Source organism: Bacillus sp. FSL L8-0099 (assembly GCF_038006385.1).
Taxonomy (GTDB): Bacteria; Bacillota; Bacilli; order Bacillales; family Bacillaceae_G; genus Bacillus_A; species Bacillus_A toyonensis.
Genome location: NZ_JBBOVC010000003.1, coordinates 57672 through 115342 on the forward strand (window position 1 = coordinate 57672; position 57671 = coordinate 115342).

At 34.6% G+C, this 57671-nt stretch carries 42 protein-coding genes and 3 pseudogenes (2 of these 45 cut by a window edge); 6 read left to right on the forward strand and 39 right to left on the reverse strand.

Translation table 11 applies throughout. From position 1 onward, the window contains the following. The 12 genes and pseudogenes from MHH42_RS29615 to MHH42_RS29670 all read right to left on the reverse strand — a co-directional run. Window positions 1-768: the 5' end (the start) of a glycosyl hydrolase family 95 catalytic domain-containing protein gene (locus tag MHH42_RS29615; RefSeq protein WP_340895157.1), read on the reverse strand. The gene continues 2703 nt to the left of window position 1, outside the view; only the first 768 of its 3471 coding nucleotides appear in the window; its start codon is at window positions 766-768; the stop codon falls past the left edge of the window. 163 nt (window positions 769-931) lie between these two features. Continuing rightward, entirely contained in the window at window positions 932-3001 is a 2070-nt protein-coding gene (locus MHH42_RS29620; RefSeq protein ID WP_340895159.1) for a bifunctional aldolase/short-chain dehydrogenase, read from the reverse strand. A 186-nt stretch (window positions 3002-3187) separates the two neighbouring features. Then, on the reverse strand, window positions 3188-4978 hold the full coding sequence (locus MHH42_RS29625; protein WP_098070939.1) for an L-fucose isomerase: 1791 nt from the start codon (window positions 4976-4978) through the stop codon (window positions 3188-3190). Between the two features lies 1 nt (window position 4979). Then, complete coding sequence (locus tag MHH42_RS29630; RefSeq protein ID WP_340895163.1) at window positions 4980-6473, reverse strand: rhamnulokinase; 1494 nt, start codon at window positions 6471-6473, stop codon at window positions 4980-4982. Window positions 6474-6500: 27 nt separating this feature from the next. Continuing rightward, window positions 6501-7151 carry a class II aldolase/adducin family protein gene (locus tag MHH42_RS29635; RefSeq protein ID WP_098157577.1) on the reverse strand — a complete coding sequence of 217 codons (651 nt, stop codon included), beginning with the start codon at window positions 7149-7151 and terminating at the stop codon, window positions 6501-6503. A 53-nt stretch (window positions 7152-7204) separates the two neighbouring features. Continuing rightward, window positions 7205-8200, reverse strand: a complete 996-nt coding sequence (locus MHH42_RS29640; protein ID WP_098070945.1) for an ABC transporter substrate-binding protein — start codon at window positions 8198-8200, stop codon at window positions 7205-7207. Between the two features lie 47 nt (window positions 8201-8247). Further along, window positions 8248-9252, reverse strand: a complete 1005-nt coding sequence (locus MHH42_RS29645; RefSeq protein ID WP_340895171.1) for an ABC transporter permease — start codon at window positions 9250-9252, stop codon at window positions 8248-8250. A gap of 34 nt (window positions 9253-9286) precedes the next feature. Further along, on the reverse strand, window positions 9287-10792 hold the full coding sequence (locus MHH42_RS29650; RefSeq protein WP_340895173.1) for a sugar ABC transporter ATP-binding protein: 1506 nt from the start codon (window positions 10790-10792) through the stop codon (window positions 9287-9289). 59 nt (window positions 10793-10851) lie between these two features. Next, window positions 10852-11283, reverse strand: a complete 432-nt coding sequence (fucU, locus tag MHH42_RS29655) for an L-fucose mutarotase (protein ID WP_098070950.1) — start codon at window positions 11281-11283, stop codon at window positions 10852-10854. Window positions 11284-11336: 53 nt separating this feature from the next. Continuing rightward, complete coding sequence (locus MHH42_RS29660; protein WP_098070952.1) at window positions 11337-12347, reverse strand: LacI family DNA-binding transcriptional regulator; 1011 nt, start codon at window positions 12345-12347, stop codon at window positions 11337-11339. 312 nt (window positions 12348-12659) lie between these two features. Continuing rightward, window positions 12660-13211: pseudogene (locus MHH42_RS29665) on the reverse strand (phosphotransferase); the annotation flags it as partial. Window positions 13212-13651: 440 nt separating this feature from the next. Next, window positions 13652-14842 (reverse strand): serine hydrolase domain-containing protein, encoded by a 1191-nt coding sequence (locus MHH42_RS29670; protein WP_340895177.1) that lies wholly within the window; start codon window positions 14840-14842, stop codon window positions 13652-13654. A 293-nt stretch (window positions 14843-15135) separates the two neighbouring features. Between MHH42_RS29670 and MHH42_RS29675 the strand changes: the two genes are divergently transcribed. Next, window positions 15136-16929, forward strand: a complete 1794-nt coding sequence (locus tag MHH42_RS29675; protein ID WP_340895179.1) for a hybrid sensor histidine kinase/response regulator transcription factor — start codon at window positions 15136-15138, stop codon at window positions 16927-16929. Window positions 16930-17397: 468 nt separating this feature from the next. Here MHH42_RS29675 and MHH42_RS29680 read toward each other — a convergent pair whose 3' ends face one another. Then, the gene (locus tag MHH42_RS29680) at window positions 17398-18297 is read right to left on the reverse strand and encodes an Rpn family recombination-promoting nuclease/putative transposase (RefSeq protein ID WP_141499387.1); all 900 of its coding nucleotides are present in this window, start codon (window positions 18295-18297) and stop codon (window positions 17398-17400) included. Window positions 18298-18777: 480 nt separating this feature from the next. Between MHH42_RS29680 and MHH42_RS29685 the strand changes: the two genes are divergently transcribed. Continuing rightward, window positions 18778-19728 carry a nucleoside hydrolase gene (locus MHH42_RS29685; RefSeq protein WP_001170302.1) on the forward strand — a complete coding sequence of 317 codons (951 nt, stop codon included), beginning with the start codon at window positions 18778-18780 and terminating at the stop codon, window positions 19726-19728. A 283-nt stretch (window positions 19729-20011) separates the two neighbouring features. On the opposite strand, the gene MHH42_RS29690 is transcribed toward MHH42_RS29685, so the two are convergent. The 9 genes from MHH42_RS29690 to MHH42_RS29730 all read right to left on the reverse strand — a co-directional run bounded on the left by MHH42_RS29690 (window position 20012) and on the right by MHH42_RS29730 (window position 32186). Then, complete coding sequence (locus tag MHH42_RS29690) at window positions 20012-21091, reverse strand: Ger(x)C family spore germination protein (protein ID WP_097926948.1); 1080 nt, start codon at window positions 21089-21091, stop codon at window positions 20012-20014. A 2-nt stretch (window positions 21092-21093) separates the two neighbouring features. Next, a complete protein-coding gene (locus MHH42_RS29695) occupies window positions 21094-22176 on the reverse strand; it encodes a GerAB/ArcD/ProY family transporter (RefSeq protein ID WP_000809696.1) in 1083 nt (360 codons plus the stop codon). 20 nt (window positions 22177-22196) lie between these two features. Beyond that, window positions 22197-23696, reverse strand: coding sequence for a spore germination protein (locus tag MHH42_RS29700; RefSeq protein WP_097926947.1), 1500 nt, complete (start codon window positions 23694-23696; stop codon window positions 22197-22199). 338 nt (window positions 23697-24034) lie between these two features. Then, a complete protein-coding gene (gene tnpB / locus MHH42_RS29705; protein ID WP_340895184.1) occupies window positions 24035-25156 on the reverse strand; it encodes an IS200/IS605 family element RNA-guided endonuclease TnpB in 1122 nt (373 codons plus the stop codon). Window positions 25157-25456: 300 nt separating this feature from the next. Beyond that, the gene (locus MHH42_RS29710) at window positions 25457-25651 is read right to left on the reverse strand and encodes a DUF2164 domain-containing protein (RefSeq protein WP_257129014.1); all 195 of its coding nucleotides are present in this window, start codon (window positions 25649-25651) and stop codon (window positions 25457-25459) included. 137 nt (window positions 25652-25788) lie between these two features. Continuing rightward, window positions 25789-28023, reverse strand: a complete 2235-nt coding sequence (locus MHH42_RS29715; RefSeq protein ID WP_340895188.1) for an N-acetylmuramoyl-L-alanine amidase family protein — start codon at window positions 28021-28023, stop codon at window positions 25789-25791. A gap of 846 nt (window positions 28024-28869) precedes the next feature. After that, the gene (locus MHH42_RS29720; RefSeq protein ID WP_053445876.1) at window positions 28870-29496 is read right to left on the reverse strand and encodes an ABC transporter ATP-binding protein; all 627 of its coding nucleotides are present in this window, start codon (window positions 29494-29496) and stop codon (window positions 28870-28872) included. Window positions 29497-29501: 5 nt separating this feature from the next. Then, the gene (locus MHH42_RS29725) at window positions 29502-31721 is read right to left on the reverse strand and encodes a DUF1430 domain-containing protein (RefSeq protein ID WP_340895190.1); all 2220 of its coding nucleotides are present in this window, start codon (window positions 31719-31721) and stop codon (window positions 29502-29504) included. A gap of 177 nt (window positions 31722-31898) precedes the next feature. Continuing rightward, the gene (locus tag MHH42_RS29730; protein ID WP_000768885.1) at window positions 31899-32186 is read right to left on the reverse strand and encodes a lactococcin 972 family bacteriocin; all 288 of its coding nucleotides are present in this window, start codon (window positions 32184-32186) and stop codon (window positions 31899-31901) included. A 1032-nt stretch (window positions 32187-33218) separates the two neighbouring features. On the opposite strand from MHH42_RS29730, the gene MHH42_RS29735 reads away from it, so the two are divergent. After that, a complete protein-coding gene (locus MHH42_RS29735) occupies window positions 33219-33353 on the forward strand; it encodes a hypothetical protein (protein ID WP_255253888.1) in 135 nt (44 codons plus the stop codon). A gap of 151 nt (window positions 33354-33504) precedes the next feature. Here the strand turns inward: MHH42_RS29735 and MHH42_RS32505 are convergent. From MHH42_RS32505 to MHH42_RS29770, 7 genes and pseudogenes are all read right to left on the reverse strand, one after another. Next, a pseudogene (locus MHH42_RS32505) lies at window positions 33505-33604 on the reverse strand (DDE-type integrase/transposase/recombinase); the annotation flags it as partial. 51 nt (window positions 33605-33655) lie between these two features. Then, the gene (locus MHH42_RS29745; protein ID WP_000935902.1) at window positions 33656-33943 is read right to left on the reverse strand and encodes an ArsR/SmtB family transcription factor; all 288 of its coding nucleotides are present in this window, start codon (window positions 33941-33943) and stop codon (window positions 33656-33658) included. 120 nt (window positions 33944-34063) lie between these two features. Beyond that, complete coding sequence (locus MHH42_RS29750; RefSeq protein ID WP_070189755.1) at window positions 34064-34354, reverse strand: hypothetical protein; 291 nt, start codon at window positions 34352-34354, stop codon at window positions 34064-34066. A 138-nt stretch (window positions 34355-34492) separates the two neighbouring features. Next, complete coding sequence (locus MHH42_RS29755; protein WP_000637486.1) at window positions 34493-34804, reverse strand: heavy metal-binding domain-containing protein; 312 nt, start codon at window positions 34802-34804, stop codon at window positions 34493-34495. Window positions 34805-35067: 263 nt separating this feature from the next. Next, window positions 35068-35763: a response regulator transcription factor gene (locus tag MHH42_RS29760; RefSeq protein ID WP_070189754.1), complete on the reverse strand. Its 696-nt coding sequence runs from the start codon at window positions 35761-35763 to the stop codon at window positions 35068-35070. Window positions 35764-36331: 568 nt separating this feature from the next. Continuing rightward, the gene (locus tag MHH42_RS29765; protein ID WP_053445880.1) at window positions 36332-36613 is read right to left on the reverse strand and encodes a hypothetical protein; all 282 of its coding nucleotides are present in this window, start codon (window positions 36611-36613) and stop codon (window positions 36332-36334) included. 635 nt (window positions 36614-37248) lie between these two features. After that, window positions 37249-37371, reverse strand: a complete 123-nt coding sequence (locus MHH42_RS29770; protein WP_255253887.1) for a hypothetical protein — start codon at window positions 37369-37371, stop codon at window positions 37249-37251. Window positions 37372-38627: 1256 nt separating this feature from the next. On the opposite strand from MHH42_RS29770, the gene MHH42_RS29775 reads away from it, so the two are divergent. Beyond that, a complete protein-coding gene (locus tag MHH42_RS29775) occupies window positions 38628-40094 on the forward strand; it encodes a catalase (RefSeq protein WP_070174182.1) in 1467 nt (488 codons plus the stop codon). 847 nt (window positions 40095-40941) lie between these two features. On the opposite strand, the gene MHH42_RS29780 is transcribed toward MHH42_RS29775, so the two are convergent. From MHH42_RS29780 to MHH42_RS29795, 4 genes are all read right to left on the reverse strand, one after another. Next, window positions 40942-43236 carry a M60 family metallopeptidase gene (locus MHH42_RS29780; protein ID WP_070189753.1) on the reverse strand — a complete coding sequence of 765 codons (2295 nt, stop codon included), beginning with the start codon at window positions 43234-43236 and terminating at the stop codon, window positions 40942-40944. A 391-nt stretch (window positions 43237-43627) separates the two neighbouring features. Further along, the gene (locus MHH42_RS29785) at window positions 43628-44335 is read right to left on the reverse strand and encodes a response regulator (protein WP_097926865.1); all 708 of its coding nucleotides are present in this window, start codon (window positions 44333-44335) and stop codon (window positions 43628-43630) included. Continuing rightward, on the reverse strand, window positions 44332-45936 hold the full coding sequence (locus MHH42_RS29790; RefSeq protein ID WP_340895196.1) for a sensor histidine kinase: 1605 nt from the start codon (window positions 45934-45936) through the stop codon (window positions 44332-44334). The genes MHH42_RS29785 and MHH42_RS29790 overlap by 4 nt, the downstream gene beginning before the upstream one ends. 1218 nt (window positions 45937-47154) lie before the next feature. Further along, window positions 47155-47361 (reverse strand): hypothetical protein, encoded by a 207-nt coding sequence (locus MHH42_RS29795; protein ID WP_070174178.1) that lies wholly within the window; start codon window positions 47359-47361, stop codon window positions 47155-47157. A gap of 1654 nt (window positions 47362-49015) precedes the next feature. Between MHH42_RS29795 and MHH42_RS29800 the strand changes: the two are divergent. Continuing rightward, a pseudogene (locus tag MHH42_RS29800) lies at window positions 49016-49714 on the forward strand (RNA-guided endonuclease InsQ/TnpB family protein); the annotation flags it as partial. An 891-nt stretch (window positions 49715-50605) separates the two neighbouring features. Next, a complete protein-coding gene (locus tag MHH42_RS29805) occupies window positions 50606-50935 on the forward strand; it encodes an Lrp/AsnC family transcriptional regulator (protein ID WP_098180411.1) in 330 nt (109 codons plus the stop codon). Between the two features lie 418 nt (window positions 50936-51353). Here the strand turns inward: MHH42_RS29805 and MHH42_RS29810 are convergent, their stop codons facing one another. The 6 genes from MHH42_RS29810 to MHH42_RS29835 form a co-directional block, all read right to left on the reverse strand. Next, on the reverse strand, window positions 51354-52571 hold the full coding sequence (locus tag MHH42_RS29810) for an MFS transporter (RefSeq protein ID WP_340895201.1): 1218 nt from the start codon (window positions 52569-52571) through the stop codon (window positions 51354-51356). Window positions 52572-52715: 144 nt separating this feature from the next. Next, complete coding sequence (locus tag MHH42_RS29815; protein WP_340895203.1) at window positions 52716-53171, reverse strand: GNAT family N-acetyltransferase; 456 nt, start codon at window positions 53169-53171, stop codon at window positions 52716-52718. A 14-nt stretch (window positions 53172-53185) separates the two neighbouring features. Then, window positions 53186-54247, reverse strand: a complete 1062-nt coding sequence (locus tag MHH42_RS29820) for an NAD(P)/FAD-dependent oxidoreductase (protein ID WP_340895411.1) — start codon at window positions 54245-54247, stop codon at window positions 53186-53188. After that, on the reverse strand, window positions 54225-55133 hold the full coding sequence (locus MHH42_RS29825; protein WP_097954545.1) for a branched-chain amino acid ABC transporter substrate-binding protein: 909 nt from the start codon (window positions 55131-55133) through the stop codon (window positions 54225-54227). The genes MHH42_RS29820 and MHH42_RS29825 overlap by 23 nt, the downstream gene beginning before the upstream one ends. 66 nt (window positions 55134-55199) lie before the next feature. Beyond that, window positions 55200-57215 (reverse strand): class I tRNA ligase family protein, encoded by a 2016-nt coding sequence (locus MHH42_RS29830; protein ID WP_070173481.1) that lies wholly within the window; start codon window positions 57213-57215, stop codon window positions 55200-55202. A 16-nt stretch (window positions 57216-57231) separates the two neighbouring features. Then, window positions 57232-57671, reverse strand: partial view of a lysine N(6)-hydroxylase/L-ornithine N(5)-oxygenase family protein gene (locus tag MHH42_RS29835; RefSeq protein ID WP_070173482.1) — the final stretch only. The gene runs 850 nt beyond the window's last position; only the last 440 of its 1290 coding nucleotides appear in the window; the start codon falls outside the window, past its right edge; its stop codon occupies window positions 57232-57234.

Sequence of the window (57671 nt, forward strand, 5' to 3'; positions counted from 1 at the left end):
ATTCAATACTTTGAATGCTGCTTCGTATTTCATTCCATTATTCGTTATTTGTCCTTTCATCGTAATTTTATTATCTATGGACGTTACTTGCCCTCCTTGTGTGCTTGTTGGTCTAACATCTAATGTAATCTTTTTCGCTTCACTAGCCGTTAAACGCATGACCATAACGCGATCAGGATAACTTGTGAAATATTCTCTATTGTATTGAACATCTTTATAATTATAGGAAACAGTAGCAATTCCCTCATTTATATTTAATTCCCTGCGATAATTGGAAAATGAAGACGCATCTGGCATATTAAAATCTAAGTATATGTCTCCAAAATTTTGATAGGAACCAAACCCTTTTTGAAGACCTGTAAGAAATTGTGAAGATTCCCTTTCTGCCCCTGATTTATCACCTTTTGATACCTTTTCTCTAATACTATCCAAGTGACTCGCTGCCCCATCACGATTCCCGAAAGTATACTCACTCGTACTGTTTGGTCCGCCAGTCCAAAGCGTTTTTTCATTAAACTGAATACGTTCTTGCTGGACTCCGCCAAAGACCATGCCGCCCATATAACCATTACCGATTGGCAATGCTTGTTTTTCCCAATCTTTTGCCGGCTGATTGTACCAAAGTGTTAATTTCTTTCCCTCTGGTTTTGGAGTTTCAATTGTAATAGGTGATGTTGCCTCTACCTTACTAAACTCTCCAGTACTTCCTAAAGAGAATAATAAAGTACCAAAAAGCAATCCCCCTGTTAATACGTTTTTAAATTTCAAATTTCCATCCCCTTTTGAAAAGCGAATGTAAAATGTCCCCTTCTACACATTGACTTATTCTATTCTCCCCATAAAATTCGCTATTCTTTTATATGGAAGTATAATAGGCAAAAATATTCGCCTATTACACCTCTTTTTATACACCTTTTCACAAGCAAAATAATTATCTAGTAAATGCCGCTGTTACACCACCATCAACTGTAATCATACATCCTGTTGTTTTATCTGCCTTTGAAGAGGCAAAGAATGCAATCGATTCAGCGATGTCTTTCGAATAAATATTGACCAATAATGTTGTGCGTTTACGATAATGCTCCTCTAATTGATCAGGCTCGATACCATATGCTGCGGCACGTTCTTCACGCCATTTTGAACCCCAAATAGCTGATCCTTGCAGAACCGCATCGGGAAGAACTGAATTTACACGAATACCATACTCACCGCCTTCAGCTGCAATACATCTCGCTAAATGCGTTTCAAGTGCTTTTACAGAACTATATGCCGAAGCGTTTTTCCCGGCATATACAGAGTTTTTTGAACCGACAAATACCATATTTCCGCCAATTCCTTGCTTTTTCATTTGCTTGAATGCTTCACGTGCCACTAAAAAGTATCCCGTTCCAAGCACGTTCATATTTAAATTCCATTCCTGAAGTGATGTTTCATCAAATGGACTAGATGTCGCAAGTCCTGCATTGTTTACGATACAATCAATGCCTCCGTAAGCAAGAGCTGCCTGCTCAAATGCCGCCTTCACTTCTTCTTCTTTTGTTACATCCATTTTTACCGCGAGCGCACGACCTTCGCCATACTTCTCGTTAATTTCAGCAGCAACTTTTTCTGCCCCTTCAAAGTTCAAATCAGCAAGCACTACATGCGCTCCTTCTGAAACGAGGCAGCGTCCTGTTTCACTTCCGATTCCGCCAGCACCACCTGTAATAAAAGCAACTTTGCGGGAAAATTCCGCTTCAGCTGGTGCTAACGATAATTTATATAGCTCTAATGGCCAGTACTCCACATTGTAAGATTCATTTTCATTTAGAGAAACGAAACGTCCAAGTGTTGTGGAGCCTTTCATTACCGAAATCGCCCTATGATACAGCGCACCACTTACTTTTGACATCGCCAAATTTTTACCGGTATTCACCATACCGATACCAGGAATTAAAATAACGCGAGGTGCAGATTCAAACATTTTGTCTCCTTCGTATTTGTTACGTTCAAAGTAAGCTTTATACTCTTCTTTAAAGCTTTCCACACCAGCTTTCATTTTCTCTATTAATTCGTCCGTGTCTTTCGTTTGCGGATCCCAATCAATGTACAGGGGACTGCGCTTTGTATGAACTAAATGATCAGGACAAGCCGCTCCAACTTGCGAAAGCTCTCGTGCGTTGTGGCTGTTTACAAATTGAAGTACTTCATCTGCGTCATCATAAGATAATAGCATTTTCTTTTCATCGCTAACTGCCCCGCGAATAATCGGCATTACTTTTGCAAGAATACTTCTACGCTCTTCTACTGAAAGTGCTTCGTATTTTTGACCCCCAAATACAGTACTTTCATTCACTCGCTCGTGAATATATTGTTCTGCCTCATTAATAACAGCAATCGTTTTTTCATAACTCTCCTTCGCCGTATCTCCCCAAACGACTAAGCCGTGTTTTTCCATTAACACTAGTTCAGCATTTGGATTATTTTTCACGCCTTCTGCAATCATTTTAGATAACGTAAATCCAGGACGCACATACGGAACCCAAACGAAACGATTACCGTAAATCTCCTCGGCAATTTGTCTTCCGTTATGTGCGCAGCAAAGACTAATAATGGCATCTGGATGTGTATGATCCACATGTTTAAAAGGTAAGAAAGCATGCAATAATGTTTCGATGGATGCACGCGGATGCTTGCTGTCAATCATACAATGAGCTAAGTACTCTACCATTTCTTCATCTGGCATTTCTTCGCGCTCCATTAATAAACGAATGTCTTCCATTCTTAAACCAGTAAAGTTTTGTGCTTTCATAGCCGCTAAATCGGATCCACTTCCTTTAACCCACATGACCTCTACATCATGACCACGAAAATCCCTTTCCACTGTCTTTATCGATGTGTTTCCGCCGCCCCAATTACATACTGCACGGTCTGTTCCAATTAAATTCGATCGATACACTAATTCGTTTACTCCTTGTGATAATTGCGATGCCTTCGTTTCGTTCCATAAGCTATTAACCATATTTTTACCCCCGTTGTTTTTTATTGTTCTATTATTTCGGATACAAAAATAGTGTGTATCCGTATGTTCAAGAGTTTCATATTATTTTGAATTCCTTTAAACACTACAATTGGTACACTTTCATTCCAATGCGAAAAAATATGCTCTATAGTACCCCCCCGACATATTATCAGGGGGATTTTTAACTTAATGGTATAATGGCCCAAAGTTTTGGCAGGCGCGATAATCTGCTGCTTCTGGATCTTTTGTTCCGAACATTCCCCATGCACTCGGTCTGAAGATATTCTCTTCTTTGACGTTATGCATATTTACAGGAATTCGGAGCATGGAAGCAAGAGTAATTAAATCATTGCCAATATGTCCGTAGCTTATTACACAGTGGTTGGCACCCCAATTATTCATCACGGTGTAAACATCTTTAAAGGCACCTTCCCCTGTTAAATTTGGTACAAACCAAGTTGTTGGCCAAGTTGGATCGGTTCTCTCATCCAATACGTCGTGAACCTCTTCTGGTATTTCAACCGTATAGCCTTCTGCAATTTGTAAAACAGGCCCTAATCCTTTAACAAGGTTAAGACGGGCTGCTGTTACAGGCATATTTCCCTTCGTTAAGAAATCACTCGAGAATCCACCTCCGCGGAAATATCCTGTTGAAGCTGGTCTCCAGGACGTAGCTGCTAGACAATTTTGAACTTCTTCCTCCGTAATTTCCCAAAACGGTTTTATAACAGGCTTTCCATCTTTCGTTTGTTGTCCTGTACCATCAAGCGCAGCGGAACCGGAGTTAATCATATGAATAAATCCATTTGCCGCCAATCCTTCCGGTTTATGCCCTGTCACACGTTCTACCGCCTCCGGGCTCCAATACGTTCTTACATCTGCAAAAACTTGAGCCGTATTTGTTAATAGATGGCCAAATAACATCGTAACCCCATTTAAACTATCATTTTCAGTAGCCATAATGTATGGAGGACGAATGCCGTTCCAATCAAAGGACGAATTTAAGATTGTTTCCATAAAATCACCATTCGCGAAATGGTCCGTCCATTGGCGTTGGCCTTGGAAACCTGCAGAAATGGCATTATGTCCTAGCGCTTCTTCACCATAGCCAAGTTCCTCTAGTTTCGGATTTCCAACCATGAGATCTCTCGCAATTAACGTCATTTTAACGCTAGTTTCCCAGTCTTTATTTTTTTGCTCCCTTGATCTTTGCGTCTCTTCCGCATTATTATCTGGGCCTTCTGGGCAATACTCCTTCACCCAGTTTAAGGCCATTTCATATTCTTCCTTATCATAAATCTCTTCATCTATCCTTCTTACAAATTCAGACATGTCGATGTATTCATTTCTCATTCCTAAATAATCTTGGAAAAATTCAGGTTGGACTGAACTACCGGCAATCCCCATAGAAACAGATCCCATCGAAAGATACGATTTTCCCTTTAGAGTAGCAACAACAAGACCCGACTTTGCAAATTGGAGTAACTTTTCCTGCACATCTTCAGGAATAGATGTATCACTTAAATCTTGCACATCTTTCCCGTATATGCCGAAAGCAGGAATACCCTTTTGATTGTGGGCAGCTAGGACAGCCGCAAGATACACTGCCCCAGGACGTTCTGTTCCATTAAATCCCCATACCGCTTTTGGAATATCTGGATTCATATCCATTGTTTCAGAACCATAGCACCAGCATGGTGTAACAGTTATAGAAACACCGACCCCCTCTCCTGCAAATTTTTCAGCCGCTTTAGCCGATTCAGCTACACCGCCAATGCATGTATCAGCAATGACACATTCTACTGCTTCCCCGTTATAGTGACGCAAATTTTCAGTCAATAAGTTCGCTACCGATTTTGCTAGATTCATGGTCATATCTTCAAGAGATTCACGTACACCATTTCTTCTCCCATCAACAGTTGGTCTTATACCAATTTTTGGTAATTTATTGTAAAATCTATTATGAACAGTTTTCATTTTAAAACCCCTTTTTCATTACATTTTGGTCGATTATTTCGGTAAAGCGGCCGTATGCTTCCTGCCATTCTGATTGATTTTGAGGTTGATAGTATTTAACAGGAAACGAATTTCCAACAATGTCTCTACCTTCCTTTAAATTTTTTATTTTCCCGAGTGCAATCCATTGAGATAATGCATTTCCAATCGCACTCGCTTCAACCGGTCCTGCTATAACAGGGCGGTTGGTCGCATTTGCGGTAAATTGACAAAACAAATCATTTTGAATGCCACCGCCACCCATATGGATAACCTCTATTGATTTTCCAGTTAAAGCTTCTAGTTTTTCTAAAACCCACCTGTACCTGAATGAAAGACTCTCCAAAATACAACGGAGGAAACTTCCTTCCGTTTCAGGAGGCTGTTGCCCACTCTTTATACAGAAATCCCTTATTTGTTTCGGCATATTTTCTGGATTGAAGAAAGAAGGATCATCCGGATCTATGAAATGTGTAAACGTTTTTGTATGTCGAATCAACTCTGCTTCTTCTTCGTAAGTAAAAATCGTTCCTTCTTTTGCCCAAACCGCTCTACATTCTTGCATGAGCCATAATCCCATAATATTTTTGAGTAACCTGAACTCCCCATCTGCTGTTCCTTCATTTGTAAAGCCCCATTCCAATGCCTGTTCATTGACGATTGGATCTTTTACTTGAACGCCCATTAAGATCCACGTACCACAGCTCATGAATGCTGAATTTTCCGACTTTATAGGTAATGCAGCAAGAGCACAGGCAGTATCATGTCCCGTTCCAGCAATAACCTTAACAGGCTGTATACCAAATTCGTTGTGAATCGAAGAAAGGGTCGGACCAAGAGTCGTTCCTGGCATCACAATATTTTCCATAATATCTGTAGGAAGGCTAAGCTCGTTCATAAGAGCCTTATCCCAATTCCGCTCATGAATATTAAATAACGATGTCGTTGTACTAATCGTATATTCATTCGCCTTTACACCGGAAAATAAATAACTCAATAAGTTTGGTGTTAACAAAAGAGTTTTTGCCTTTTCTATTAAATCCGGGTTATTCTTTTTTATCGTATAAAGCTGGCAAATCGTATTAATTGCTGCTGGTGTAACTCCCGACCGAGAGAACAAAACATCCGGTGGAATGACTTCCATGATTTCTATTAGGCTATCATTTGTATGCGGGTCTCTATAAGAATACGGATTGCTAAGCAATTCACCTGTTTCAGATAGAAGCCCGAAATCAACTCCCCACGTATCGATAGACAAACTTTCAATCGACTTATGTCCGTTCCTAATACTTTTACCAATTCCATTTTTCATCTCCTGGAACATCCTTAACACATCCCAATAGTAATGACCTGTTATGTAAACCGGACGGTTAGAGAACCTGTGAACCTCTTCAAGATAAAGACGTTTTCCATCAAATCCACATACCATTAAACGACCATTGGATGCACCTAAATCAAAAGCCCAAACTTTTTCCATTCATTCACACCCTTCAGAAACATGTAACTACTCCGCATCTTTTAGTAGTTGTAATCTATATTTCTCGGAAGATAGATTTCTTAAATCGTGACATTCATCCTCTGTAAGCACTCTTGGCACTCCTATGGTCGATGCAATCGTATAAACTTTTGCCGCTTCTTCTAGAATTTGCATAAGAAAATATGCTTCTTTCATCGTTTTACCAACCGTCAGGACGCCGTGATTTCTCATTACTATTACATCATTTTCTTCAATCACATCCGATACTGCGTTAGCCAATACTTCTGTAGTCGGAATCATATAGTCAAGGTAAGCAACGCTTTGAATCATTGCCGGAAAATCTGGGAATAGACTCGGAATCGTATGGCCAGTACATGATACCCCTACCGAATAGCTCGGATGAGCATGCAAAACAGCTGTTATATTAGGACGCTTACGAAAACATTCCAAATGCATTAATATTTCAGAAGATGGTTTTAAATCATCCAATATCTCACCAGTTTCAATATCGACACGTACCCACTCGTCGTCTTCTATCTCTTGCAAATCAAAACCGCTAGGAGAGATATACATCATATTCCCATCTCTCATACTTAAATTTCCACCTGCCCCTACTACAAGACCAGTTTGGACAATCTTATTTGCATATAATTTCAAATCATTTATTACATTGGACAATGTTATACACCTCAGTTTCTATCTTATTTGTATTGCTAGTTTCGTTTTATATTTTATTGATATAGAACTTCCTTAATTTTTGGATCATCAACGTTCTTTTTATCGTACCAATAGAAACCAGTGTCAATTGTTTTGGATACTTGTTTCCCATCTAGGTTCTCAACAGCTGCTTTAACAGTTTCATAACCAATTCCAATTGGATTTTGTGTAATCGCACCTGCCATTACCCCGCTCTTAATTGCATCAATTTGTAGTTTACCAGAATCAAATCCAACTACTACGACACTCTTTTTGTTCAATTCTTTAACAGCATTGACTACCCCTATTGCAGAACCTTCATTTGTACCGAAAATACCTTTTACATTTGGGTGCGCTTGCATAATTGCCTTAGCAGCGTCAGTCGATTTTAATTGATCACCGCTACCATATTGAATATCGACAAGCTTGATGTTCGGATACTTTGATTTGATTGTATTTACAAAGCCATCTCGGCGTTCAACACCTGTTTTACTTGTCTGGTCGTGAGCAACTACTGCTACTTCCCCTTTTTCACCAATTAACCCAGCCATTTTCTCAGCTGCAAGAGCTGCTGCCGCTTTATTATCTGTTGCAGCTGTTGCTACAGGTATATCTCCTTCAACACCTGAGTCAAATGCAACAACCGGAATATTTTTGTTTTTTGCTTGTTCTAATAAAGGAAGAGCAGCCTTAGAGTCTAATGCCGCAAAACCAATCGCATCTGGTTTTTTATCAAGTGTGCTACGTAGCATTTCAACTTGTTTGTCGACCTGTGCTTCCGTTTCAGGACCTACAAATGTAATATTTACTTTATACTCATCTGCTGCTTGCTCAGCCCCCTTTTTAACTGCCTGCCAAAACTGATGCTGGAAACCTTTTGAAATGATCGCAACATAGCGCTTACCGTCATCTTTTGCAGGAGCATTACTATCCTTACTTCCCGTGCTTGCATTATTTGAAGAACACGCTCCCATAAACATTGAGATTGCGAGAATTGATGATAAAACGATGCCCTTTTTTGCTTTCTTCATCCAAAACTCCCCCTATATATTGTTTTATTTTAAAAACAGTATCGCAGTTAATTCTTTGCTTTTTTGTTTCTTAACACATCTGCGTAAACTGCTAATAAGATAACCGCTCCAACAACTACTGTTTGCCACTCTTGCGGTACGGAAAGGATTTGAAGACCATTTGTTAACACACTCATAATCAATGCACCGATAACAGTACCAAGAATTGTTCCTTTACCACCACTTAAAGAAGTTCCTCCGATAACGACTGCTGCGATTGCTTCTAATTCATATCCCGCTCCTAAAGCTGGCTGGGCAGAATTTAGACGGGATGCCATTATGATCCCTGCAACACCAGTAAAAACACCCGCAAGCATGTAGATAATTATTTTCCACTTATCAACATTTACTCCAGAAAGTCGAGTTGCTTCTTCATTGCTTCCTAGTGCAAATGTATACCTTCCGATAATCGTTTTATTTAAAATTAAGCTTGCGAAAATAGCCATTCCAAAAAAGATGAAAACAGCATTCGGAATAGCAAAGCCAGGGATAATAGAACCCATCGCAATTTTGTTAAAGCTTGGTATAGAAGTGAAATAAATTGGAGTGGCTTTCGAAATAACAAGTGCCAATCCTTTCGCGATCATCATCATAGCTAACGTTGCAATGAATGGTGGAATCTTCAATTTTGCAATTGCAGCTCCAGAAATCAAACCTACTACGCCACCTATTAAAATACCTCCGAGAACAGCTACCCAAACCGGTAAACCTAAGTTGACAGCAAACACACCAGTCATAACCGAAGACAAAGTCAGTACGGTTCCACATGATAAATCTATTCCACTTGTAACGATAATCATCGTTGCCCCTAAAGCAAGGATGCCTGTAACAGCTGTCGATAGAAAGATTCCTATAATGTTATCGAATTGCAGAAAATTAGCTGAAGCAATTGAAAAAATGAAAACAAGTACTATTAAACTTGCAAATGCTAGAAGCTGCTGAAGAGCATTTGAATTAATCCCTTTCCTCACTTTTCCTTCAACTGGAAGTTCGACTACCTTTTGTATTTCCATTCCTGTTCACTCCTTTATCATCCGTTAATATCCATTACATAATGCGTTTTGTGGCAAGAGTCATAATCGCTTCTTGCGATGCTTTTTCATCATTTTTCAATTCTCCTGTTATTTTGCCTTCACACATAACAATGACACGATGACTGATCCTTAAAATTTCAGGAAGTTCCGAAGAAATCATAATAATAGATTTTCCTTGCTCAGCTAATTCATTTAGTAACTTATAAATTTCATCTTTTGCCCCGATATCAATACCACGAGTAGGCTCATCAAAGATTAAGATATCTGAATCTCTAGTCAACCACTTGCCAATAACTACTTTTTGTTGATTCCCTCCTGAAAGGTTTTTCACTAATTGATTCCCTGATGGTGTTTTTATTTTTAACCTTTTAATTAATTCCTCAGACTGTTGATCAATTTTAGAACCATGCATCAAGCCAAGAGGTTTTACATAATCTTTCATGGATGCCATTGCAATATTTGTTTTGACATCCATCCCAACTAGAAGCCCAAACTGTTTTCTATCTTCGGACAAATAGCCAATTCCATGTTGTACTGCATCCGTCGGTCTTTTTATACTCAACCTTTTTCCATTTATGAAAATCTCCCCTGAATCTAATGGATCTGCCCCAAATATGGCGCGGGCCACTTCCGTTCTTCCAGCTCCCATCAATCCAGCAAAACCAACGATTTCCCCTTTATACAGTTCAAAACTTACATCCTTTATCGTGTTCCCTCTCTTTAAATTTTTCACTTCAAATACTTTTTCTCGCTTTTTCTCTTTCATTTCTGGTTTTTGATTGTTATCAATTTTTCTTCCAACCATCATAGAAATAATTTTTTCAATCGTTGCATCTTTCGTGTTCATCGTCCCTACGTATGTACCGTCTCGCATAATCGATACACGGTCTGTAATTTTCTTTAGCTCTTCCATACGGTGAGAGATATAAACAATTCCTACACCGTCCTGCCGTAATTTCCGGATCATAACAAACAGTGCATCGATTTCAGTATCAGTTAAGGCTGCGGTTGGCTCATCCATAATCAATACTTTTGAATCAAAGGAAAGAGCCTTAGAGATTTCCACCATTTGTTGTTTCGCAACTGTTAAATCACCTACCAATTCTCTTGGATCTAAATTTATGTTTAACCTTTCAAATAGTTTTTTCGCATTGTTATTTAGTTCTTTTTCATCTAAAAAAAGATTAAATAGCCCTTTAGGTTCTCTTCCAATAAAAATGTTTTGGGCAACTGTTAAATGCGGAGCTAAATTAAGTTCCTGATGAATAATACTAATTCCAAGTCTTTGTGCTGCTTTTGTATCTGGAACCTCTATTTCTTTTCCTTCGTACATAATCGTTCCAGCATCTCTTTGATAAATTCCCGTTAAAATTTTCATTAATGTGGATTTTCCAGCACCGTTCTCCCCTAAGAGCGCGTGAACTTCGCCTTTTTCTAATTCAAACCGCACATTAGAAAGCGCATGCACCCCAGGGAATGATTTACTAATTCCCTCCATCTTCAGTAACAATTCACTCATCCTATCACCTACTACCCTATCAAATTTTTAATGAAACAATATATTAGTTTAATAACGCGTTAATCAGTAACCACGCCCTTTTTTAAAATCATATTGGCATAGAGAGCACCTTCACTCGTTGCAACAATTGCATAAGCCTTCTTTGCCCTCTCATAAAATGCAAAGCGGTCAATCATCTCAAAACCATCAAAATGAGTATCATATTTTTTAATTTCTGCATCATACGTTTCCCAAATGGAGGGGGATACACGATCCCCCTCTACAACCTTCATTAACGAAACAGAATGATTACTATACGTATCGAGTGGAAAGAATTGCAAAATTGCTTGTAATACTTCAAGAACCCCATGACCTTCACATCGAATTAGCTTCGTTCCGCAAGAGGCAGCAGGGAAATTTCCATCCGCTAAAACAATCTCATCCCCATGCCCCATTTCTAAAAGAATTTTCATTAAATCTGGACTAATTATTTTCGGTATTCCTTTTAGCATTGCTATCTCCCTTCCAATTTTTATCTGAACGAAAATCATTATTTCTAATCGTTTTAACTACTTACTCTTTGTGCATCTATTAGTAATTTCGGTGTAAATATTTCATTAAAAGGACCTTCTTCATTGTTTAAACGCTTTAGTAAAATATCACCTACTCTTTCTCCCATTTCATATGGTTTGTGAGCTACTGATATAATCCCAGGTGCTCGTAATAATTGTGCTGCTTCCACATCACCAAAAGAAGCGATCACTATGTCCTCTGGTATTGAGTATCCTCTCCTCGTTAATTCAAGAAGAACACCAAATGCCATTTCATTGTTCAAGGTTAGAATAGCTGACGGTTTCTCAGTGAAATTAAGAAAATAATCAACTGCTTTCATTCCACCTTCTCTTGTAAAAGTGCTATTAAACGTGTAGTTTTCATCTTCCTGAATCCCGAACTCTTCCAAAGCTTTTTGAAATCCTTCATAGCGCTCTTTACCTGTACTAACATTCAACAATCCATTCACAAGACCAATCGATCTATGACCCTGTTTTAAAAGATAGCTCGTTAATGTATAAGCACTTTCAAAATTACTTTCTACAACCGAATCTAATTTTGAATCTCCAATCTCAACAGTCCTATCAACTAAAACTATTGGTACACCAGCTTGATGAATACTTCTTACTCTTTCTTCACAGCCTCCAGCAGTAGCCAACACAATCGCATCTACCCGTTGTTCCACTAGTAGTTGCAACAATTTATCCTCTTTTTTAGGATTTTCATGACTACTACAAAAAATAAGGTTATAGCCCTTTTGCTGTACAATATCTTCAATCGCCTTTGAAATTGTCATGTAATACTGGTTTGTGATATCTGGAATCACAACACCAATCGTGTATGTTTTATCTTGCTTTAAACTTCTAGCAATCGCATTTGGTTGATAATTAAGTTTTTTCACAGCTAAATAAACACGATCTTTTATGTCGTCACTTACAAATCCACTTGCGTTTAACACCCGAGATACTGTAGCTGTAGACACATTCGCTTCCATTGCAACATCTTTAATTGTAGACTTAGCCATTTCATCACTCTTTCTAAGTTTTCAAGAAATCGTTTACTTCAGTTTCGCTTTAACCCTTAATTCATCCATGTAAACGATTACTTAGTAGTTTACATGGATAATAATAATTTAATTTTCAAAATATTTCAACGTTTTTTAAAAACATTTTTTTTACAAAAAATATACCTATACATCAGATAACCTGTAAAGTATGAAAAAAATCATTTTTTTATGATTAAATGGGCGTTTTTTACACTTATATTCTATGGAAGGAATGCCGCAGCATCGTTCTATTACGAAGATTCGTAGTACATAAAAAGAAAGAGCCTACTCTTATGAGTTGGCTCTTTCTCTACTTACTAATACAGATAGATTTTCTCCCCTTATTTTATAAACTCTCAAATGTTTCTCTAATTCCCTCTCATCACCTAATAGACTCATTGTCTTTTTAACAAAGTTCCAATTTAGACTACCGGATAACCATAGCAACGAAGAAAGTCTTTTAGAATCATTTAAAGTTAAAATATAATTAGCTCCATACCCTTTTAAAAATGCTCTAGTAACTTCCGAACATACTACATGTGACTCTATTCCTTCTGTCCGGGAATACCACTTTAATAAAAAGGCTAGTCCTTCAATACGATCAACATATCCAATCGATTCAAAATCTATAATTCCTTTTACACATTGATTGGAGTTCCATATGACATTTAAAAGATTTAAATCTGTTTGTACTATATACTCTAAATCATTCGTATGTGCGCTTTCTATATGATACTTAGCTAGATCTATATACCCCCGCAACTCCCTACATGTACCACCTTTATTTTCTAACAACTTTATAAACTCACCATATCCATCTAAATGAGATTTTTTGTTACAAGTTAGTACAAAATTTCGTTCTGGGGTTACTATAAAATATTAGGTTGATGGTCATCGGGGACCGCCAGCATTTTGGAAATCCCCCACACTAAGAGTATGCAAGATTTTATGCAAAAATAGGGAGACATTGGGAACTATAGGGAAGCCAAAAGGCGCTCCAGAATAGGACTGTATAAAAAGATGCATAGAGTCATAGAAAAAGAAAAAGGAGAATCCATTGTGAGAGTAAGGGGACGTCTTTTTCTTCGCTACCGATAATAGGACTTTATGCTAACTTCTATGAATACAATATACATCCATCTCATAAGAAAAACCGCTAGGAAAACATCCTGACGGTCCTTTTGTGTATAAATCCCATGAGAAGTGATAGATATGATCCGGCACTCGTAACCATGTATAGATCGGTCTATTTTCACTTTCCAAGCAGGTCAAACATATATAATTCACTGTCTGTTTAGACTTGTGTAATGGCTAAATTCTTTATTGATTATTTTATCGTGAGCTGGTGCTACTTGTGGACCTACCGAGTTGATGCATGTTACGAGAATATGCTTCCCGTCTAGAGATCCGACGGCTCTCGATTCATATCCGAAAGTACCTCCGGCATGCCCCCAGTAAGATTGCCCGTCCGCTGTTTTAAATTCATAAATCCCTAGTCCGACTTTACCAAAAGGTCCATCTACTGTTGTGTGCATCTGGTCCATCATATCTTGAGTCAGAAGTTTCCCGCCCAACAACGCACTGAAGAAGGTAGTCAAATCATTAACTGTTGAGACTATATCTCCCGCCGCATTTGCCCATGATTGATTCATTTCTGTTAAATCATACAAATGACCCGATCTATCCATATTATATCCTGTGGCATGCTTACCCGGAATTTCGTGACTATTTCCCATCACAAAGGTCCCTTTCATTCCAAGCGGTATGATAAACCGTTTCCTGATCTGTTCCGCATACGTTTCTCCTGTTACCTTTTGAATAATTTGACCAGCTAGTACAGTATTCATATTGGAATAATCCCATCCCTTTCCTGGTGCAAATACAGGTGGCTTTGAAAGCCCAAGGTCTATAAGCTCATCGACGGAATAGTAACGGTATGGATTTTGAGGCAAAGTAATATCTCGGAAATCCAAATCTGTATAGCTAGCAAGCCCACTTGTATGATTCAATAACTGACGGATCGTAATTTTGTTGCCATCATACCCTTCACCTTTTATGACACCTGGCAGCCATTTTTCAACCGAATCATCCAGATTCAATTTTTTCTCGTCGGCCAACTGTAATACAACGGACGCTGTGAAAGTCTTTGAAATACTTCCAATACGGAATGAAAAATTGGACTCCACCGGGTGTGGTACTTCATAACTGGCTGTACCTGTAGCGTAAGACCAGCGCTTCCCGTTCTGTAACCCGCCAGCTATGACACTTGGGACTCCTTTGATGGTTACCACTTCATCAATGACGCGTTTGACTTCATCCCGATGCTTGCTTTTCTTTTCCTTCTCTGTCTTCACTTGTACCGCACCTTCAGTCTGTAACGGGTTTATAGACCCATAAGCAGAAAATACCAGTGTACTCGCCGATATAGCTGTTAATGCAAGTACAGCTCCTTTTTTAATCCTGAGTAATTTCATAACGTATCGCTCCTATTATTTTGGAATGTTGTGTTGCTTTACATCCTCACCTTATCCCCAAAATTGTTAAATCGGATAGTGATGAAACCGCCAAACTTTTGTTGACACTCGGAATTGGACTTGTCACATATACCATATGACAAAATGTCAAATATCTCATGTGACGTGCTTGTTACAGTAAATTCTAACTGTTTACCCTCTCTTTCGCTTGACGGATCAGAAGTTTATGGTGCATGATAGATTTGATTTATTCAGAATTAATTTTCAAAAATACAAGTAGGTGTGCATAATCCGTGTTCTCTATAATAAAAAAATGGTTCTGGTATGATTGGATATTTGTGGCCATACGAACGCTTTGGATGGTCATTATCATAAGCGCTAGTTTTATCAAACCGTCATTAATCGATGCGTCTTTTTGGGTCTTATTTTCTTTTGCTTTCGTCGTTTATCTCGTTCCATTAATCGCCTGGTGTAGAAATGCAGATTGGTATCTTGCAGTCGACGTCATGGCAGCGGGGGTTTTTCATCTTTATTTAGCCTATACAGTACCGGAGTTACTTTGGTCTTTCGTTTTACTTGTGATGAATATCGGCTTGGCGAGCAATCGGAGAACCTATGTATGGACAGGTATCCTCTGTGGAATCATATTGCCGACATTGAACGGTTGGATCGCTGGTCGTCTCCCGTATGAATTTATCGTTAGCAACGGTTTTGGATTCGCCATCGGCTTCACGTTTAATATATTAATTCAGTCCCATAAGCAAACCCTAATTATTCATGAGCAAAAGCTATTGCTGGAGCAGCATATTGAGCGGATTGAGGAACTTACGCTGATGGAGGAGCGCAGCCGGCTGTCACATGAGCTGCATGACACGATTGGCCATACGCTTACCTCACTCATCGTCGGCGTCGAATCGCTACGATCGTCCGTACCAAATTCACAGATAGAGAGGATTGATTCGCTTGTCGGAATCGCCCAACACAGTCTGGTTGATATCCGAAAACATCTGCATCAGCCCTCTCATACTCCATTGAACCATTCGTTAAGTGAATCTCTACGGCAATTTACCGAAGACTTTATGAAGTCAACAGGTATAATGGTCAAATTCCGTGTGATCGGTAGCGAGACTCCCGTTATGCAAAAAATAAACTTTTGTCTATATCGTTGCCTTCAAGAGTCTCTGAACAATGCGGTTCGGCACGGTTCGGCGAGCTTGATATCCGTTCAGTTGTATTTCGAGAGTCAGCAGCTCAGGTTACAGATCGAAGATAACGGCATCGGAATGGAAGAAATCCAATTTGGATTTGAACTTAATGGGATGAAGGAACGACTTAAGCTATTTCACGGCACGGTTTCCGTACATTTCGAGCCAGAACAAGGAACTTTCGTCATATGTAATATTCCATTGCAGACAGAGCCTGCACATGATACAATCCGCCTGCTGCTCGTTAACGACCAGGTGATCATTACCCACAGTTTGAAGAAAATTTTGGATCAGCATACTGATTTTAACGTAGTTGGTACAGCCAGGGACGGTGGCGAAGCATTAGAACATTGTGAGCGGTCCCAACCCGATATCGTGCTAATGGATATTAGTATGCAGGGAATGAGCGGGATTGAAACTTTACTTGAGATGAAACAACGATGGCCTGATATGAAGGTTGTGTTCATGACAACGTTTGAGGATTCCTTGCAGGCAGCAACTGCATTGGAGCATGGTGCGGAGGGCTACATGCTGAAGTCGATTCATCCGCGAGAGATGAAGGAAGCCTTGAAACTAATTTATAACGGAGGAATTTGGATCGATCAATTGGTCGCTACGCGAATTTTCGAAGAGATGAAAAGTCAACGCGAGCAATTGGAGAAGATCGGCTCAAGTCAGGAAAACTTCCCGTACGGGCTTACGAAACGTGAAATGGAGATTCTGGAGCATCTGTCAGGTGGACTGCGTTATAAGTCGATCGCCGCCAAATTATTTTTATCGGAGGGAACGATCCGCAATTATTGCTCCACTCTCTACTCGAAGCTCAGCGTCAACAACCGCGAAGAAGCAATAAAAAGGGCCCGAAAGGAAAATATTGTGTAGATGGTAATCAAGATATAATCATTTTTCCGTATTCGGGGCACGGCAACGATTACTATTTTTTGGGCCACTCATTATTTTAAGTAACAGAATTAGAGTTCCGTTAACTTTTGGAATGAATTTAACAAAATTTGTTTACAGAACACCTGTAAATATTGCTGGAAAATAAGTGGGCGGAATACATTTAAAGAAAATCTTCTTGAAAACTTCAAATTTAATTACCTTAAAGTCATTGTTTTATAATACATTTCAAGTTTTTTTACAAGTGGTCCGAAAAAGAACGAATCGTTGTTATCCCCCATGCCCATCAACCCCAAAAAACAAATACTCTAAAACGAGAAAATTGGCATCTCTAGGTGAAAATGTACAATTTTTTGTTTTTGGGGCATTATAAAATCCTTAGGTTGATGGATGTGTGACGGTACCCCATAAATAACTCAAAAAAGAACCTGTTAATAGGTTCTTTTTGAGTTATTTATTTTTTTCTAAAATACGTTCAACCTCATCAATATCTAATTTACTGGCTTTAGCAATCGTTTCAAGTGGTACACCAAGCTCATGCATACCTCTAATCATCTGTATTTTTCCTTGCTGAACCCCTTCTTGAATTCCTTCTTTTTTTCCCTCATTACGAGCATGAGCAAACTTTGCAGCCTCATCCATTAAGGCTTTTTCTCTTGCTTCATATGCTTGACGGAAAGAAGAATCTTGACTCATATGTTCCCACTTATTTATTGCTTTTTGTAAAATCGGATCTTGGTTCATGGCAATGTCCTCCAATGTTTGTGTGAGATACTCATCTTCATTCGCTGGTAATAATAATAACCAACGAACAAAAGAATCTTCCCACGGATTAACTTTCTCTTCGCGCCATTGCTGTAGTAACTTTGGAATCTCTACAATATGAACTTCTATATCGTCACTTAATAGCTTTTGTTGTTGCTGATTCCAAAGGATTCCTGTTGTATGAAATGCTTCATATTCTGGAAACATCGCAAAGTTTAACAAGTTAATGGTAATCGTTTTATGAAGTGAGCTATAAGGCATTCCTTTTTGCAATTGAGAGGTGTATAGCCTTCCCCAATAATACAAGCTTCGTTTGATCATATCGTGATTGTTATTCAATTGTATTTCTACATTTACCTTTGTTCCTGTATTTAATGTAGTCGAAATATCTAAAATTGATAATTTATCTTCTTCATATTCTCGATGCAAATGTGGATCTTCTAATTGCAGGGAAACAATAGGTGATTCTAAAGAATCTTTTAATATGGCATTTAAAAAAGCAACTAAAATATCTTCATTCCCATTTGTGCCAAATAACTGCTTAAATGCAAAATCGATACGTAAATTTACTAATGAATTGGACATGATTCTCCTCTTCCTGTTTCAGACTATATCTTTCCCTTTATTGTACATAAAACTAAAGCCAACATGCAAACAATCCTTATGATTTATATAGAGGATGCATACAGATCTACACGATAGATTCTCGAAGATGATTTGGGATCACCATATCATTTTGAGAAAATGGTAAGCTAAGGAATTTATAACCGTAACTAACCTTGATAAGTTGTATTTTTAAGGTTTATGCAGTTTTCTACTTTTGTTCTTCTTTAAATTGTAGCGCCCAATCCGGTGTATACTCCTCAATAACAACGGGTCTTTCCATATTTCTAATCCCCCTTATGTATTTTGCGATTGAACATAATATCAAATTTAGATGAGTAAAGCTACTTCAAATGAATAGAATCCACTCTTTAGGAATACATAAAATATATACGTACAAGTTTAGTCTAATCACTACATCATTAGTGAAAGTAGGATTCTATAAATTTTGGAGGAAGACATATGCAAAAAAAGGTTCTTCTGTTTACAGATTTGGGAATTGATGATGCATTTGCTATGCTGTACACTTTTTTTCGTAAAGATATTCAACTTGTAGGGATTGTAGCCGATTATGGAAATGTATCAAGAGAAAATGTAATAAGAAATATTAACTATTTGAAGTACATAGCGGGAAAAAAAGAGATACCTGTATTCCTTGGTGCTTCTGTACCGTTGACAGGTATATTGGTTCACTATTTCCCTGAGGTACATGGAAAAGTCGGATTAGGACCTATCATTCCCCCTGAAATTTCTTATCCAGTTTATCCTTTAAATGATATTTATCAAATTATACATTCAAATTTAGAAGACCTTACAATTATCAATTTGGGAAGACTTTCTTCGCTAGCTACGACCTTTGTATTGAATTTAGAAACAATGCGTAACGTAAGAGAATGCATTTGCATGGGCGGAGCTTTTTTCTATCCAGGTAACGTGACTGCCGTGGCTGAAGCTAACTTTTACGCAGATCCTTATGCAGCAAATTTAATTCTGCAGCATGCGAAGAACTTAACAATTATCCCATTAAATGTAACTCAACATGCGATTGTTACACCCGAAATGGTCCAGCAAATCGATGCATTTCATCGGAATACACAGGATCTTGCCGGACTCATCATCAAACCTATGTTAGACTATTATTATAATTTCTACTCCAAGTCTAATCCTGGTATAAGCGGAAGCCCTATGCATGATTTTGTAACAGTGTGGTATTTGCTGAATCAAGAGGCTGTTAGCCTTTCAAGAGTACCCATTAAAGTTATTCCTGATCAAGGAGAAGGATTTGGTCAAAGCATTGCAGACTTTCGTTTTGCTACGAATCCAGGATATAAAACACATAATGTAGCTTTTCAGTTTGATTATGAAAGATTTCAGAAGGATATTATGGAAACATTCTTAAAGAAGAGAGTGTAACATACTTTATTAACTTCAGATAATACGGGTTATGTGAATGAAAAGTCACTTCACTTAACGTACAGGAATTCGACTTTTTTAGGTTAAAATTCGCTTAGCATACAAAAATTTCGAAATGTTGGCTGTACTTATATTAGAAAAATACTATGTAAAAATTCATAAATAAAAACTAGTAACAAAGCATCTTAATGTTTATGAGATGCTTTGTTACTAGTTTCTCTCTCCCTAATCTCCTGCGAGACCATGTTTTTTATTGAAATTTTCCGTATCTTATTTGATTTATTTATTCTGTAACACCAGATTGGATTACCTTTACATCAGCTGTTACACGAAAATGTAAATGTTTATAGGATTCTTCCCATTCTTGACTGTTCCATTTTCTTACGTGAGTTCTACCAAGTTTTCTAAGTCCTATAGGATCTGTGCCTTTTTTAATAAATCTCTTTATCAATGTAGTTGCTTTTTTTTCTATTTCTGTTTCCATGATTTTTTCTAATTTTTTTATTTCTTTAGGATTATCTAGATTTTTTGTTTTTGTAAATTCTTGAATTTCAGCTTTAACTTGAATATGAGCATTTACGAATGGATGCTTACTATTCCCCTCCATCTTATATTTTGTTCTAGCCTTTATATTCTCTATCGTGGCGTAATTATTTGAAGAACCAGGTAGTTTGAATTGGTATGTGCCTTGTTTAAAAGTATCTGTCAACAATTTAAATACAAATAAATCTTTAGGTTTCACTGTATCAACCATTTTACATCTTTTAAAAAGTGCTATTCCATTTAACTCCAAAACGTTACCTTTTTTAGATAGCATCGGTAAATATGAATCTCTCGCATCATCATCAAGTTGGTTTAAAAACATAAAAAAATTTGTTTTTGGTTGCGTTCCATTGTTCATATTTTGCTCCAGTAAAGAGGATAGATAGGAAGCAATTTCTTTTTCTTTAGAATAGTTCCCCTTTAATAGTGATTCCCCTTTTACATTTGTAATTGCTAAATAAATTGCATTTCCTACACTAGGATTTCGGTTCAAAGTCTCTAAAATTTCCTGCATTCCCTTTTCAATTATTTTTTCATTAAATATAATAACACGCAATTGCCCCAACTCTAGAGGTCCAGAAGATTTTTCGGATGCTCTTGCAAGAACTTCTCTACCAGTCTGGCCTGATGCTGAATAGATTTTCGTTTCACCTTCCCCGCCTCCTTTATAAGCTGCAATCGCAAAGGTTCCTTTTAGCTTACCTTCTGCTTCAGTATCATATGCCGCAACTTGAACTAAATCAATGTCATCCACAATTTTCGTTTTAGCACAACCTATTAAGAAGACACTTAATATAAGGAAAAGTATCCATTGCTTCATGTTTATCTCCTTAACTTTATTTTGGCGGTTTGAATTAGCCATAGTACAGGTAGATATACATATATATATACGAAGCCAATTTGACCTGTCCAAGTATTTAATAAGTTAATTTTATTACGGTTATTCAAGAAAAATGATAAAACAAAGATGAATAAGATGATAACTGGCAAAACATATTTTTGCTTTATTCCCAGTGCCTCTTTTATACCACGACTTACTCCCCATAATGTAAAGGAAACATTAGGTAATATAAAAAAAGCCCAAACAGAAACAATAATGTATTCAAACCGCTCTATAAAGGGAAATTGTATAATTTTAATCATGCTTAAATATGCCCATATCGCGCTCGCAAGTTGTTTTTCACTAAAAAACGCAAGAGTTAAGATCATAAGGTATGTATAGACAATAGTCGTTACTAAATTTGCATAATGCGCATATTTTTGAGACGTTTTTGCCTTTCTAATAAATGGGTAGTACAACAATAACATTTCAAATCCAAAAAAACTAAACATATTTCCTTTCATTCCTTTCATAATTTCTAGGAATGAATGCTGTGCAATTGGAAATAAATTTCGAAAATCTGCATACTGCAAAGGATAAAAAAATGTGAAGATTAGAATGCTTGGGATAACGATTCCAAAGAAGCCGATTCCGGCAACTACACGAAATCCTCCAGTCACAATGTAATAACATAAGCCTAAAAAGGCCCCAGCTATAACCCAAGATGAAATGGAAGGAAACATCCAAACATGTACTACTTCGATATAAGTATGGAGTGTTGTTGCACCTAACAATACAATATAGGATAAAAAAATGAAGTTGGACAATCCACCAATCCATTTTCCAAGTACGTTTTGATTGATTGCAATGATGTCTCCATTACCCTGATTTAAAATCTGATATATGATCCAAATCATAAGATTAACAGACATTCCAAAAAGTAGCGTGCTAATCCACGCATCATTTCCAACTAACTTTGCACCAATCCTTTCAAAACCAAGCATACCAACCCCCATCTGTATAGTAATAATTAAAAAAAATACCATATATGGAGAGACTTGATACTCAATTGGGATCTGTTTCATAATGCTCCTCCCTGTTAAATTCAATCATCGAAATCATTTCGTGATATGATTTTATTTTTCTCTACCTCTTCTGGATCAAAACGAAACCGCTGTTTAGATCTTGAAAAAATTGGACGTCGGAACATCGCTGAGATTGGCAGACGTATAATGCTGTCTTTCCAATCTGTAGGGCGTGTGGGATAAAAAGGGAACAAATAAGGACGTCTTAATGATTCTGTACGTAATAAGCGTGCTAAAAGGAAAGAACTTGTTAAAACAATTCCTAATAAGCCCAGCAGGTGTGCAGCTATTATAAAAGGAAAACGAATTACTCGAATTGTATTACCAATTCGATATATTGGTGCTGTAAATGAACTAAGAGCTGAAAGTGCAACAATGATAATAAGTACGTTACTTGTAAGACTTGCCTCCACCGATGCTTGTCCAATTACAATACCCCCTACTATACCGACAGTTAAACCCACTTTAGTTGGTAAACGTGTCCCCGCTTCTCTCAGTAATTCAATCGTTATTTCTAAAAAAAGTGCTTCAATTAATGGAGGAAAAGGTACTTTACTTCTCGATATGATCAACGTTTCAAGAAGTTCTTTTGGAATAAGCTCATAATGATATGTTAAGATCGAAACATATAATGGAGTCGTTAAAACAGAAAAGATAAAAGCAAAAATCCTTAACAGTCGAAAAAATGAGGCAATAATCCAAGGCATGGTGTAATCTTCTGTCGTAGAAAAAAAGTCAATTAATGTTGTTGGAAGGGTGATAGCGTAAGGTGAGCCATCTACAAAAAGTGCAATTTTCCCTTCTGCCAATACAGCTGCTACACGGTCTGGACGTTCTGTATTCAAAAAATGAGGAAATATAGTATTAGGATTGTCTGCAATTAACTGAGTCAAATACGTGCTATCCAAAACGTGGTCTGTTTTTATTTGAGTCACCCGTTTTATAATTTCTTGTAGATTTTGATCATTTACAATACCCTCAATATATACAATTGCAACGGTTGTGTTAGAGAGAGAGCCTACTTTCAATTCCTTCATTTGCAAATAAGGTGTTGGAAGTTTTCTACGTACTAAATTTAAGTTTACATCTAAATCTTCAACAAACGCGATTTGTGGACCCACGATATTGTATTCAATTTCAGCTTTTGTAATATCTCTTTTTTCTTTCTTTGACACATTTATTAACAAGCCATTTAATTTATCTGTATCGAACTGAATAAGTATATAACCGCTTAAAATACTATCCTGAATATCTTCCATTTGATTTGTTACTTTTGAATTTTCAAAGGGTAAGACAGACTGCATATCTTGTAATGAATCGAAGCTCTTCTCCTTTATATAAGTTAAAATCTCTTCATGGAATATATTCACATCGATTAATGTTCTAAAATATGAAATGACTATAGAGGAATTGTTTGAATTGATTTCCAATGTTATAAAATCTTTAGATTTTTTTAGTAATTGCATTAAATCCTGTAAAGATTTTATAGATTCATCAGGTACTTTTTCATACGGTTTCAATTGATAATACCCTTCCTTTCAGAAAGAAGTTACATAAAGTTTTTAAGAAATTTATATTTTAAAAATCAGGCATACTGATATATAAATATGTCCATTGAATTAGCAATAACCTCTATGAAAATAACTTAACCAAAATTGGTTAAAAAATGCATTGAAAGTAAAAGTTAGAAATAGTTGCAAGCGAAAATATGATATAGATTAAATGAAATCTCCACGCTGTGCTTTTACCAACTTCGCTTCGGGGTCCCCGCCAACTAAATGATTTGAACTACCCCCACTTTCACTTCGTTTAGAAGAGGGGGATTCCTAAGTAAAGAGTTCTATCGAACTCTAATTTATTAGGCTAGCTCCACAGTCCTTGCGGTTAGAAGCCTTATCGCTTCATTCTTTAGATTGATACTTGCGTTAATATCCCTATCATGGTGTGTAAGGCAAGAAGGGCAGTCCCATTTACGTAGGTTTAGATTTTTAACGTCTTTGTTTTGATATCCACAACAAGAACATAATTGGCTGGAAGCAAATGTTTTCGATACGACAATGACTTGTTTGCCGTACCATTTTGCCTTGTACTCCAACATGATTCGAAACTGTGACCATGATACCTCACTAATTGCTTTTGCTAACTTATGATTCTTTAACATATTCGATACTTGCAAATCCTCTATACCGATAACATCGTGGTTTTTGATGATTTCAGTCGAGATTTTGTCCAAGTAATCTTTTCTAGCATTCGCCATATATTCATGAATTTTAGCTACTTTTACTCGTTGTTTATTCCATCGAGAAGATCCTTTCATTCTTCTAGAAAGAACACGCTGTGCTTTTGCCAACTTCTCTTCTAATGATCGAAAAAACTTCGGATTTTTATAGGTTGTTCCATCTGACAAAATAGCGAAATCTTTTAGTCCCACATCCATTCCAATGTAAGAATGTGTTTTCGGAAGTTCTTGCACTTCTGTTTCGACTAACAATGACACAAAGTATCTGCCAGAAGGGTTCCGTCTAACTGTAGCATTTACAATACGTCCCTTTACTTCACGACTTTTGGCAAATCGAACAAGACCTAGTTTTGGCAATTTAATTTTGTTTTCTATAACGGCAATGTTTTCATTTGTTTGTTTTGTGGTATAAGATTGTACGTTGTTCTTCTTAGATTTGAAACGCGGAGCACTGTTTTGTTTTTTGAAAAAGCGTGTATAAGCATCCGCAAGGTTGCGAACAGACGACTGAATCGCAATACTATCCACTTCTTTTAGCCAAACAAACTCTTTCTTCATGGCAGGAAGTTTGGCAGAGCATGTACCATATGTCAAACCTTTTCCTGTTTCTTTGTATGCATTATCCCATAGAGATAGGAAATGATTGAATACAAAACGAGAACAGCCAATCGTTTTATTGATTAGGGTCGCTTGTGCTTGATTTGGATAGATACGAAATTTATATGCTTTATTGATCATCATTCGTTTCACCCCCATTTCGATATGTGTCTATCATACAACAAACGTACATTCGATAGGTAGTGAAGTAACAGTTTATGTATGTCGAACAATTAAGATGGCTTCCTGCCATCCGTTGTTCGAAGCCAATTCATCTCCCACCTACTCACTTCGCGTTCCTTGAGGAAGGAGTCTTCTTGGCTAAAATGATAAAACCTAAGCTAAGAGATTTTTAAAAGTTGAATAACTGATTTTCCTACGTTAAGGATTTATGAGCTGACAAAAGCCACCTTTTTGTTTTACAAAAAAGGTGGCTCGGGTGTATCACTTCGATTTTATTGGAACTTGTAGCATGTAAATTTCTTCTTCAATAACATCCATCTGAGGACGTAATGTTTTACATGCATCTTCTACATCTTGATTATATACATGCGGTCCAATTTCTTTCATCATAAATTCCAATATATATTTAGCTTCAAGTAAACTTAAGTCTAGTTCGAATTTTTTATTCAGTCTCACAGAATCTAATCGGTAACCAATAAGAGGGAGTATATCTGAAAAGATTAAACCGGTTCATAACATGGAAAATATACTCAGTCCATGTCATGATCCATTTTTATACGTATAGGCTAAATTTTCAAACCATCATTATGTTATTACATTTTATGTCCCCATTGGTCAAAGTGATAATCTTTACCGTCGATTTTAAACCAACCGTCTGCATAAAGGGAACCATCTTCCTTAGCACAATACCAAAGGTATCCATATGCAAGAGGCCAAGGCCTATATCCACCACCAACTTGGAACCATCCTGTTTTAGCTGCCCCATTCTCATCGAAGTAATAATATTTATTATCGATAGTTTGCCAGCCCGTTTGTGCTACGCCGTTATTGTCAAAGTGATATAGTTTACCGTCGATTTTTTCAAAACCTGCTCGGTTAACTGATCCATCTTCATGGAAATAAAATCTTTTTCCGTCAATGTTTTCATAATTATTGAAAATAGTATTGTGGCCATTTGTGAAATAGTATCTTTTACCGTCTATCATTTTCCATCCGGTATAGAAAGCTCCATCTTCTAAACTATAATATGCTATTGTGTTCGCATTTTTGTTGATTCCTGTTTTCAAAATTGAACCGTCGTTATTAAATGCTAATATTTTGTTGTCAAGCTTAACATTAACAGCGTTGTTTATAGCTTCCCCATTTAGATTAGAAACTCTCTCCAGCACACCTTTTTCGGAAAAGTGAAGGATGACATCTTGATCTTCTAAACGTAGTTCTTTTTTATTTGGCACGAAGTTTTGGAAATAATAAATTTTCCCATCTATATCTTTCAAGCCTTCTTTAACAAACGCTCCAGAAGCATCAGAATAGTATAGGTCTCTCCATGCTGATCGTTGCAGAACACCGGAGTCATTGAAGTTATAGTACTTCCCATCAATTAGTGAATCACTTCCTCCGCCAGTAACCATGTAGCCATAAGGGGATGAGAAATAATAAGTCTTCTCCTTAATTTCTTGCCAGCCTGTCAAAATGACTCCTTCAGCATCTGCAAAGGAATAACCAGTACCTCGATTGATCCAACTGTTCTTTATCACGTTTCCAGAGGAATCTTTTGCACTATATTTAGTAGGGTCCTTTTCATTAGATATAATCTCTATTTTGTCATAATTTTGTTTCTCATTTTCTTTACCCGGATACCACTCTATTAACCAATTCTTAATTTCATTGTTGCTTTTATCAGAGAAACGAATTTCAGATTTGAAACTCCAATCAGTACTAAATTGAGAAGTATATTGATTACCAGCCAGACTTACCCCATTTTTGTTATTCAAACGGAATTGAAATTTACCATCGTTAGAATTTCCTATCTGAACAAGTTCAAACACTTCATCATCGCCAAGCGAATCAGAATATTGAAGTCCGTTTCCTTCTTTTCCTGAAAGATATCTTGAACCTGTCTTTACAATTACTTTATTCGTTCCTTTTTTATAAGGGATAATTTGATAACCTTTACCGTCATTTAGTGTAATGAATGGCAGTGCCATAGATGTCTCTAGGACGTTAGTACGCTCCGCCAATACATCAGATAATCGATCATAAAAATCTGCACGAGCTTTAGGATCATTATTAACATAGTTGTCAAGGACATCTTTAGATACTGGCTTTGAAGTTAATGTTATCAATCGTTTTTGTTCATCTGATAATTTATTTGCTATCTGATCAAATAGGTAATCTGAATTTCTAGCAATCACCGTCCAATCGCCAAAGGAGTCGCCGGAATATTTTTTGTAAAGTGGGCCAAGAAATCTTGGGTTTTTACCAGATGCTTTTTCTACAAATGCATGTTGGCCTTGATTTATCACAACTCCGGTCTTTCCTTCGTCTAATTGTGCTTGTGTAATGTAAAGAAGATCGTGTTCTGAGACATTTGCTGCATTAGGGTTTAAATCTATAATTGCACCTGCTTCAGTAATTTTAAGCTGTTGCCCAGATTTTAGTTGATGAATTTCAATTTTTCCATTTGGATAGCGTACTTTAATTTGTTTAAGAAAATTCAAATCACCTTGTGTATGGTACATGGAAATATTAAATTCCCCAGATTTAAAACTAGGAGCTTGGTAAGTTTCGTTTTCTGCATATACATCAATGTGAGTACCTGGGTCTCGATCCCCTGGGCTTATTCCAAGCGCTTCATAAGTGTTTGCTACAGCACCTAATACAGTAATAGTTATATCTACTACCGCACCTATCCCTGCACTAGCCTTATTTTCTCCAACAGGAGCCATAGAAAAAAGAATACCTAATGCCGCTGTTGCAGGGATTACCTTCTTTCCAATTCCTACAGGGAGGATCTTTTTTACCTTTTTTGTTTCTTTTCCATTCATAACGTCATTCCTCATTTTTTATTTTTCTATTTATTAATCCGAATCTTACGTTCAGAAGGTTATTTTAATTTAAAAACCTTTCAAATCTCTTACGTAAATATTACAAAAGTCTTTCATAAGGTGATTTTATTGTTTATTTTCACTAATTCTCCATAATTGAATCTTAGCCAAAGTAATATTCCTATAACCTATCCCTAGAAACCTGTATAAAATTAAATGGTTTAAGTACAGAAGAAATAGGTACATTACTTCTAATATGAATTAGAAACTGAAATCTGTTTGTTTATTATCCATATGTACGAATTCCATTGCTATCAAGCTAATATTTTGAAGCATCCCCAAAACAAAAAAATTGTATATTTTTATGTGGAGATGCCAATTTTCTCGTTTTGGGGTATTTACTTTCTTAAGCTGATGGGCATGTGGTTTTAGGCTTATCACGAAATTGCGTCAATTCAAATAGTTGCACAAAAACGAAACCTTTCTGACTGGGAATTAAAGGACATCTACCGGAAAAGGCTAAAGCCTCAGTTAAAATGAAGTTGAATACTGGAGAATAAAGCCACTAAAAAAAAGAATGCCCTTTTTGTTATTTAAAAGAGCATTCTTTATTATAAGATAAGCGTACATTTCCTTTCAGCAAAGGTGTAAAGAATTTCTTGTTATGAGAGTTAGTTTTTGGATCTTTATGTTTCTCATGTATGGCGAAAGCCTATTACAATAGAACTAAGTCAAATATGAAATACCCTTAGGCAGCTCTCATAGGTATAAAATCTATGGGGGATTTTTCATTACAATTATTTTGAAATTTTTGCACCATAACCGTTAATACCTTATTTTCAAAATTTATAGTGTAACAACGTTCGTACATATTTTAGACACTTCAGGGTCATGAGTAACAATTAGAATTGTTTTTCCTTCATTATTTAATGACTTTAATATACTAAGCACCTGATCCCGATTCACTTCATCTAATGATCCAGTCGGCTCATCTGCTAGGATGATATCATTCTTTTTTAACATGAGCCTAGCTAATGCTATTCTTTGTTGTTCTCCACCACTAAGTTGATAAATTTTACTGTTTAATTTGTCTAGTAGCCCAACTTTTTCTAGAACTTCTTTTTTCTTGTCCTCTTTATTAGGTAACTTAACATATTCTAGTGCTACATCTAAATTTTTGCTCACAGTCTCATTATCAATTAATGCATAATTTTGAAAGAGATAGCCTATTGTATATCTAAAAAGCTCGATTTGTTTTTTCTCGCTCTTCCAAGCGTTTTCTATTCCTTGTATGATTACATCTCCAGAGTCTGGTTCTTCTAAAAGACCTACTATATTTAATAGCGTTGATTTTCCGGTTCCACTTTGACCCGTAATAGCCATCATTTCTCCTTTATTTACAACCAAATTAAAATTATCAAGCACTTGTTTATTTTCATATTTCTTAGATATATTTTTTAGCTCAATTTCCACTTGAACTACGCTCCTTTTAATACGTCCTTATTTTTCTTCTTTTCTACAAATCGAATGATGAAATAAACAATTAATAATTCAACTAACCAATAAGTTGGAATTATAAGTGAAATAATTGTATAAGTTGTTAATTTAAATGTTAATGCACCTAAATAAATTATTAACCAAAAAAGACTTAAGAGAAAACAGATTTTACTGTGTCGCTTATAAAAATCAAAGCCATTGATTCTTTGAACGGCATGAATAAATTTATTTCTTTCTAAATAATTTAAAACTGTAAAACAAGTAATAATAATCTCTATGCTAAGTAATAATGTTACAAAAAGAAGAGTAAATTGAAGTTCGCTTTTTAATTTAAAGAGATAATCATCTACAATACTATATAATGACGGCGTTGTAAGAATGATATCTTGAAGACCTGCGATTTTAATGTCTTCTTTTAATTCTTTATAAGGCTGACTTGGATTATCTACTTTTGGGAAAAAATAACGCCCAGTTAAATAACTTAAATAGCTGTCTCCACCCATATTTTCTGAGTTAACAACAATCAATATAGCGTCCTTGCTATAATTTTGGTTTTTAACCTCTAGCATAGGATTATACAAAAAATGTTTTTGGTTATCTTGGATATAGGTAAGTTTAATTTCAACCTGTTTATGTGGTTCAATTTTTTCTCCTATGCTTTCCTTATGTTTATCTTCATCAATAAACCTTGTGAATTGATACCATTCTTTATACATTTTTAAAATATCAGCTTCGTTGCTGCGATATTTATTGGGAACTAATATAACTAAATAGTCACCATAATCAGCATCGATATTGATTTTTTTACCATTCAAATCATAAACTGGATTATCATGTAAATAATTAGAATTCACTTGAAGGGTGTTACCGCCGTGAGGATCATACTCTTTAACATCTCCTATAGTATTGTTTAAAGAATTGTTATACTCTAACTGTTTTTTGTACGTTATACCATCTGATGGTTTTATAAGCAAAGCCCCTTTTTGGTTAGTTATTCCAAATAGTTTCTTGCTTTTAATTCCAGTTTCATATTCCCAGTTTGTGCGGTCGCCTATAATATTACTTTGATATTCATAAAAACTATAATTTTTTGTTGTATCCCATTTTTCCTGGTTAGAGTTTTGTACAGATAGATCTTGATAATAATTTATAAGATTAAAAGAGAAGATAATTAGAAAAATCGAAAAGATAAACTTTGAACTATAATTTAAAAATTGAACTAGTTTTAATGGTTTTTTATTTTTTAATAGTTCCAGAATTTTTATATGATATATCATTAAAGAAGGAAGTAGGCTAACTAGAATAGAAATACCTGAAAAAATTAATTGCCACACAATCCATGTACTACCAAAATCTAAGAATTTACTCATCCTATTATAAAAAAACAAGTATATTACTTGTCCTATAATAACTACCATTAAGGATAACGTATGAATTTGAATACTTTCTTTTAATAGATGCTTAAAAATCAGTTCTCTATCCGTATATCCAAACAGTTTTCTAATTGCCAAACTTTTATAATTTAATAATATATAATATAAAAAACTCAGGAAGATGAGTAACAGAACTATAGTAAGAACTATAATAAAGTACTTATCAACTCCCTGATTTTCTAGGATGTTCATAGCACCTGCTCGTTCTGACTCTTCTGTTTTGAACCCGATTTCCGTATTTAATTTCTCTTTTACCTTTTGAACAACGTTTGGATTGTTACTATCAACAAAATAAGCGCCTCTCAAGTTTTCATCCTTTGCCGCTTCTATAGGTTTAATTTCTACCATAAGTTCAGGTGAAAATATGTTTATCTTTCCAACCTGCTCTTTATCTTTCGTATCTCTTGATGACAAATAACTTGCTACGGAATGATCTTGATTGAATATCTTTCCCCATTCTAGTGGATATTTTTGTTTGAATTGTGTTTCATCCCCTATAGCTGCATAGATAATTACTTTTTGTTTTTTTGAAGTTTTAATCGGTTTATATGATAATTTATAGATGTTGATTTTTTCCTTTTTGGATAATTCCTCAATCTTTCTCAGTTTATCTTCCGGGCGTTCATCTTTATTCAATTCAACCACTTGAATTCCATTTCTATCAGAAAAATTAATATTTACCATTTCTCTTTTTTCAAAGTGCTTAGTAAGTACAAATGAAGATACAGCATAGGCTACAAGTACTAATGTAATTAATATTTTTTTCATACCAGTCTCCATTTTCCGTATCCTATTTTCATTTAAAATTCAAATGAAGATAGAATACTCTTTGTCTTCAAATATTAACAAAAATAATTTACTTATCTATATGTATTTAAGTAACATAAAATAGAATCCTAGAACATGCAGGTAATAACCCACGAGTTCTAGGATTTTTCTTACTTTTTATTTAACAGACCAATAAGATTCATCTACACCAGCTGTATCAGGTGCACTTGCATATGAAGTGTAACCTGGGTTCGTCCATGGAGAACTATAATAATATTGTCCGATTACTGAAGATTTGTGAACTTTGCTTCCGTGGTAATAATTTGACCAAACTGAACCACCACCGGTTCCATAATTCCATGTTCCCCCCCCTACATATTCTGTTGCAGCAAATGCTGCTGTTGCTCCTGAACCAAGTATTGCAGCACTTAATACTAATGAACTTACAGTTTTTTTCAATTTCAATGTTTTTTCCCCCTTTAACATCTAATTAATTTATTTAGATATTGCAGACTGACTACCTTTTTATTTTTAAACAACCGCATTAAAAAATAAATATATAGAACAGAATACAATAAACTAACAAATAGGAAGTAAATAAGGTAAGGATACTCAAATGAAAAAATAATTCAATTAAAAATAGGGTGGGAAATATTAACTTTAAATCGTTTTTTTTAATATTATCACAATTTTTTTCAAGAAAGACATATTCAAAATTTTTTAAATAAAATTCCGAATTTTCAGTAATTATTTGATATAAAAATAGTGATACTTAAAAAGAAAATTGTCAATCAAGTAAATATTTACAAAAATAGAGGGGAGTAATTGGACAGTATTTTAAATAATACAATTTAAGAAATAGACATTTCCAATTTTTTGTTACCATAAAATCGTATGGTAACAAAAAAAATTGTGATAAGTGTGAAAGATTACTTTGTTTAATACGTTATATAAGGTATAAGAAATTGTATATCTATTATTATCATCACACATTACAAATTAAATATATAGATAATACGGAAATAATAAGTTTTTACTAAATATGCCTTAGATTTACTTTCTTAATCGCTTGAACTACTCACCACTTAACGTCCTTACGGACTGTTTGAAGTGGGAGATTCCTGCGAACACCGATGTATCCACCGGTTATCTTAGCAGGCTCTACCCGTAGTCCCTACGGTGGGAACATAAGTATCTTGTACGTTGACTCACCACACTCCCTACTTTAGCTTGGTTTTCGCAACTTCGGCAAGCGTGGGGCGATAGAACGTTGAAGATTTTACGGTTGCAACGTTTTTCTGCAACCAACCTCATATCTTCAGTTTTCGAAGAGCAATCTGTACAAGTGTATGGTAGCAAATATGTTGGCTTATGCCAACCGACATTCATCTCCCACCTAAAATTGGTGTTTCACACCTTCACATTTTTGAGGAAGGAGTTTTCTGTCGGAAAACGATAAAAAATTCAAATAAGAAAGAATTTATGAGGTGAGATAGTATGAAGGATATTTATGAACTATTACAAGAAATCCATATAAACCTAACTGAATTTGAAGAAATAAAATGTAGTGAGGTAGAAAAAGAGAAAGTAAAAGATTTTGTAAAAGAGTTAATTAAAAAGAAGGAAGACTGAAAATGTTTATAACGCAAGTATCAATCTAAAGAATGAAGCGATAAGGCTTCTAACCGCAAGGACTGTGGAGATAGCCTAACTCTTTACCTAGGAATCCCCCTCTTCTAAAAGAAGTGAAAGTGGGGGTAGTTCAATCATAAGGATTCATTGACGTATTTGAAACATGAAAATTAATTGTATTAACTTTAAATAACAGCACGGTATTAGTACATCCATTGACCTTTAATTTTTACATACGTCTCATCAATCCGCTAAGAATCCTTGATTGACTTAGGGGGTTCTGGAACAAAGATTATTATTTTTTACTTACAATTAGTAGATTTGTAATCTAGTAGTATTTCAACAATGGAATTAATAGTTTTGTTTTGGGCACTATAGTAGACTTCTAATCCTTTTCTATCATTTCTAATTAATTTTTGAGATTTCATCTTTGCTAAATGCTGTGAAACAGTAGATTGTGGGATACCCAGTATACCTACAATTTGTGTTACATTACATGCCCCTCTTATAATTAATTCTTTCAAAATTTCAATTCTTACTGGATGAGCTAATGCCTTAAAAACTTCTGCGTCTTTTTCATAATTTAACAAACTAAACATCTCCTTTTGAATCGATATATGTTTATAATATTAATAATTTATTCTGCATCATCTTTTTGATTTAATTAGTTTTTTATTTTTTCAACATACCCTGGTATGCTTGAGACACTCTTATTCTCTTTTTTTTACTTCCTTTAATTCATCTGAAAATGTTGCATTTGGCTTTTTCATATAATACATAATTCTAAAATCATATTTGATGGTTTCTAACCATATACTTGTACTTAGGTATCTTGTCTTAACCAAATCAGCGATTTCTAGTAGCAGAAATTGACCTTTACCAAGGAATTGATTCCCTTCATGTAATTTCGCAAGAATCTTTTTTGGGCTAGGCCAGAAATTCCAATAGTTAATAGCGATTGTATAAATCCTAAACCTAATGTATCGACTTGTTTGATACATATTAACTATTCACCAGAACCACATGTAACTAATTTTTTTCAAAGAATATTTTTCTATAAAAAACTGCAACTCTACTTGTTAGTTATGTCTAACAAGTAGAGTTGCAGTTCACCAATTAGGTTATAGTTTACTTGCTATTTAGACACGTACAGCTGTACCGCTTACTGCAACCATTAGCATTCCATCACGAACGACTTCGTAGTCTACATCGATACCAACAATTGCATTTGCTCCTTTTTGCGTTGCAAGTTGTTTCATTTCTTCCATGGCAATGTCACGAGCTTCTTTTAATTTACTTTCATAAGCACCAGAACGGCCACCTACAACGTCACGAACAGAAGCAAAGATGTCGCGTACGATATTTGCACCCATAATTGCTTCACCGTTTACGATGTCTATATACTCAATAATTTCTTTACCCTGAATAGTATTAGTTGTTGTTACGATCATTATTAACACACTCCTATAATTTTTAAAAATTTATTGTTGATTGCTATAATCCTATTATTAATTTTAAAAGCTAAATAAACTATCTAATATCCTTACATAAAGATGACAGTTCTGTAAGGGTGAAAGAAAACAAGTTATCCACAAAAAACTTGTTTTCTTAACACTAATATTAAAATGCTTTCAATAGTAAAAATAGTTTTTGTAAGTTTTGTAAATACTTTTGTAATTAAAAAAAAGTATAAGCGAATCGATTTTCTGCCAAATTAGTTGCAATGCTTGTTTTCGTTCCATCTATATCCTTTTCCCCGTACCGTAAGGAGAAACTCAGGATTAGAAGGACTAGTTTCGATCTTCTGACGAAGACGATTGATATTCACATCGATGACTTTTGTATTGCCTACACAATTTATACCCCATATTTTATTTAAGAGTTCATTTCGTGAAATTGGTTTCATGGAATTTTCCATTAAATATCGTAAAATAATATGCTCTGTTGGAGTTAAATCAATTACTATCTCATTCCTATATAATTCTCCTAGCAGAAGATTTAATTGAAATGGCCCCGAATGAATCAATTCCAATTCCTTTTTATTTTTTTGAATTCTTCTTAGCAATGATTGTACACGTGCTACTAATTCAATTATACTAAATGGCTTTTTAATATAATCATCTGCCCCAATTGTCAAACCGTGTACCTGATCTTTCTCTTGAACAAGTGCCGTTAATATAATAATACCAATATCTTCATTGTTTTTTCGTATGCTTTTGCATACCCGAAATCCATCTATTCCTGGTAACATAACATCAAGTATTACAATATCAACATTATGCTGTTCTAAAAGCTTAAGAGCTTTTTCACCTGTATCGGTTTCTAAAACATTGAAACCAGCACGCTTCATATTCAATGTAATAAAACTACGGATGGTTATATCATCTTCTAATACTAAAATTGTTGTCATACTCACCGCTCCTTTACTCTTGTTGATAAACGGCTATTGGTTTGATATAAGTTCTAAGATTCTGGTAGTTTATTTTTTTAAAATTGTATATACATGAGCTCTTTTTTTATATGTATCAACTCCTAGGAGTCACTATATATGTCCATCAACTTAAAAATCTAGTAAAAAAACTGTCATCCTTTCTATTTAGTCTTTTAGAAAGAATAACGTGGAGCTAGTAAAGATTCTTAAGTTGGTGGACATGGAGTGGTATCCCTAGTTTATTCGCCTTATATTAATTAAGTGATAGGACTTTTTCGTCCTTAATCTCATTCTCCTGTCAACTCTAGCACCACATAATTTATTACGTGAAAACGAAATATTTTTCATCGTTTGCTCTTAAATTCCCACGTTTTTATATACACCCCAAAATGCTTTGACTAGATAATCCAAGTTCTCTTCTGATTCACCTAAATAAAGTTAGGCCTCTTGAAACTCCCCAATTGATTAGCTGATTAATGATGCACCGTTTTTTTCTTTCTACATGATAGATGTGCTGTTCTAGTTTTTTTGGACCTTTTGCATGCTTTCAAGAAATCAATTCTTGTGTTGCCATTTCTACAAACTGAATATCAGACTCTACAAGGTATTGAATATATGCCGTTTTCGCCTTCATATATTCATCTTCATTTTTCCATCTGTGATGGCTGCCGTCGTAAAGTATAAAAAAGGAGTCGCTTTTCAACGGACTTATCAATTTATTCATTTCATTATTCGGATTAAATATTTCTTTTGCTTTTTTATGTGCCTGTAACACTTTGTCTTTCGAACATCCGCCTACAAGCAAATAATGTGGAGTGATTAAACTCATTTTGTTATTTCCCCCTCTATTGCCCTCATATACGATCCAGAAAGGATAGGAACAAAGAGCACGCATTGAATCTTTACGAGCTAACATGATTTAAAAAGCATGAAAGGAAGGATAATCTCAAATGGCTAGTGATATATTCTAAAAAGCTGTCCTTCTTCTCACTTTGTACAACAAACACCTTAAGTTCGGATAAATGAGCTTGTTCTTTATCGTTTTCCGACAGAAGACTCCTTCCTCAAAAATGTGAAGGTGTAAAGCATCAATTTTAGGTGGGCGATGAATGTCGGTTGGCATAAGCCAACATGTTTGCTATCATTTACTTGTACAAATTGCTCTTCGAAAACTGAAGACATGAGGTTGGTTGCAGAAAAACGTTGCAACCGTAAAATCTTCAACGTTCTATCGCCCCACGCTTGCCGAAGTTGCGAAAACCAAGCTAAAGTAGGTAGTGTGTGAGTCAACGTACAAGATACTTATGTTTTCACCGTAGGGACTACGGGTAGAGCCTGCTAAGATAACCGGTGGATACATCGGTGTTCACAGGAATCTCCCACTTCAAACAGTCCGTAAGGACGTTAAGTGGTGAGTAGTTCAAACTTAGCTTTAATATAAAAGGTGCCTCCACTTAAAAATGATTATGTAGTTCTCCCCCACTTGAATCCAACGGTTTCATGAAGCATTTGTTTTGTCATCTCCATTGTGAATTCTTGGGCCTGCTTTCTCGAATGGAAATCTACAATCCCATTCGAAGCAATCATTTCTTTCACCCTTTCGTAGTTATGGAGTTTTCATATAACTAAATACAATACAACTAACCAAAATGGCATTACCATTAAAAATCCATTTCTAATCCCTATTGCAAAAGCCAAAGGATCATCATTACAGTTTGACGTTGCCTTTTTTTTAACCCGCTGCAACATCTTTTTTTGGGTGGGAAGGCTCATAGTGAATCTCCTCATCTTTCAATCTGTTTTCGTTTTCCATAACAAACTACCACCAAAACAGCCTATACAATAAATCACAATGAATTTCATAAAAATTTCTATAATTGCATCCGTCATTCCCCATTCTCCTCTCCCAAGGCCTGTAATACACAAGCTATAATTAGCAAAGTAAGAATTAATAATAAGCTCCCTATATTTCGGCATTTTCTAAGCATCGGCATTCTCTCCTCATAATTAACGTTTATTTCAGAAAAAAACCAAGCTAAGAAAATTCAGAGAAGAAAAGAGCCCAATTTACCTCGTTATGAGCAAATCGGCTCTTTAATATTCAAAAGACATAAGCAATGTAAACTTATTGGGTGTAATCTCCCAAACTTATATTCTCCTAAGAAATTAATATCTTCCTAGCCTAAAGGCGAATATCGTACGCTAGAGATCTTTTCATTTAAGAAGCTTGGTTGTTCCAAAATGCTGGCGGTAGCCCCAAATAGTACATAATATCCTCGAATGATATTAATATAATCTCCATGCAATATCAATTCTTTTTTTATAAAAATTATAAAAAAAGAATTGATATTGGTTTTTTTATGACATTTATCGACAAATTATTTACTTTTATCAATTATCAATTTATAATAATTATAACTTAATATACATACTACATAATATGTAATAATTACTTAGTTGAGCATATAGTTACCACTGTAGGGGTTTTGAAAAAAAATCCAAAATGCTGGACGAGTACTCATACGGATTAATTTATATAAATATAAGGGGAATGAAACTGCAGAAAAGATGTGTGATTAGTATGCTCTAGTTTAGAAGATTACTAACCGGTTGGATAATTTTAGGTGATAATACAGAGTCATGGATTTATTACAGAGTATTTTAGGTTGGCTATGGTAAATATACAAGATATATTTATGGATTGATTCGCGGACTCTACCTCAAAAAATGAAATAAAAACGATTTTTAATCATTGACAAGCAATAAAACAAAATATATATTAAATAATAATAATTATTATAAGAAAATCATTATTATTATTTATAAACAGGAGGTTCCACTTCATGAATCCAAATAATCGCTTAACAACAAACCAAGGTACTCCAGTTGGAGATAACCAAAATTCTCGTACAGCTGGTCGCCGTGGACCGGTATTATTAGAAGACTATCATTTAGTAGAAAAGCTTGCTCATTTTGATCGTGAACGTATTCCAGAGCGTGTTGTACATGCACGTGGTGCAGGTGCTCACGGTGTATTTGTAACCAAAAAAAGTATGAAGCAATATACGAAGGCAGCATTTTTACAAAATGAAGGAACTGAAACGCCTGTATTCGTTCGTTTCTCAACAGTTATTCATGGCCAAGGCTCTCCGGAGACAGCACGTGATCCGCGTGGGTTCGCTGTTAAATTTTATACAGAAGAAGGAAACTACGATATCGTAGGTAACCATTTACCAGTTTTCTTCATTCGTGATGCAATTAAATTCCCTGACATGGTGCATTCTTTAAAACCAGCACCTGATACAAATATTCAAACGCCAGATCGTTATTGGGATTTTATGACGTTAACACCAGAATCTACTCATATGATGACATGGGTATTTTCTGATTATGGTACACCAGCAAACTATCGTGAAATGGAAGGCTTCGGAGTCCATTCATTTAAATGGATTAATGCAAAAGGTAAAATTGTTTACATTAAATATCATTGGAAACCACAGCAAGGTGTACGAAATTTAAGTGCAAAAGAAGTAGAACAAGTACAAGGTAAAGATTTTAATCATGCAACTCGCGATTTATTCGATGCGATTGAAAAAGGAAATCATCCAAAATGGGATCTACACGTACAAGTGATGCAATTAAATCAAATGGATTCTTTAGATTTCGATCCATTAGATCCAACAAAAGTATGGCCAGAAGATTGTTTCCCACTCATTGAAGTAGGGACAATGACACTAAATCGTAACCCACAAAACTTTTTTGCGGAAGTAGAGCAAGCGGCCTTTACACCAAGTGCAACTATACCTGGTATTGAACCATCTGAAGATAAACTATTACAAGGTCGTTTATTCTCTTATCCAGATACACAGCGTTACCGACTTGGTGCAAATTATTTACAAATCCCTGTAAACTGCCCATACGCAACTGTTCGTAATCAACAACGTGATGGTGCGATGCAAGTAAATCAAAACCCATCTACAATAAACTATGAACCGAGCCGCCATACTGAAAATCCAGTTGAAGACCCAACTTACCGCGATTCAACTATGAGAGTTGAAGGCTATGTATCTCGTGAAAAAAATGAGAAACCGAACGACTTCAAACAAGCCGGTGAGCGTTATCGTTCATTCTCTAAAGAAGAGCAAGACAACTTAATTGCAAACTTAACTAATGACTTGAAAGACGTAAATGAGCGTACGAAACTACTAGCTATTTGTAACTTCTTCCGTGCAGATCGTGAATATGGTATTCGCTTAGCAGAAGCATTAAATGTTGATATTTCATCGTATGTAGGAATTTCTACAAAATAATAACATGCTTAATTTTATTTTACTCTCAAATTTAACTTACAATATGTAAGAAAAGAAGTTGTCTCAAAAATTCGTTAAAAAACGACTTTTTAGGAACAACTTCTTTTTTAGTTCTCTTCAACAATAGATAGGATTATTAATATTTGTTCATACAATTTATGCAGCATTTCCAAATTATTATTTTGTTTTTGCTAATCCTACAATTGTAATGCAGGCATATAGCTAACATATTGGCTGTATTTTCTTATTATCGTTATAGCAAGGTTCTACACGCTTTCCTATGGATATATTTTTTTAGGGAATCTTGGCGAAGAACTAATGTATATTTGACACTTTATACTTTATAAGAATAAATACTGAAAAGCAGATAGCTAATCAATTTTAATTGTGTAAAAAATACATATCTATAAACAGTGGTAATAATGGCTTAATACTTCTCGTATCACGGGAAAAGTACCTAATGTCCTGAAGAGAGATTTCAAGGCATCTGATGTGATGTTAAGGATGATGATTTGTGGGTATGCAAGCATATAAAGTTTTATTATAGGAGTTCAATTTACTTTATAGAGTAGGGAAATAAGAAAGAATAATAGATTATGAAAAGTGCCCTTAGGAGATAGGGGCTCCTTAGGGCACACCTAATCACATGAATTGATTAGGAGGAATATAAATATTTTAACATATAGCTGATTCATTTGAAGGTAACAAAAAAATTACAGAATTTACGATACGAGAAAGCCCACACAGGACTTTAGTCCTTCTTTAAACGTGGGAGTGTCAATCTCTCCATTGTTTCAATTTGAGCTCCTGATTCAGTCTTACTTTTATTAAATACACTGAGGTACAACTATTTTAGTACCTTTTTAAATTTGCAACCAAAAGTAATTATCATACCTACAAGAACCATCAATATGCCTATTGCTGCACTGTTATTTGTACTTGTACCTGCTTTTGGAAGCTCTTTATACGTATCTTCTTTTTCATCAGAATTACTGTTGTTAGAGATATTATTAATACCATTTTCTTTATCTTTCACTACCACTTTTTGTATTGTAATTACCTCATTACTACCGGAGTCACGACCAAGGAATTTCACCTCGGAAGTACCAGTTTTAAATATATCTATTTCACCAAAATGTCTTACTTTATCAGTAATATTGCCATCTTCTTTCTCAATTGCTTTAACCCCAGTCATTGGTGCGAATTTGTCTTCTACATTCATATTCCCTTCAGTAGGTACAGTTAACTCAGGCTCTTGAATCTCAATAGGTTTTTCTTTTTCTTTAACTGTTACAGTTTGTATTTGAGTTGCCAAATGACCTGCAGAATCTCTAACTGTGTATTTAATCGTGCAAGTGCCAGGTGTATTTGTATCTACTTCACCTTCATATTTTATTTCTGATGTAAGGTCACCATCTTCTTTATCAGTAGCACTTACATCTCTCATTGGTTCGAATTTATCCCCTTCCGAAATTTTAGTTTCTGAGGGCACTTTTAGTAATGGCGCCTCATCTTTTATTTCTTCTTTTTCTTTAACCGTAACCGTTTGTTTCGCGTTTACTTTATGATTTTTAGAGTCTTTAACTGTGTAAATTAACTCGTAAGTGCCTGCTTTAGAGGTATCTACTTTACCGTCAACTGTTATTTTATTAGTAAGGTCTCCGTCTTCCTTATCAGTAGCAGACACTCCTGACATTGGGTCGAATGAATTACCTATATTAACTGTCGCTCCAACAGGTACTGTAAAATTCGGTTCCATATCTGGAATTTCTTCTACAATTACAGGTTTAGAATCTGTGGCTTCCCAAATAGGTGCGGTTAATATCGGATAGTTCAAAGCTTCTATTTTTTGTCGCGTTTCTTGCGATGCTTTCAGTCCCCATTGATCAAAAAACGGGAGTACATTTTGTTTCGCTACTTTGGATGTATTGTAAATAAATGCTTGAATTTTCTCTTCATCCGTTTTTGGAAGTTGATCCTTTGGTAACTCTCGATATAGTTTGTGAAGATTCGGATAAAAATCCTCACCATATGCGAGATGAAGTTGCCAAAGCATAACAAGTTTCACAAACAAGTCATTAATATTTTTATAGTCTTTATCTGTTTGTTTTAAGTATACAAAGGCTTTATCGTAATCACCGGATTTTTCTAAACGCGTCGGTTGATTCGGGAATAATCGCTTTTGTGCAGCTAAAGAATATAGATTAACAGTTACTTCACCCATTCCTCTTAAATCATTCCACGTCCATGGGTGTTGTTGTCTTGCATGTCCCGCTTCGTGCATTTGTCCCCATCCAAATTTATTTACATTTAAAGCACTTTCAATTGCGTTACCAGCAGTAGTAAATGCAGCTCCATCTAGACTTGCATACATGCCCCATGTTGGTTTGTTAGGATTTTCTATAAAGGCCCAAATACGTTGAGTCGAACGATGTAAAGGATTAGGATCTGTTTCAGATAATCCAGATATTTTATCTTGCGCTCGAATCATTTCATCATATGTTTCTAATAACGGGATAGGATCTTGATTCACTATATGCTTCTTAGCACTATCTTGAGTAACCGTAAGCACTGCTTTCTTTGATTTTAATTGAACAGCATGTGCATTTGGATACTTGTCCATCATCGCAATCCAGTCTGCTTTCGTATGCTTTCCTAATTCAAAGAGCGGGACATGGCTCCCGCCTTGTGTAACTTTCACCTTAACTGTTCCTGTAGTTTGATTATTATCAAGTCCTAATAACCCACCATTTGGAGATGAAATCTTATTCGTACCAGGAGAAAGTTTAATTTCTTTTCCCCATTCTTTATCATAGCCATGTGTTCCAATAATTGCTCTAATCTTATTCGTTCCTGATACTTCAACTGTAACTTCTTCATTCGGTTGTATATAAATCCCAGTTGGTATATAGGTTTTTTGTTCACTTCTTCTCTCTCTTGTTGCTTCATCCTGATAGCTTCCTGTAGCTGGTAGGTCAAACTCCCTTAGTTCATATTGATTTGTAGTTGGTTGATTAACTGTTTCAGCGTGTACATTTAAATTGTTTGTTATAATAGGTGTAAATAATGTAGTTGTCAAAATAGCAGATGTCGCAAGTACTTTCATCGGTTTTTGAAATATATAATGATTCCTTTTCTTCATATAAATAATCCTTTCTTTTTCAATTTTTCCTGTTAAAATCCTTTTGTTGAACGAATGTAATTAATTTCAATCTCCTGGCGAGTTTATATTTCTGAAATTTCAGAAATATAAACTCGGAAATCTTTCTATTGTTTAATAAATATAAAACATACTAGAAAAAAGAAATTTTCAACCTTGTTTATACTAAATAATTACAAAAGATAGGGTATGAGAATGAAACGAACCTATTTCCTTTTTTCTTATTAATAAGAATTTAACATCGAACAAGTCTTACTGCAACATAATTTGACAATTATATCTTTTTTTCGACATTTTTTTACCTTACTAAATGAGTAGTCTCACATCTCTCAACAAAAAATTTTAAAAATATAAGCGACTTATCATAAGTCGCTTATACGTAAAAACTAATTTTATTTTGGTCAATACATCTCAATTTACTCACAGGTCTTCCCACATGCTGATATACCATTTTATTCTCTAATATTCCGATTTCAGTCAAAAACATGACATACTTTCGAATAGAAACTCTTGAAACCCCTACTAATTGCGCCATTTCATCTGTTGTAAACGTCCGTCCATTCAGTGACTCAATTTTCTCCCAAATTAATTGTAACGTTTGTTTCGTTAACCCTTTTGGAAGCTCTTTAGTGACAATAGGCTCTCTTTTTTCCTTTTGTAAAATTAAAGAATCTAATTCCGATTGACTAATTTTTTGTTGTTCTGTCATGAAAGTAAGTTTTTCTCGATATATAGTTAATGCCTCTTTAAATCTTTCAAATGTAAATGGTTTAATTAAATAATCTACTACGCCATAATGTAATGCTTTTTTAATACTCCCCATATCATGTACAGCTGAAATCATTATAATATCAATTTCTTTCTCTTGATTCCGAATATACATTAAAAGCTCAAATCCAGTCTCTTCAGGCATAAAAATATCAAGTAAGACTAAATCTACTTGCGATTTCTCTAATACTTCTATCGCCGATTTTACTGAGTTAACTGCTTGGACAAGTTCAAACCCTCCTACTTGTTCTAAATAATGTGTATTTAACATTGCTACCATCGGATCATCTTCTACAATTAAAACCTTAATCATATCTGCCCCTCATCCCTACTATTAGGTATTTCAATTGTTATCTTTGTTCCCTCTCCTAACGATGAATGGATATAAATCTCCCCATTTATTCGCTGTGTACTTTCTTTTACAAGATATAAGCCATAACCGCGATTATCTCCCTTTGTGGAATAGCCTTTCGCAAACAATTTATCCAGCATATCTTCTGGTATTCCACTGCCTGTATCTTGTACTGTTATCATTAAGGCATCTTCATGTTGTATTCCAACTTCAACTTGTTTTTTCTCACAATTCATTACTGCGTCAAATGCATTATTGATTAAATTTCCAACAATCGTAATAAGTTCATGGATGATACAATCATCATATATATCTGGTAAGTCCGATTCTTCACTTATAATTAGCTTTATATTTTTCTCCCTAGCATAGCTAAGTTTACCCAGTAAAAAACCAGCAAATACTGGACTTTTAATTCTTTTCATAACCCCACCAATTTCATATTGATGCTCTGATACCATACGACTTACATATTTCTGCAATTCTTCATACTGTTTCATATGTGTTAGCCCTAAAACGACATGCATTTTATTCATAAATTCATGAGATTGTGCCCGTAATGCTTCCGCATATAGCTTAATGCCCGTTAGTTCTTCCGCTAATTGTCTAATCTCTGTTTTATCACGAAATGTTGCAATTGCACCAACTATTTCTCCTTTTACATATAAAGGAACCCGATTCGTAACAATTGTAATTCCATAAACAGTTTGTTCCTCGTTTAATTGTACATCTCCTGTTTGCAATACTTCTTTTATACGTGAATTCGGCGTATACACTTCAAGATTTTTACCGATAATATCTCCTGTAAGTCCACCTTTCTTTAATATTCGTTTTGCTTCATTATTTATTAAAGTTACATGGGCATCTTTATCTACAGCAATAATACCCTCCTTCACCGAAAGCAACATCGCATTTCTTTCTTCAAGAATTTTCGCTATCCTATGTGGCTCAAGACCAAATAAACTTTTCTTTATATGTCTAGCTAGCAATATCGCCCCTATAATACCAACTAATATTCCTACTCCAACACCGATATAAATAATATGTCTACTTTTTTTCACACTCTCTTTCACATTATCAGCTGAAATGCCAACAGCGACCGCACCAAGTTGCTCACCTGTTTCAGCAAAAATAGGTACGAATACTCGCATAGAAACCCCTAAAGTTCCTTCTGCAAGTGAAACATGCTCCTGTCCCTTCAATGCAGGTCCCTCATCTCCTCCAATAAAATGATGACCTATTTTCTTTGGATCTGGGTGAGACTTTCTTATTCCTCCCATGTCCATAACAACAATAAATTGAACATCTGTATTTTTTAATAGCCTATTTGTATACGTTTGGATTGCGGAAGTATCTGCTTTGCCTGTTAAACCATCGATTACAACTGAATCATTCGCCACAATACGTGCAATCGTTTTTGCTTTCTCTGCTTGGCTATCCTCCGTTGCCCGTTCTACATTATGACTAATTAATATATCTGTCACAAGTAAAGAAAACATTACAACTGTACACACTAATAATGTGATTGTTTTCCATAAATCCAATAACTTTTTCCTTTTTTTCATCTCTTCATTGACTCCTCTAATTCTTCTATGCGATCTTTGGTAAATATACAATAAGTAAGCTGTTATTATACTTTAAATTTACTCATTATTTTTTGGAGTTTTTCTATCGTTTCTTCTAAGTTTTGATTAGCTGCAAAATTTATCGTTTTCCGACAGAAGACTCCTTCCTCAAAAATGTGAAGGTGTGAAACACCAATTTTAGGTGGGAGATGAATGTCGGTTGGCATAAGCCAACATGTTTGCTATCATTTACTTGTACAGATTGCTCTTTGAAAACTGAAAATATGAGGTTGGTTGCAGAAAAACGTTGCAACCGTAAAATCTTCAACGTTCTATCGCCCACACTTGCCGAAGTTGCGAAAACCAAGCTAAAGTAGGGAGTGTGGTGAGTCAACGTACAAGATACTTATGTTCTCACCGTAGAGACTACGGGTAGAGCCTGCTAAGATAACCGGTGGATAATCGGTGTTCGCAGGAATCTCCCACTTCAAACAGTCCATTAGGACGTTAAGTGGTGAGTAGTTCAATCCATAATAAAAAATAAGAGAAATTTAATATTGTCATTTCTTTTGTAGCAAGGAGTATAAGATGGTTATGTTAGTCAACTTATACTTCTCACAAAACACTTCTAAATTACTCATAAAAGTTAATCTATCGCATTGCCATCAAGCTAAAAAATACACTCCTCCCTAAAATACAAAAGATGAGTTGAATCCTCATAAATAACTGTAGAATTATAAAGTTTTCTTTTTTGATTTTGGGAATATCTCAAAATATGAAGTTGATGAACATATGACGGATTCCTAAATTAGAGAAAGTAAAGCACATATGGATCTACTTAATAACCTAAGGAAAGTGGATTATTGCATAAAAAAGGCTCCATTTCTGGAGCACTCAAAAAAATGAATTAAAAAAAATAACAGACAATTAAACTATACAAATAACTCATAAATAAATCTATATATATTTTTAAAATTACATATGAAAATGTTATTTTAAGGTAATCCTTGAATAGATATTACTTTGTTCGTACAGCTACAAAAGATGAAGGAAACAAATTTTTATCTATTAGGAACGGAAATAATTCTTGTTATGTGGGCCACTCCGGTGAAATACTCAAATAGATATTATAAGCATAAAAAAATCTAGTAATATATACTTCTATTTTGTGAGATTGCTATAAAAAAAGCTCCCTTTCTAGGGAACTTTTTCATTATCTTATTCAATGGTATATCGACTATCTTCTAAAACATATAAACTTTTTGAATTAATTTCTATACTACAATCCCCTAATCGCCGCTTTACTTCTGATAGTAATTTTTCATTTGCTTCCTCTAAAGAACTTGCTGGAATCACCGTAGATTGTGAGCTTGATACTTTACCACTATACATCACTGAAAAATTCAATTCATATTGATGTATCAAGATTTCTTCACTCCTTTTTTTCTAAGTTTTCTCACAATTCATTCTTATTTGTTGATTACAATTATAATTTTTGAAGATAGGTACACACTTTGATACATATCAGATTTTTCTTAGTTAGGTGATAGCACACCGCAATCTTGCATGTCAGCGATACCAGAAATGGACTTCGCCTTTACCCACTGACGTTAGTCAGCTGACCCTTTAGGGGTAGGAGTATCAATTAATAAAGTATATGCAATAACTTTTAAAAAAATCATTGTTACATCTCACTAAGAACACAATTATTTTTTCCTGACTTTTTCAATGATTGCACCGATATATGCGCTCCCCTTTACCATGCCACGCGATACGTATGGCGGAATTAACTTTATCGTTTTCCGACAGAAGACTCCTTCCTCAAAAATGTGAAGGTGTGAAACACCAATTTTAGGTGGGAGATGAATTTCGGTTGGCATAGGCCAACATGTTTGCTATCATTTACTTGTACAGATTGCTCTTTGAAAACTGAAGATATGAGGTTGGTTGCAGAAAAACGTTGCAACCGTAAAATCTTCAACGTTCTATCGCCCACACTTGCCGAAGTTGCGAAAACCAAGCTAAAGTAGGGAGTGTGGTGAGTCAACGTACAAGATACTTATGTTCTCACCGTAGGGACTACGGGTAGAGCCTGCTAAGATAACTGGTGGATAATCGGTGTTCACAGGAATCTCCCACTTCAAACAGTCCGTTAGGACGTTAAGTGGTGAGTAGTTCAATCAATGGAATGAATTGTTTGAAAGAGAAGGAATCTACTTAGAATGATAATTTAGTAGGATAGGAAACCTTAAACGGAGCGTGTCTTTGGGCGCACTGACTAATACCCCTTTTGGAATCGTATATAACCTAACTTCTTTTCCTATGCATCCTCCTAGTAACATCACAAGCAAGAAACTAAGGAACAATCTACATTTCATAAAGCCCTTACCCTCTTTAACATGCAATCCAGTAAAATAATTTGTTTCAGATACGTAGAAATAAGGTTTAATTAGCAATCAATGATCAGGTGTTTTTACCCTAAGTATACCTGCATCTATTTATTTCCCAACCCGAAAGAGATAAATAGTTTTGTTTCCATTCATGAAATAGTACAATTTATGCATAATTGCATATCTAATTAATTGCTTTTAGTGTTATACTTTAATAGCGATGAATGCTATTATTTCATAAGTTGTCAACAAGCGTTATGTATGAGAAAAAGGAAGGAGCCAAATAGGCCCCTTCCTTTTTCTACTAATGAACTAAATTACTCTCTGGTAAAAATTTAAATAGTGATGCTGATTCACAGGCGTCTAAATATTGCTGGTATGATCACTTTACCTATTGTGGCAATACTTACGAGAAGTAAGTACTCTTTTATTTACGATACAATGGAATTATTATCGTTTATTTCTCAACATTTAACATATTGAATTAAATTCCCTTTATTGCTATTATAATGGTGACAGTTTGTTTTCTAGTGCTTTAATTGAGGGACCTGATTTAATACATCAGGTCCTTCTTAATTTTCTCACTAATAAGATAATATTTTTTAACGTATTCTCCGAAAAAATTCTCCTTCCTCAAGCGTGTGAAGGGCGTAGCCCAACGATAGATGGGAGATGAATTTCGGTTTGGCATAAAACAACATAGAGAAATACCACAAGATTATATAATCAAGTCATGTACGATTTCTATGACACCTACTGGTAAATATTATGTGTCCATCTTGACTGAATACGAAAAAGAGATTGTACAAAAAGAAGTAAAAACAGTTGTTGGGTTAGACTTTGCGATGGGTGGATTATACGTTAGTTCTGAAGATGAGAAAGCCAATTATCCTAAGTTCTATCGTGAAATGTTAGACCGATTAGCAAAGGCACAACGAGTATTATCAAGACGCAATAAAGATTCTGATCGTTGGAATAAACAACGTATTCGTGTAGCTAAGTTACATGAGAAAGTAGCTAACCAACGTAAGAATTTCCTTCATCATGAGTCTAAAAAGTTAGCTGCTAATTTTGATGTTGTAGGTATTGAAGACCTAAACATGAAAGGAATGTCGCAAGCACTTCATTTTGGAAAAAGTGTCGCTGATAATGGGTGGGGTATGTTCACTTCATTCTTAGCTTATAAACTAAATGAACAAGGAAAACAACTTGTGAAAATAGACAAATGGTTTCCTTCCACAAAAACATGTAGCAGTTGTGGAAATGCAAAAAATATGACATTGTCTGACCGAGTCTATTCTTGTATATGCGGTATAAATTTTGATAGAGATTATAACGCAGCTATCAATATCAAAAATGAAGCAATGCGCCTATTAGCGTTAGCATAAATAGTAATCAACCTTTGGAACAAGGGAGTTAGCTCGACTGTCTTAGGACGAATTCGTTAGCTATCAAAAGTAACGACTAACCGAGAAGCCCCCACTTCAAGCAGTCCGTTAGGACGTTAAGTGGGGGGTAGTTCACAATGACTGAAGTTCTATAGACTTTTTTAAAAGTAATAAATAATTATAAATAAAAAGAGAAGAACCCACCATAGTTCTTCTCTTTTCATTTATAAATTTAGGGTTTTCATATCTGTTGATATGAATAGCAGTAAATTAATGGATGAATAATTTACTAACAAAATTATAACATGTTAAACAAAGGCTTTTATATGCAATATTGCATATAAAAATTCAATTTTCAAACAATCACATATTATAAAATAACAACTCAATTAGTTGTTATTTTAAAATTAAACAGATAATAAAAAAGCAACTCGGATTGGGGTTCGAGTTGCTTTTTTAAATAATGCTTATATATGTATTATAACATTTCGCGTAATAAATCCAATATCAAGTGACTAACTTTTCTTATTTCTCAATATTTTCAGTTTTATAAAATTGCTCTTTAGCGTTTGGAAAACTATTATAATTACCAAGATCTATTAAATTTTTTCAATAATATACTTCTTAATGAATGATAGAATGTTATACTATTTCATGAGTATAATTGCTTTTACAATTTGTTGAAAATAGATATTCAATAACTTTTGATCATCCGATGCTTTTTTCATAATATAAATTCCTCCTTTTAAAATTTTCTACCATATAATATTTTATATCTATATCTGAATACCTTTATAATACTAAACCCTACTTCGACTTACCATTTCACCTGTAATGGAAAAAGGTTATATTTTTTCTATTTGAAACTAATTTGAAAGGATTTTTTATCAAATGAAAAATACAGTTATTCAAACTAAATCCACTAACATGATTGGAACGGAAAATAGCAATAAAGAAGCAACTACAAATTCTTTACAAGCAATATTAGAAATAAAAGTAAAAGAAGGACAATTCCAGGAATTTATGGATTGTATACAGCTTGAAACAAATATTGAATTTTGTTATAGAGTTACAGGAAAGACTGACTTTATTGCTAAAATCATAATAGCTGATTTGAGAGAATTAGAAAAATTTGTTGATAATTATATTTCTGTGGCTCAAATAGTATCTAATCTTATAATATTCAAAACAAATACTAATTATGATTTGACAGAAAATTAAGGTTATAGGCGACTTTTCCTAATAATAAACACCATAACTAAAAACTACACTCCTAACAATTTGGGTGTAGTTTTTTGACGATATAAATTAAGTTTGAGTCACAACTCTAAAACATAATATAAATACATTACTACACAAAATGCATAGTAAAATGGATCTAATACTCTCATATCTATATAAGGAATTAATGTTGATATTGTTTCATTTGAGAAATCTATTAATAGAGTAGTTGAAATTTAATTGCTTATTTGAATTGGAATTAGGAAATGATATTGACTATTTTAATTATAATTAAAGGCAAACTAAAAGAAATGAGTACTGTATAATACAGTACTCATTTCTACATAGTTATTTATACGTTGTTTCGACGTTATAAAATTTACTTCATTAGCTATTCTTTTCATTTAATACGCTGCTATTAAAATGATTTTGGAGCAACTTCTTGTTGTAAAACTTCAATTTTTTTTCTATGATTTAGTTCGTTAAGATAAATTATCATCATAGTAGCAGCAACAACCGTACCTATCACTCCAAACAGATGACCTGCATTCATAATCCCAATCCATTGAATAGGTAATGCTAATGATAAAGGTAAAGCAGCTTTGGTAAACTGGAATGCTAGTGTAGATCGACTAGACCAAATAACCGTTTCTTCTTTTGTTTTAATAAAGTCAAACATGACAGTTCTTTGATTGATACGTGAACGATTAAAAACAAAACCAAGCATAAATGAAACGGCAATTGCTAAATACCAGGAATGTACTAATCCTAAAGTAATATCAAAAACAGCAATTAATAGAAAAATTGACCTTGGAATAAATTTTTCAAATTTCCCAACAAGTGTAGCTAATAAAGCCCCTAAACCTGCTGCAGCACTAACAAATCCATACTGCATAGGATCCCAACGATATACATCGTGAAATAAAATTGGTACTAAAAAATTAAATGATGCAAGTTGTATTGTTAAAACAGCAATACCAGTAATTGTAATCCATAATATTTTTGAATTATCTATTGGATTTATTTTTTCAATATGATTTGATACAGTTTTTTTATTTTGCTGAACATCTTTACTTTTTAATAGCGGCATTAGAAGAGGTAAAAATACCCCAATACCTAAAGAGAATGCTAAACCATAAAGTACATTATTAAATCCACCTACATTCATCATAAATCCTGCTATTGCGTTCCCACCAAATGCTCCAATTTGTATTGCAGTTTGTAACATATTTGAAGCCTTTCCTGCTGGAATTTCTCCTGATAATACCATTTGAGACATATAAGTTTCCAAGCTTTGCGTAGATAAAAATAAAATAATAGAAAAAACACCTGCAAAAATGTATAAAGTAAAAACATTAATATGCTTACTATTTAAAAGACTTATTATAATCAGAATAATACCGATGCAACGGACACCAGAGAAAATTAACAATGGACTTTTTGTTAACCACATCTTAAGACTTTTCGAATATTTTTGCATAAAGAATGGTAACAAACTCATTAATGTTAATATAATTCCTAAATGAGTAACTGATCCCCCTTTATCCAAAATTGTCCAGGTTAGAGTTACTGTTAACATACCTTCCCCACAAAGAGTCAGCGCCAATAGTACTATAAATATAAATTGAATTGGCATTATACATTCCTTCTTTCTTATATCGGTTGTTTGACCTTAAATTTGTTTTAACTTGTTTAAAGAAAGGGATTTGGAAAATACATAACAAAATTGCACATTGAAAATATTCTGTTATATCCGCCCTAAATACTATTAGATTGCTATTTAAATACTGTAAACAATCCAATCACTCTTATTTGCTTTTTGTTTTTTATAGAAATTTTGGGCAACTATATTATCTTTTGCGGTAACCCATTCCATATATGCATAATTATTGTCTTGGACGTACTTTTTACAAGTATTAAATAACATATCCCCAACACCCAATTTTCTATAATCAGGGATAACAAATAAATCATTTAAAATCATTGCTCTTCCCATACTTAACGTACTGAAAGTGGTATATAAAGTAGCAAATCCTACTGGCTCTTTATTAACCGTACAAACGTAGAATAATCCCAAATCTTTATTTTTTATTATCGTATTTACTAATGTATCTATAGAACTTTTTTCATGCACAGGTTTTTCATAGAATTCCATATACATTCTAATTAAATTGATAACAGTCTCTCTATCATCATAGGTCGCTTCAAAAATTTCAATATTCTCGAGATTGTTCATAGTCTTTTCTCCCCTTATACTCCAGTAATCATTTTCGCTATTCTCTTACCAATACCAGGAGCCAATTTTACTCCACCACCACTCCAGCCAGTTGCAACGATTAAGCCTTGTGCTTGTGGAAATTGTTCTATAATTCCTCGATTATCTGATGTATATGCATCAAAGCTTCTTCTTCCACCTATAAATAATTTTTTATTTAGATATGGCAATCTATTTTTTGAATTTTGAAGCATTTCTTCAAAGTCATTTGGGTCAATTGACATTTTTTTGTCCGGATCAATATCATACTTATCTACTGGATATCCTACTAGAGAAGTACCTAGCTTATCAGGTCTGCCATATAATCCAGTACTATCATCTATAAAAATTGGATGGTCTGTTTGTCCTATTCCATCAAAGAAATGAATTTGAATAATTTTACTTCTTACTGGAATTTTAATGCCTATAGTATCTAATATATTTCCACTCCAGGCTCCAGCTGCAATAACAACATGTTTACAATGTATAGTCCCATAGGAGGTTTTAACACCTACAACACAGTTATTATCCATTAGAATTTCTTTCACTTCGATTCCTTCACAAGCTAATGCACCTTTAGTTCTAGATGTTTCAATCCATGTATTCGTGGCTAACGATGGGCTAATATACCCTGCTTGTTCCTCGTAAGCCACACAGCTGTTTTTAGGAAAATTTATAAATTTAAATTCTTTCTTTAATACTTCAGGTGAAAGGATACTAATTTTATGCCCAGATTTTTCAAGTTCTCCAATTTGCTTTTCCATTTTTATATGTTGTGTTTCATTTTCAACATATAACATTCCAGTCTGCTTAAATTTAACCTCTTCACTAATACTAAAAAAATCATTTATTCCTTCTTTTGCTATTTCAGTTAGATAAGGATCATTATGATAGACCCTTATAAAACCTCCGGATTGGCCTGTTGATCCACTACTAAAGGAATTTTTCTCTAATAAAATTGTATTTGTAATATTTTGCTTGGTTAAATAATACTGTACAGCTGCACCAATAATACCGCCGCCAATAATAACTACATCAGCTGAATGTTTTATGATAATTCACCTCAACAAAAGATTTATCAATAACTTGTGCAATTATCCATGAAGCTCCTAAACGATCTCCATTGCTTGAAAATTTAATTGTAGAATTGCCTGTTGCTAATTCACTAATTAAGTTTTCTACATTAGATTCAATACATTCTAATAGATACGAAGCTGCAAGAAATGATGTTTCTACATAATCCTCTTTTGCTTTTATGGTAAAAGCATCGTTAGAATAATCTTGGGCTAATTCTATAAATTCATCTACATAAGAATCATCTGAAGCTATAAAAATCCCTTTATACCCTCTCATCCTTAGTTCCCTTAGATAAGTTGCGGAGTTAAAGTGTGTCCCAGCAAAGAATATTGCATCGCTATGCTTATTATTTTCACTATTAAAATCTTCAATTCTAGTAACTTCTTTAAATAAAGAATTTGCACTTTGATACAGTAAATCTGCTAGGCTTTTCCCGTAAAATGTTTCATCAGAAACTGCCGTAATCGTTTGAATATCTTTAGTTTTCAAAAAATTAATAACAGTTTCAGCTTGTACCAAATCATTAGAACAAAATCTAAATACTAATTCCTCGCTATTAAGCGTAACTTCTAAATTAGTTGATGCAGGAACTAAGAATGGAATTTTCGCCTTGGAATAAAACGGTATTGCTTTTAAAGCACATGCACTATTAAAGTGTCCAATTACAGCAACAACCCCTGATTCAATCATTTTTTTAGAAATATCTTTGATGGTATTTGGATCTCCTTTATCATCTTGATAAACCCATTCGATGTTATCAGCATAATTTAACTTCGCACGATTTACACCCTCAATTAACATTTGTCCGTATACAGACCTAGGACCTGAAAAAGGGCCTACTACTCCAATTTTTATTTTCTCTTTCATAATTTGAGCTCCCTATATATTTTTTATTAGGAAATATGAGGAGGTAAGTACTACCTCCTCATATTATCAAATATTCTGAAGATAAAAACTGTCGTTTGTTTTTGAAAAATAATTCTCTTGAAGATCCACTTTCTGTCCAGCAGGCAAAAAGCTTACTTCCTCATCCAACTGCATGTCAACATTAAATCCCAAATCCCCCCATAGCATTTTACCAAATGTAGGCATGATTGGGCTAGAAAATATTGCTAAAATTTTTGCAGTATATAATTCTAGGGCAATAGCAGTATTTCTTCTTTGTTGATTATTCTTTAATACCGTTAAAAATTCTTCTCCTGCCGAGAATTTTTTAGCAATTCTGACTAATTCATTTAATAACCTAACTACCTTTTGCGGTGAAAATGTATTTGGTTCATATGCATTCATAATTTCATTCATAATTCGATTTACATGTTGATAATACATTAAATAGTTACCTGACAGTGTCTCTAATTCTGGAGCACCATTTGGAAACTCTGCTTCTAACTTGCATTTTAAATCATGTAACCATGATTCCCATTCTTGGTTTAAGTTCGTATCTACAATATGATTAAATTCTTCCATAGTGAAGTTTGTTTCAACTGTTTCCGGTCTACTATAAGATAAATAATACCTTACAACATCATGTGAAGCATTTTCTAATAATTCTTTGCCCCATACAGCATGTCCCCTGCTTGTTGAAAACTTAAGACCCTCTAGTTGATAAAATTCATTTGTTATCATTGTTTTAGGAAGAGTTATATCTTCACTATATGCTAGCCAAATAGCCGGGAAAAGCACTGAATGGAAATAACCATTATCATATCCAAAGAAATTAATGATAGTTGTATCTTGATTATTCCAAAAATCTCTTAACGTATACGAAAGGTTTTTATCCTGAATTAATTCGTTTGTTGCAGATAAATATCCAGGTGCCATTTCAAACCATACATATATAGTTTGATTTTCATATCCTTCTACCGGAACTGGAATTCCCCAATCAGATACATGTGAAATAGGAATATCAGGCAAATCCTCATCTAGCATTCTCTCACATAATGCCGTTAGATGTGGCCCTATTTTTAATTCTTTGTAGTACTGTTTTAATTGTGTTTTATAATTACTTAATGGGAAAAATAGTTGTTTAATTTTAGATTTCTCTGGTTCGCTGCCACAACATTTACAAGTTGGGTTTAATAAATCTATACACAAATTAGGTCTACCACATTTTTCACAAGCGTTGCCATCTGATAATTCATCACAATGTGGACAATTACCTCTCACATAAGCTTCATAAAGGTGCTTATCGCATTGCTTACAGAATAGAATGTCGACTTCTTTTTCTACTAATTTACCTTCATTCCAAAGTTTTTCAAAAAATTCTTTGACAAACTCAATATGGAATGTTGAAAAATGAGGTTTTACAAAAATATCCGGATTAATTTCTGCTAGTCTTAATGTTTTTTCAATTTCATTAGCAAAATGATCTGCCGTTTCTCTAGGAGATTTTTCTAATTGTCCCGCCTTAAACGGCACATAGCTTTGATGATCATCTGCCCCACTCATATAAAAGACTTCATTTCCTTTAAGTTTTAAATATCTAGTTAAAATGTCAGCTCCTGTATATGGACCAGATAGGTGCCCCACATGTAAATCACCATTAGGCGTTGGTGGTGTGGCCGTTATTAAATATTTCTTTTTACCTGAATCTAACTTCTTGCTATTTTTTTTACTAAAAGCATTTTCCCACCATATGGTGAAGAATATCAAATTTTCATCTGATGTATTTTTCAAACTATGTTCTTCAAATGGTGGAATAAAGATAGCGTCCCCTTGCGTAACAGGTTCTTCTTTTTTACCCACTTTAACTATTCCTTCACCCTTAAAGATAATAAAAGTTTCAACTTCATGATGTCCATGAATTTTAGAAATTTCTCCAGGTTCTATGATTCCCCACATTGCACCAAATGGTGAATCATATAATTTATTAGAATGCGGAAATAATCGTTGACACATAATATCATATTCATTTGTGAAAATCTGTGGATTTATCTTTTCAATATGCATCTTTAGACCCCCTATATTATGAAACCACGTTTTTAGTTTTTTCTTCTGTTAATGAATTATTTTCTTGTACGGTTTTTAAAATTTCATTTGATCGAATAGATAAATTAGATAATAAAGTGTCACTCAGTCCATGAGTGCTTTCATTTACACCCTGCAAATAAATACCAGGTTTAAATTTATCCGTTGTTTCTAAACGATAATTTCGGGAAACTTCAATATTATCTGAAATGTACGAGTTAAGATTTTTTAATAAAGGATGGTTCTTTTTACTTTCGTACCCAGTAGCAAGAATTACAGCATCAGCTTCAATAACAACTTCTGTATGTTTAACTATGTCTTTGTAATAAACAACCGCTTTATCAGACAGTGTTTTTATCTCCGTTAATTCTAAAAATGGCTGTATTCTAAAACGATCTTCTCCATGAAATTTTTGGTTATATAAAGCTTTATTAATTT

What these genes read in the sequence shown, in the direction of transcription:
- MHH42_RS29620 (WP_340895159.1), bottom strand. Translation starts at nt 3,001, where the DNA reads ATGGTTAATAGCTTATGGAACGAAACGAAGGCATCGCAATTATCACAA.
- MHH42_RS29625 (WP_098070939.1), bottom strand. Translation starts at nt 4,978, where the DNA reads ATGAAAACTGTTCATAATAGATTTTACAATAAATTACCAAAAATTGGT.
- MHH42_RS29630 (WP_340895163.1), bottom strand. Translation starts at nt 6,473, where the DNA reads ATGGAAAAAGTTTGGGCTTTTGATTTAGGTGCATCCAATGGTCGTTTA.
- MHH42_RS29640 (WP_098070945.1), bottom strand. Translation starts at nt 8,200, where the DNA reads ATGAAGAAAGCAAAAAAGGGCATCGTTTTATCATCAATTCTCGCAATC.
- MHH42_RS29645 (WP_340895171.1), bottom strand. Translation starts at nt 9,252, where the DNA reads ATGGAAATACAAAAGGTAGTCGAACTTCCAGTTGAAGGAAAAGTGAGG.
- MHH42_RS29650 (WP_340895173.1), bottom strand. Translation starts at nt 10,792, where the DNA reads ATGAGTGAATTGTTACTGAAGATGGAGGGAATTAGTAAATCATTCCCT.
- fucU (WP_098070950.1), bottom strand. Translation starts at nt 11,283, where the DNA reads ATGCTAAAAGGAATACCGAAAATAATTAGTCCAGATTTAATGAAAATT.
- MHH42_RS29660 (WP_098070952.1), bottom strand. Translation starts at nt 12,347, where the DNA reads ATGGCTAAGTCTACAATTAAAGATGTTGCAATGGAAGCGAATGTGTCT.
- MHH42_RS29670 (WP_340895177.1), bottom strand. Translation starts at nt 14,842, where the DNA reads ATGAAATTACTCAGGATTAAAAAAGGAGCTGTACTTGCATTAACAGCT.
- MHH42_RS29680 (WP_141499387.1), bottom strand. Translation starts at nt 18,297, where the DNA reads ATGTCCAATTCATTAGTAAATTTACGTATCGATTTTGCATTTAAGCAG.
- MHH42_RS29685 (WP_001170302.1), top strand. Translation starts at nt 18,778, where the DNA reads ATGCAAAAAAAGGTTCTTCTGTTTACAGATTTGGGAATTGATGATGCA.
- MHH42_RS29690 (WP_097926948.1), bottom strand. Translation starts at nt 21,091, where the DNA reads ATGAAGCAATGGATACTTTTCCTTATATTAAGTGTCTTCTTAATAGGT.
- MHH42_RS29695 (WP_000809696.1), bottom strand. Translation starts at nt 22,176, where the DNA reads ATGAAACAGATCCCAATTGAGTATCAAGTCTCTCCATATATGGTATTT.
- tnpB (WP_340895184.1), bottom strand. Translation starts at nt 25,156, where the DNA reads ATGATGATCAATAAAGCATATAAATTTCGTATCTATCCAAATCAAGCA.
- MHH42_RS29715 (WP_340895188.1), bottom strand. Translation starts at nt 28,023, where the DNA reads ATGAATGGAAAAGAAACAAAAAAGGTAAAAAAGATCCTCCCTGTAGGA.
- MHH42_RS29725 (WP_340895190.1), bottom strand. Translation starts at nt 31,721, where the DNA reads ATGAAAAAAATATTAATTACATTAGTACTTGTAGCCTATGCTGTATCT.
- MHH42_RS29735 (WP_255253888.1), top strand. Translation starts at nt 33,219, where the DNA reads ATGAAGGATATTTATGAACTATTACAAGAAATCCATATAAACCTAACT.
- MHH42_RS29750 (WP_070189755.1), bottom strand. Translation starts at nt 34,354, where the DNA reads ATGTATCAAACAAGTCGATACATTAGGTTTAGGATTTATACAATCGCT.
- MHH42_RS29755 (WP_000637486.1), bottom strand. Translation starts at nt 34,804, where the DNA reads ATGATCGTAACAACAACTAATACTATTCAGGGTAAAGAAATTATTGAG.
- MHH42_RS29760 (WP_070189754.1), bottom strand. Translation starts at nt 35,763, where the DNA reads ATGACAACAATTTTAGTATTAGAAGATGATATAACCATCCGTAGTTTT.
- MHH42_RS29765 (WP_053445880.1), bottom strand. Translation starts at nt 36,613, where the DNA reads ATGAGTTTAATCACTCCACATTATTTGCTTGTAGGCGGATGTTCGAAA.
- MHH42_RS29770 (WP_255253887.1), bottom strand. Translation starts at nt 37,371, where the DNA reads ATGATTGCTTCGAATGGGATTGTAGATTTCCATTCGAGAAAGCAGGCC.
- MHH42_RS29775 (WP_070174182.1), top strand. Translation starts at nt 38,628, where the DNA reads ATGAATCCAAATAATCGCTTAACAACAAACCAAGGTACTCCAGTTGGA.
- MHH42_RS29780 (WP_070189753.1), bottom strand. Translation starts at nt 43,236, where the DNA reads ATGAAGAAAAGGAATCATTATATATTTCAAAAACCGATGAAAGTACTT.
- MHH42_RS29785 (WP_097926865.1), bottom strand. Translation starts at nt 44,335, where the DNA reads ATGATTAAGGTTTTAATTGTAGAAGATGATCCGATGGTAGCAATGTTA.
- MHH42_RS29790 (WP_340895196.1), bottom strand. Translation starts at nt 45,936, where the DNA reads ATGAAAAAAAGGAAAAAGTTATTGGATTTATGGAAAACAATCACATTA.
- MHH42_RS29805 (WP_098180411.1), top strand. Translation starts at nt 50,606, where the DNA reads ATGAAAAATACAGTTATTCAAACTAAATCCACTAACATGATTGGAACG.
- MHH42_RS29810 (WP_340895201.1), bottom strand. Translation starts at nt 52,571, where the DNA reads ATGCCAATTCAATTTATATTTATAGTACTATTGGCGCTGACTCTTTGT.
- MHH42_RS29815 (WP_340895203.1), bottom strand. Translation starts at nt 53,171, where the DNA reads ATGAACAATCTCGAGAATATTGAAATTTTTGAAGCGACCTATGATGAT.
- MHH42_RS29825 (WP_097954545.1), bottom strand. Translation starts at nt 55,133, where the DNA reads ATGAAAGAGAAAATAAAAATTGGAGTAGTAGGCCCTTTTTCAGGTCCT.
- MHH42_RS29830 (WP_070173481.1), bottom strand. Translation starts at nt 57,215, where the DNA reads ATGCATATTGAAAAGATAAATCCACAGATTTTCACAAATGAATATGAT.